Origin of the sequence: Pseudomonas sp. GM21 (assembly GCF_000282215.1) — a bacterium.
Classification (GTDB): Bacteria; Pseudomonadota; Gammaproteobacteria; order Pseudomonadales; family Pseudomonadaceae; genus Aquipseudomonas.
In genome coordinates this window covers 1-56,312 of the sequence record NZ_AKJS01000078.1, presented here as the reverse complement: position 1 = coordinate 56,312, position 56,312 = coordinate 1, and the positions used below count along the sequence as shown (strand labels likewise).

The 56,312-nt window shown below is 60.3% G+C and carries 52 protein-coding genes and 5 pseudogenes; 33 read left to right on the top strand and 24 right to left on the bottom strand.

The window, feature by feature from the left end; genetic code table 11:
* Window positions 1-15 precede the first annotated feature (15 nt).
* The 3 genes from paaY (at window position 16) to feaR (PMI22_RS17005) (ending at window position 2,743) form a co-directional block, all read left to right on the top strand.
* Window positions 16-612, top strand: a complete 597-nt coding sequence (paaY, locus tag PMI22_RS16995) for a phenylacetic acid degradation protein PaaY (RefSeq protein WP_007945367.1) — start codon at window positions 16-18, stop codon at window positions 610-612.
* Between the two features lie 207 nt (window positions 613-819).
* Window positions 820-1,743, top strand: coding sequence for a phenylacetic acid degradation operon negative regulatory protein PaaX (paaX, locus tag PMI22_RS17000; protein WP_007945366.1), 924 nt, complete (start codon window positions 820-822; stop codon window positions 1,741-1,743).
* 85 nt (window positions 1,744-1,828) lie between these two features.
* Entirely contained in the window at window positions 1,829-2,743 is a 915-nt protein-coding gene (gene feaR, locus PMI22_RS17005; RefSeq protein ID WP_007945365.1) for a transcriptional regulator FeaR, read from the top strand.
* A 143-nt stretch (window positions 2,744-2,886) separates the two neighbouring features.
* Here feaR (PMI22_RS17005) and tynA read toward each other — a convergent pair whose 3' ends face one another.
* The gene (gene tynA / locus PMI22_RS17010) at window positions 2,887-5,175 is read right to left on the bottom strand and encodes a primary-amine oxidase (RefSeq protein ID WP_007945364.1); all 2,289 of its coding nucleotides are present in this window, start codon (window positions 5,173-5,175) and stop codon (window positions 2,887-2,889) included.
* A 233-nt stretch (window positions 5,176-5,408) separates the two neighbouring features.
* On the opposite strand from tynA, the gene PMI22_RS17015 reads away from it, so the two are divergent.
* Complete coding sequence (locus tag PMI22_RS17015) at window positions 5,409-6,422, top strand: GlxA family transcriptional regulator (protein WP_007945363.1); 1,014 nt, start codon at window positions 5,409-5,411, stop codon at window positions 6,420-6,422.
* A gap of 194 nt (window positions 6,423-6,616) precedes the next feature.
* Here PMI22_RS17015 and PMI22_RS17020 read toward each other — a convergent pair whose 3' ends face one another.
* The 9 genes and pseudogenes from PMI22_RS17020 to PMI22_RS17055 form a co-directional block, all read right to left on the bottom strand.
* Window positions 6,617-8,287 carry an MFS transporter gene (locus tag PMI22_RS17020; protein ID WP_007945362.1) on the bottom strand — a complete coding sequence of 557 codons (1,671 nt, stop codon included), beginning with the start codon at window positions 8,285-8,287 and terminating at the stop codon, window positions 6,617-6,619.
* Between the two features lie 279 nt (window positions 8,288-8,566).
* Entirely contained in the window at window positions 8,567-9,148 is a 582-nt protein-coding gene (locus PMI22_RS17025) for a hypothetical protein (RefSeq protein ID WP_007945361.1), read from the bottom strand.
* A gap of 176 nt (window positions 9,149-9,324) precedes the next feature.
* Complete coding sequence (locus PMI22_RS17030) at window positions 9,325-9,846, bottom strand: hypothetical protein (protein WP_007945360.1); 522 nt, start codon at window positions 9,844-9,846, stop codon at window positions 9,325-9,327.
* 226 nt (window positions 9,847-10,072) lie between these two features.
* Window positions 10,073-10,594: a methylamine dehydrogenase light chain gene (locus tag PMI22_RS17035; protein ID WP_007945359.1), complete on the bottom strand. Its 522-nt coding sequence runs from the start codon at window positions 10,592-10,594 to the stop codon at window positions 10,073-10,075.
* A 19-nt stretch (window positions 10,595-10,613) separates the two neighbouring features.
* Window positions 10,614-11,234, bottom strand: coding sequence for a methylamine dehydrogenase accessory protein MauD (gene mauD / locus PMI22_RS17040; protein WP_007945358.1), 621 nt, complete (start codon window positions 11,232-11,234; stop codon window positions 10,614-10,616).
* Between the two features lie 3 nt (window positions 11,235-11,237).
* On the bottom strand, window positions 11,238-11,777 hold the full coding sequence (locus tag PMI22_RS17045; protein ID WP_007945357.1) for a MauE/DoxX family redox-associated membrane protein: 540 nt from the start codon (window positions 11,775-11,777) through the stop codon (window positions 11,238-11,240).
* A 13-nt stretch (window positions 11,778-11,790) separates the two neighbouring features.
* Window positions 11,791-12,939: an amine dehydrogenase large subunit gene (locus PMI22_RS17050; RefSeq protein ID WP_007945356.1), complete on the bottom strand. Its 1,149-nt coding sequence runs from the start codon at window positions 12,937-12,939 to the stop codon at window positions 11,791-11,793.
* Window positions 12,940-13,304: 365 nt separating this feature from the next.
* Window positions 13,305-13,460: pseudogene (locus PMI22_RS32015) on the bottom strand (sensor histidine kinase); the annotation flags it as partial.
* Between the two features lie 50 nt (window positions 13,461-13,510).
* The gene (locus tag PMI22_RS17055) at window positions 13,511-13,873 is read right to left on the bottom strand and encodes a DUF6124 family protein (protein ID WP_007945354.1); all 363 of its coding nucleotides are present in this window, start codon (window positions 13,871-13,873) and stop codon (window positions 13,511-13,513) included.
* A 657-nt stretch (window positions 13,874-14,530) separates the two neighbouring features.
* Between PMI22_RS17055 and PMI22_RS17060 the strand changes: the two genes are divergently transcribed.
* Entirely contained in the window at window positions 14,531-14,953 is a 423-nt protein-coding gene (locus PMI22_RS17060) for a hypothetical protein (RefSeq protein ID WP_007945353.1), read from the top strand.
* A gap of 50 nt (window positions 14,954-15,003) precedes the next feature.
* Complete coding sequence (locus PMI22_RS17065; protein ID WP_238543947.1) at window positions 15,004-15,768, top strand: hypothetical protein; 765 nt, start codon at window positions 15,004-15,006, stop codon at window positions 15,766-15,768.
* A 362-nt stretch (window positions 15,769-16,130) separates the two neighbouring features.
* On the opposite strand, the gene PMI22_RS17070 is transcribed toward PMI22_RS17065, so the two are convergent.
* The gene (locus PMI22_RS17070; RefSeq protein ID WP_007945351.1) at window positions 16,131-17,612 is read right to left on the bottom strand and encodes an ATP-binding protein; all 1,482 of its coding nucleotides are present in this window, start codon (window positions 17,610-17,612) and stop codon (window positions 16,131-16,133) included.
* 241 nt (window positions 17,613-17,853) lie between these two features.
* Here PMI22_RS17070 and PMI22_RS17075 point away from each other — a divergent pair, with 241 nt between their 5' ends.
* The 9 genes from PMI22_RS17075 to feaR (PMI22_RS17115) all read left to right on the top strand — a co-directional run bounded on the left by PMI22_RS17075 (window position 17,854) and on the right by feaR (PMI22_RS17115) (window position 25,822).
* Window positions 17,854-19,017: an acyl-CoA dehydrogenase family protein gene (locus PMI22_RS17075; protein ID WP_007945349.1), complete on the top strand. Its 1,164-nt coding sequence runs from the start codon at window positions 17,854-17,856 to the stop codon at window positions 19,015-19,017.
* 26 nt (window positions 19,018-19,043) lie between these two features.
* Window positions 19,044-19,415 carry a hypothetical protein gene (locus tag PMI22_RS17080; protein ID WP_007945348.1) on the top strand — a complete coding sequence of 124 codons (372 nt, stop codon included), beginning with the start codon at window positions 19,044-19,046 and terminating at the stop codon, window positions 19,413-19,415.
* Between the two features lie 3 nt (window positions 19,416-19,418).
* On the top strand, window positions 19,419-19,889 hold the full coding sequence (locus tag PMI22_RS17085; RefSeq protein ID WP_007945347.1) for a nuclear transport factor 2 family protein: 471 nt from the start codon (window positions 19,419-19,421) through the stop codon (window positions 19,887-19,889).
* Complete coding sequence (locus tag PMI22_RS17090) at window positions 19,886-21,034, top strand: amidase (protein WP_007945346.1); 1,149 nt, start codon at window positions 19,886-19,888, stop codon at window positions 21,032-21,034. Before PMI22_RS17085 ends, PMI22_RS17090 begins: the two co-directional genes overlap by 4 nt.
* A 20-nt stretch (window positions 21,035-21,054) precedes the next feature.
* Window positions 21,055-22,338 carry an aromatic ring-hydroxylating oxygenase subunit alpha gene (locus tag PMI22_RS17095; RefSeq protein WP_007945343.1) on the top strand — a complete coding sequence of 428 codons (1,284 nt, stop codon included), beginning with the start codon at window positions 21,055-21,057 and terminating at the stop codon, window positions 22,336-22,338.
* Entirely contained in the window at window positions 22,335-22,835 is a 501-nt protein-coding gene (locus PMI22_RS17100) for an aromatic-ring-hydroxylating dioxygenase subunit beta (protein ID WP_007945341.1), read from the top strand. Before PMI22_RS17095 ends, PMI22_RS17100 begins: the two co-directional genes overlap by 4 nt.
* Window positions 22,836-22,846: 11 nt before the next feature.
* Window positions 22,847-23,587 (top strand): SDR family NAD(P)-dependent oxidoreductase, encoded by a 741-nt coding sequence (locus PMI22_RS17105; protein ID WP_007945340.1) that lies wholly within the window; start codon window positions 22,847-22,849, stop codon window positions 23,585-23,587.
* Between the two features lie 214 nt (window positions 23,588-23,801).
* Entirely contained in the window at window positions 23,802-24,752 is a 951-nt protein-coding gene (locus PMI22_RS17110; protein ID WP_007945339.1) for a PDR/VanB family oxidoreductase, read from the top strand.
* 152 nt (window positions 24,753-24,904) lie between these two features.
* Window positions 24,905-25,822 carry a transcriptional regulator FeaR gene (gene feaR, locus PMI22_RS17115; protein WP_007945337.1) on the top strand — a complete coding sequence of 306 codons (918 nt, stop codon included), beginning with the start codon at window positions 24,905-24,907 and terminating at the stop codon, window positions 25,820-25,822.
* Window positions 25,823-25,938: 116 nt separating this feature from the next.
* On the opposite strand, the gene PMI22_RS17120 is transcribed toward feaR (PMI22_RS17115), so the two are convergent.
* Window positions 25,939-26,568, bottom strand: coding sequence for a response regulator transcription factor (locus tag PMI22_RS17120; RefSeq protein ID WP_007945336.1), 630 nt, complete (start codon window positions 26,566-26,568; stop codon window positions 25,939-25,941).
* 258 nt (window positions 26,569-26,826) lie between these two features.
* Here PMI22_RS17120 and hpaC point away from each other — a divergent pair, with 258 nt between their 5' ends.
* On the top strand, window positions 26,827-27,339 hold the full coding sequence (gene hpaC / locus PMI22_RS17125) for a 4-hydroxyphenylacetate 3-monooxygenase, reductase component (RefSeq protein ID WP_007945335.1): 513 nt from the start codon (window positions 26,827-26,829) through the stop codon (window positions 27,337-27,339).
* 372 nt (window positions 27,340-27,711) lie between these two features.
* A pseudogene (locus tag PMI22_RS0129380) lies at window positions 27,712-28,073 on the top strand (DUF6124 family protein).
* 131 nt (window positions 28,074-28,204) lie between these two features.
* Here the strand turns inward: PMI22_RS0129380 and PMI22_RS32475 are convergent.
* The 3 genes and pseudogenes from PMI22_RS32475 to PMI22_RS17135 form a co-directional block, all read right to left on the bottom strand.
* Window positions 28,205-28,801: pseudogene (locus tag PMI22_RS32475) on the bottom strand (methyl-accepting chemotaxis protein); the annotation flags it as partial.
* A 261-nt stretch (window positions 28,802-29,062) separates the two neighbouring features.
* A pseudogene (locus PMI22_RS32470) lies at window positions 29,063-30,112 on the bottom strand (HAMP domain-containing protein); the annotation flags it as partial.
* Window positions 30,113-30,534: 422 nt separating this feature from the next.
* Window positions 30,535-31,857 carry a hypothetical protein gene (locus PMI22_RS17135; protein WP_007945330.1) on the bottom strand — a complete coding sequence of 441 codons (1,323 nt, stop codon included), beginning with the start codon at window positions 31,855-31,857 and terminating at the stop codon, window positions 30,535-30,537.
* A gap of 242 nt (window positions 31,858-32,099) precedes the next feature.
* Here PMI22_RS17135 and PMI22_RS17140 point away from each other — a divergent pair, with 242 nt between their 5' ends.
* The 5 genes from PMI22_RS17140 (at window position 32,100) to PMI22_RS17160 (ending at window position 38,202) form a co-directional block, all read left to right on the top strand.
* Window positions 32,100-32,489 carry a c-type cytochrome gene (locus PMI22_RS17140; protein ID WP_007945329.1) on the top strand — a complete coding sequence of 130 codons (390 nt, stop codon included), beginning with the start codon at window positions 32,100-32,102 and terminating at the stop codon, window positions 32,487-32,489.
* A 48-nt stretch (window positions 32,490-32,537) separates the two neighbouring features.
* Window positions 32,538-34,028, top strand: a complete 1,491-nt coding sequence (locus tag PMI22_RS17145) for an aldehyde dehydrogenase family protein (protein ID WP_007945328.1) — start codon at window positions 32,538-32,540, stop codon at window positions 34,026-34,028.
* 137 nt (window positions 34,029-34,165) lie between these two features.
* On the top strand, window positions 34,166-34,666 hold the full coding sequence (locus PMI22_RS17150; RefSeq protein ID WP_007945327.1) for a sigma-70 family RNA polymerase sigma factor: 501 nt from the start codon (window positions 34,166-34,168) through the stop codon (window positions 34,664-34,666).
* Between the two features lie 40 nt (window positions 34,667-34,706).
* The gene (locus tag PMI22_RS17155; protein WP_007945326.1) at window positions 34,707-35,681 is read left to right on the top strand and encodes a FecR family protein; all 975 of its coding nucleotides are present in this window, start codon (window positions 34,707-34,709) and stop codon (window positions 35,679-35,681) included.
* 97 nt (window positions 35,682-35,778) lie between these two features.
* On the top strand, window positions 35,779-38,202 hold the full coding sequence (locus PMI22_RS17160; RefSeq protein WP_007945324.1) for a TonB-dependent siderophore receptor: 2,424 nt from the start codon (window positions 35,779-35,781) through the stop codon (window positions 38,200-38,202).
* A gap of 97 nt (window positions 38,203-38,299) precedes the next feature.
* Here the strand turns inward: PMI22_RS17160 and PMI22_RS17165 are convergent, their stop codons facing one another.
* Window positions 38,300-39,451 (bottom strand): MFS transporter, encoded by a 1,152-nt coding sequence (locus tag PMI22_RS17165; RefSeq protein WP_007945323.1) that lies wholly within the window; start codon window positions 39,449-39,451, stop codon window positions 38,300-38,302.
* 164 nt (window positions 39,452-39,615) lie between these two features.
* On the opposite strand from PMI22_RS17165, the gene PMI22_RS17170 reads away from it, so the two are divergent.
* A complete protein-coding gene (locus tag PMI22_RS17170) occupies window positions 39,616-40,608 on the top strand; it encodes a diaminopimelate epimerase (RefSeq protein WP_007945321.1) in 993 nt (330 codons plus the stop codon).
* Between the two features lie 112 nt (window positions 40,609-40,720).
* Here the strand turns inward: PMI22_RS17170 and codA are convergent, their stop codons facing one another.
* The 4 genes from codA to PMI22_RS17190 all read right to left on the bottom strand — a co-directional run bounded on the left by codA (window position 40,721) and on the right by PMI22_RS17190 (window position 45,002).
* Window positions 40,721-41,965, bottom strand: a complete 1,245-nt coding sequence (codA, locus tag PMI22_RS17175; protein ID WP_007945320.1) for a cytosine deaminase — start codon at window positions 41,963-41,965, stop codon at window positions 40,721-40,723.
* Window positions 41,966-41,978: 13 nt separating this feature from the next.
* Window positions 41,979-43,250, bottom strand: a complete 1,272-nt coding sequence (gene codB, locus PMI22_RS17180; protein WP_007945319.1) for a cytosine permease — start codon at window positions 43,248-43,250, stop codon at window positions 41,979-41,981.
* A 230-nt stretch (window positions 43,251-43,480) separates the two neighbouring features.
* Window positions 43,481-43,837, bottom strand: a complete 357-nt coding sequence (queD, locus tag PMI22_RS17185; protein WP_007945318.1) for a 6-carboxytetrahydropterin synthase QueD — start codon at window positions 43,835-43,837, stop codon at window positions 43,481-43,483.
* 85 nt (window positions 43,838-43,922) lie between these two features.
* The gene (locus PMI22_RS17190; RefSeq protein ID WP_033049183.1) at window positions 43,923-45,002 is read right to left on the bottom strand and encodes a patatin-like phospholipase family protein; all 1,080 of its coding nucleotides are present in this window, start codon (window positions 45,000-45,002) and stop codon (window positions 43,923-43,925) included.
* A gap of 304 nt (window positions 45,003-45,306) precedes the next feature.
* On the opposite strand from PMI22_RS17190, the gene PMI22_RS17195 reads away from it, so the two are divergent.
* Genes PMI22_RS17195 through PMI22_RS17205 form a run of 3 tightly spaced genes read left to right on the top strand, consistent with a single transcriptional unit; the run spans window position 45,307 to window position 47,594 of the window.
* Entirely contained in the window at window positions 45,307-45,612 is a 306-nt protein-coding gene (locus PMI22_RS17195; RefSeq protein ID WP_007945316.1) for a PepSY domain-containing protein, read from the top strand.
* 3 nt (window positions 45,613-45,615) lie between these two features.
* On the top strand, window positions 45,616-46,284 hold the full coding sequence (locus tag PMI22_RS17200) for a response regulator transcription factor (RefSeq protein WP_007945315.1): 669 nt from the start codon (window positions 45,616-45,618) through the stop codon (window positions 46,282-46,284).
* Complete coding sequence (locus tag PMI22_RS17205; RefSeq protein ID WP_007945312.1) at window positions 46,281-47,594, top strand: sensor histidine kinase; 1,314 nt, start codon at window positions 46,281-46,283, stop codon at window positions 47,592-47,594. Before PMI22_RS17200 ends, PMI22_RS17205 begins: the two co-directional genes overlap by 4 nt.
* A gap of 40 nt (window positions 47,595-47,634) precedes the next feature.
* On the opposite strand, the gene PMI22_RS32465 is transcribed toward PMI22_RS17205, so the two are convergent.
* Together PMI22_RS32465 and PMI22_RS32460 are read right to left on the bottom strand one after the other, a co-directional pair.
* Window positions 47,635-48,390, bottom strand: coding sequence for a methyl-accepting chemotaxis protein (locus PMI22_RS32465; protein ID WP_405046856.1), 756 nt, complete (start codon window positions 48,388-48,390; stop codon window positions 47,635-47,637).
* Between the two features lie 102 nt (window positions 48,391-48,492).
* Window positions 48,493-48,639: pseudogene (locus PMI22_RS32460) on the bottom strand (HAMP domain-containing protein); the annotation flags it as partial.
* 1,416 nt (window positions 48,640-50,055) lie between these two features.
* On the opposite strand from PMI22_RS32460, the gene PMI22_RS17215 reads away from it, so the two are divergent.
* Window positions 50,056-51,372 (top strand): Na+/H+ antiporter family protein, encoded by a 1,317-nt coding sequence (locus tag PMI22_RS17215; protein ID WP_162131642.1) that lies wholly within the window; start codon window positions 50,056-50,058, stop codon window positions 51,370-51,372.
* 72 nt (window positions 51,373-51,444) lie between these two features.
* On the opposite strand, the gene PMI22_RS17220 is transcribed toward PMI22_RS17215, so the two are convergent.
* Window positions 51,445-52,380 (bottom strand): LysR family transcriptional regulator, encoded by a 936-nt coding sequence (locus PMI22_RS17220; protein ID WP_007945308.1) that lies wholly within the window; start codon window positions 52,378-52,380, stop codon window positions 51,445-51,447.
* A gap of 112 nt (window positions 52,381-52,492) precedes the next feature.
* Between PMI22_RS17220 and PMI22_RS17225 the strand changes: the two genes are divergently transcribed.
* The 3 genes from PMI22_RS17225 (at window position 52,493) to PMI22_RS17235 (ending at window position 53,673) form a co-directional block, all read left to right on the top strand.
* Window positions 52,493-52,978, top strand: a complete 486-nt coding sequence (locus tag PMI22_RS17225) for a DMT family transporter (RefSeq protein WP_007945307.1) — start codon at window positions 52,493-52,495, stop codon at window positions 52,976-52,978.
* 2 nt (window positions 52,979-52,980) lie between these two features.
* On the top strand, window positions 52,981-53,433 hold the full coding sequence (locus tag PMI22_RS17230) for a DMT family transporter (RefSeq protein ID WP_007945306.1): 453 nt from the start codon (window positions 52,981-52,983) through the stop codon (window positions 53,431-53,433).
* A gap of 72 nt (window positions 53,434-53,505) precedes the next feature.
* Window positions 53,506-53,673: a metallothionein gene (locus tag PMI22_RS17235; RefSeq protein ID WP_007945305.1), complete on the top strand. Its 168-nt coding sequence runs from the start codon at window positions 53,506-53,508 to the stop codon at window positions 53,671-53,673.
* Window positions 53,674-53,858: 185 nt separating this feature from the next.
* Here the strand turns inward: PMI22_RS17235 and PMI22_RS17240 are convergent, their stop codons facing one another.
* Window positions 53,859-54,086, bottom strand: a complete 228-nt coding sequence (locus PMI22_RS17240) for a DUF6555 family protein (protein WP_007945304.1) — start codon at window positions 54,084-54,086, stop codon at window positions 53,859-53,861.
* Window positions 54,087-54,232: 146 nt separating this feature from the next.
* On the opposite strand from PMI22_RS17240, the gene PMI22_RS17245 reads away from it, so the two are divergent.
* The 3 genes from PMI22_RS17245 (at window position 54,233) to PMI22_RS17250 (ending at window position 56,267) form a co-directional block, all read left to right on the top strand.
* Complete coding sequence (locus PMI22_RS17245; RefSeq protein ID WP_007945303.1) at window positions 54,233-55,012, top strand: AraC family transcriptional regulator; 780 nt, start codon at window positions 54,233-54,235, stop codon at window positions 55,010-55,012.
* A 96-nt stretch (window positions 55,013-55,108) separates the two neighbouring features.
* Window positions 55,109-55,282: a DUF1427 family protein gene (locus tag PMI22_RS30525; RefSeq protein ID WP_007945301.1), complete on the top strand. Its 174-nt coding sequence runs from the start codon at window positions 55,109-55,111 to the stop codon at window positions 55,280-55,282.
* 28 nt (window positions 55,283-55,310) lie between these two features.
* Entirely contained in the window at window positions 55,311-56,267 is a 957-nt protein-coding gene (locus PMI22_RS17250) for a quinone oxidoreductase family protein (protein WP_007945300.1), read from the top strand.
* The last annotated feature ends 45 nt before the right edge of the window (window positions 56,268-56,312 follow it).

Below are 56,312 nucleotides of genomic sequence, written 5' to 3'. Positions count from 1 at the left end.
TTGAAGGAATGTCCCATGACCTGCTACAGCCTCGATGGCTTGACCCCGGTGGTTGATCCCACTGCTTATGTTCATCCGTCCGCGGTGCTGATCGGCGACGTGATCGTCGGCCCGCATTGTTACGTGGGGCCGCTGGCGAGTTTGCGCGGGGACTTCGGGCGGATCGTGCTGGAGGAGGGCGCAAACCTGCAGGACACCTGCGTGATGCACGGTTTCCCGGACAGTGACACGGTGATCGAGCGCAATGGCCACATCGGGCATGGTGCGGTGTTGCACGGTTGCCGGATCGGTGCCGACGCGTTGGTGGGCATGAATGCCGTGGTGATGGACAACGCACGCATTGGCCCGCGCTCGTTCGTGTCGGCGGCGGCGTTCGTCAAGGCCGGTTTCGAATGCCCCGAACAGTCACTGGTCATGGGCGCGCCGGCCAGCATCAAGCGCGGTCTCAGCGATGAAGAAGTGTCGTGGAAACAGGCGGGGACCCGCGAGTATCAGCAACTGGCCAAGCGTTGCCTGGAACAGATGCAAGTGTGCGAACCGCTGACCGAGCCGGAACCCGACCGACCACGCATCAGTGACAGCGGCTTTCGCCCCAAAGGCAGCACCCAGTGAACGATGTGGCCCCTGTAGCAGCTGCCGAAGGCTGCGTCCGGCTGCGAAGCAGTCGCCATCGGGCCGATACGATTTTTCTGAAACACCGCATGCTCAGGATCTACGACTGCTTCGCAGCCGGACGCAGCCTTCGGCAGCTGCTACACGGGTACTTGTGAGTCGTATGAAACCGGTATATTCCTTTTCTTTTTCCAGCCCGGTACGCCCATGTCGTCCCTGACACCTTTGAACCAACTGATTACCCGCTTCCAGGAGCAGACGCCGATCCGCGCCAGCTCCTTGATCATTACGCTGTATGGCGACGCCATCGAACCCCATGGCGGGACAGTCTGGCTGGGCAGCCTGATTCAATTGCTCGAGCCCATCGGCATCAACGAGCGGCTGATCCGCACGTCGATCTTCCGCCTGACCAAGGAAGGCTGGCTGACCGCCGAGAAAGTCGGGCGTCGCAGCTATTACAGCCTGACGGGCACCGGTCGGCGGCGTTTCGACAAGGCATTCAAGCGCGTTTACAGCTCCACTGTGCCTGCGTGGGACGGTTCCTGGTGCCTGGTGATGCTCACGCAGCTGACGCAGGACAAGCGCAAACAAGTGCGCGAAGAACTGGAATGGCAAGGTTTTGGTGCGATTTCGCCGGCGGTGCTGGCGTGCCCGCGCATCGACCGCAGCGATCTCAACGCGACCTTGCTCGACCTCGGCGCCCAGGAAGAGACCATCGTTTTCGAAACCACGGCGCAGGACGTCCTGGCGTCCAAGGCGCTGCGCCTGCAGGTGAAGGAAAGCTGGAACATCGAAGAACTGGCGACCCATTACAGCGAGTTCATCCAGCTGTTCCGACCGCTCTGGCAAGCGCTTCGCGAGCAGGAGAACCTGCAACCGTGCGACTGCTTCCTGGCACGGGTCCTGCTTATTCATGAATACCGCAAATTGCTGCTGCGCGACCCGCAACTGCCGGACGAGTTACTGCCTGGCGATTGGGAAGGTCGGGCCGCGCGCCAGTTGTGCCGCAACATTTACCGGTTGATCTACGCCAAAGCCGAGGAATGGTTGAACAGTGCACTGGAAACCGCCGATGGCCCGTTGCCGGACGTGGGTGAAAGTTTCTATCGACGGTTTGGCGGGCTGAAGTAGCCCGTCATTGCAGTGGGAGCAAGGTGGTTAGGGAAAACATGAGGATTGGCGTAGACAATAAAAACAAGCCTGCGTGAGGCCTGACATGATTTCTGCAACTGCACAGCGCCGTGATGGATTTGATCAGTGGATCCATCAGATCAACCAGATTTGTGGCGCCTTCAATGGGCAAACCCTGGGTGCCGGGTTTTCCGGGCAGATCCGGGAACACCGCAGCGGTGCGCTGAAACTGAGTTTTGTCGACGCTTGCCAGGCGCGGCTGTACCGAACGCCTGCGCAAGTCGCGGCGGGCGAGGGCGGCAAATACTTTGCGGTGTTCCAGCTCGACGGCACGGCGGGCATGGCCCAGGACGACAACAAAGTGTTGCTCCGCGCCGGCGACATCACCCTGATCGACGCCTCGCGCCCCAGTGAATTTACCTACAGTGAAAACTCCCGGCAGTTGTCGCTGATTCTGCCCTCGCCGCTGATTGAGCAATCCTTGCGCTTCAACCAGGTGAGGTGCGGTCACCGCATCGCCGCGACGTCGCCGATGGCGATGCTCTCTCACCGTTTGATTCTCGACGCTGCGCAGCAAGATACCCTCAGCCTGCCGGAAAGCGAGGCGACGCTGGAAGCGATTGTCAGCCTGCTGCGCCCGGCCATCAGTCAAACCGAAGACGGCAACGATTTGCACGAGCGCATCTTTCGCAAAACGCTGGAATGCATCGACGAAAACATTCGTTCAGAGGACCTGTGCCCGGAATGGCTGGCGCGGGAAGTCGGCATGTCGGTGCGGGGGCTGTACCGGATCTTTGCCAAGAAGGGGTTGGTGGTGGCGAAATACATCAAGAATCGCCGACTGGATCTGTGCGCCCAATCCCTGCGCCAATCGCACACCGAAGAGAAGCTGTCGGTGCTGGGTTACTCCTGGGGTTTCTCCGATTCGAGCTACTTCTCCACCGCGTTCAAATCGCGGTTCGGCATTTCCCCCGGTGAATACCGAAAGACTCGCGCCTGATCATCCCCTGAATACACCGTAATTCACTACTGTGGGAGCGAGCCTGCTCGCGATGGCGGTGGGTCAGATAAATTGATGTTGTCTGACACTCCGCCATCGCGAGCAGGCTCGCTCCCACAGGTTCTTCCGCAGGTTTTGTGTGGTTATTGCGTGACGCTGAGGTTCAACGTCGGTGTTTCATCAAAGAAATTCCACGGCTTCAACAGCACATGCACCCATTCGGTCGGCATGATCGGCCACTCCTCGGCGCGCGCGATGTGCGTGGTGCCGGTGGTCAGCCAGACCACGTCGTCGGCATTTTCAATCGACTGGTTATCCGCAGTGAACTGCCCAAGCCCGGTGTCTTTGTCCGAACGGTTCGGGAATTTGCCTTCCGGGTACTTTTCTTCCGGGTTATAGCGCGTCACCCACAGCTGCTTGTCCATGAAGCTGAGGCGGTGAAAGAGCCATTCATCCTTGCCGAAGTTCGCGCCCTTGGCCACCGGATGCGTGCCGCCGGCATACGGAATCAGCTGATAGGAAACCGGGTTGCCGACTTTGTTTTCCTTGCTGAAGTTGGTCAAAAGGCGAACGGTCGAAGGGTCGAATTTCTGTGCGCCCTGCTGCTCGGTGGTGACCACGTTGTGCTCGGTCTGCATCGTGCTGGTACGCGGGCCGCCTCGGTCGTTCGGCAGTACAACCGGGTTCACTTCAACCAGCGAGTTGGTTTCACCGTCCACGTCCATGTCCAGGCGGAAGTTGTAGATGTGCTGGTGCGTGGTGCCGACGATGTTGTGGTCCAGCAGGGTGCCGTAGCGCGTGTCTTCCTTGGCCGTGGCTTCGTGCATGGTTTTGGACTGCACGCCCTTGACCGCTTCGATACCGGTGGCGCCGGCATCGATGCCGATGGTGCCGTTTTGCTGGAAGACCCAATCGACGATGTAGTCGTAGTTGCCGACGGTGCTGATCCACCGCACCACGAGCTCACGGCGCTCGGTGCTGAGGTTGGGCTGGCCCATTTCCTGGTGTTTGTATTCCGGGCCGGCGTAGCGTTCGAACACCGCCATGGCACGAGGAATCGACGTCGGCGCGCCGGTGTAGTCGGCAATCGTGGCGTCGAGCAGCACGGCGTTTTCCGGGGCGTCTTTGCCGCGGGCAATCGGCGACGTCAGGGTGCCCATGCCGTATTCGCCTGAATCCAGGTAAGCCTTGAAGTACCAGCCGGCATCCGGGTCGCCGTAAGGCACGATCATCCCGCCCAGCGAGCCTTCGTACATGATTTTGCGTTTCTTGCCCTTGTCGTCATAGGTGACGGTGGACAGGATCGGGCCGACCCGCGAATCGAGGCGAACATGGAAGTCCCAGTTCTGCCAGTGAATGCTGTTGCCGGTGATGGTGTAGTTTTTCCCCTCCGGCTCGATGATTTCCAGCGGCTTGACCTGCACGCCCTTGCGGTCACGGCCGTCATACGGCGTCGGCTTCATCGGCACCGGGATCAGGGCTGCGTCTTCGATCTTGATCAGCTTCTTTTGCTCAAGGTCGACAATCGCCACCAGGCCCTCGATCGGGTGCGCCCAGTAGTTGCCGTCACCGGTATTGAGGTAACTGACGATTTTCAGCAGCCGTTTGTCCTGCGCCAGTCCGTCCTTGCCGTCGAAGTAGCCGACGGTCAGCGGCGTGGCCACCACCTTTTTTACATCGGTGATGCCGCGCTTGGCCAGGGCCTGCGCATACTCGGAGCTGGTTTCCACGGCCGATTGCACGGTGGCGAAATCGTCCAGCAGCAGCATGCCATGCGCACCTTCGACCGGTTTCCAGGACTTGAGCGCCTTGGTGTCGAGATCGACCAGGGCTTCAATCACATGCTTGCCATCCAGCACCACGATGTTGGCCTGGCGCGGCTGGGTGACGTTCTGACCGGTCAAGGCGAAATTCCAGACCTGATCCTTGGGCGGCGCATTGACCGAGACTTCGGTGAATCGAAAACCGGGTTGGTAGTGTTCAGACTGCTTGACGACATCCACCGCCGCCTTGATTTCGTCCGCGCTCAACGGGTTGAGCGGGTTAGGGCGGGTTTCGACGACGAAGGTTTTGTCCAGGCCGGACTGGAACACCTGATTGATGAAGTCCTTGGGCATGTAGGCGGTTTTGTGTTTGAACACCACCGGGACCGCCAGCTGCATGGGCTTGCCATTGAGCATGGCGACTTTGCTGTCCGGTTTGACCTTGAGGTAAACCCCGTCCTTGGCAATGACGAACAGGTTGGCGTAACTGTCCCATTTGACCGTGGCCCCGAATTCCTCAAGGGTCGACTGCAAAGGCACCATTTCGGCGGCCCCGCCATGGGCCTGTGCGGTGGACATCCAGCCTGGCAAACCGAAGGTGCCCAGGGTGATGGCCAGCGCGAGTCGGGCGAGAGGTTTTCTTTTTAACGAGGCAATGGACGTGAACATTTCTGAGTTCCTTGGAAACCGGTGACAGCACACCACACTGTGCAACAGCCAACAAATGGCTTCTTGTGAAATCCTGCCAGATTCCTGTTGCTGCGTGCCTAAATGATCGTTGACCAAGGTTAATCCAAAAATAAACAACTTGGCGTCGGCCAGCGTCCGGCGCGCCTGATCTGACGCATAATGAACCCGCTGGTTTTGGCTTTTGTAGTTAACGTAATCGAGTGGGTCGGACATTGATCGAACGACGGCAATTCAGCGGTGGGATGAAGGGTAAAAACCTCCGCTATTTAAACGAGCCTGCTGACAAGCCTGCGCCGGTAACGCGCACGGGTTTTTTGCTGCTGGAGCACTTCTCGCTGCCTGCATTCACGCAGGCACTGGACACGATTGTTACCGCAAATCTGCTGCGACCCGGTTTGTTCGCTTCCCGAACGTTGGGCTTGAACGACGGCGAGGTGGTCAGTGACCTGGGCCTGGTAATCCGGCCGGATGCACGGTTCGATACGTTGGCGATTCAGCAACTGGACCTGTTGGTCGTGTGTGGCGGCTATCGCACAGAGCTGAAGGCCGCCGATGAGTTCATCCACCTGTTGAGAACGGCGGCAGAGCGGGGCGTCACCCTGGCCGGACTGTGGAATGGCGCGTGGTTTTTGGGCAGCGCTGGCGTGCTGGATGGCTATCGATGCGCCATTCACCCGGAGCATCGTCCCGCACTGGCGGAGGTTTCCAAAGCGGCGCATGTCACCAGCGAGCCCTATGTGATTGACCGCGACCGGCTCACCGCGTCCAGTCCTTCGGGGGCCTTTCACATGGCACTGGACTGGATCAAAGAACTGCACGGTAAAGCCCTCGTCGAGGGGATCGAGGACATCCTGGCGTTTGAAGAGTCACGCTACCGGCGCATCAAACCGGCGGAAAACATCTGTGTCAGCGCGCCATTGCGCGAGGTGGTCAAGCTGATGCACGCCAACCTTGAAGAACCGCTGGAGCTGGAGCAACTGGCGGTCTACGCCGGCCGTTCACGTCGGCAGCTCGAACGCCTGTTCAAGGAACAACTGGGCACCACGCCACAACGCTATTACCTGGAACTGCGAATCACCGAGGCGCGTCGACTCCTGCAGCATACCGAATTGTCCCAGGTGGACGTGCTGGTGGCCTGCGGTTTTGTTTCACCGAGCCATTTCAGCAAATGCTATAGCTCGTATTTCGGCTACCGGCCGTCCAAGGAAACCCGGCTGGTCAAATAAAACAGGCATGCCCTCTCCCTAATGCCGATTAGTCAAGACGCAAAACCTGTGGGAGCGAGCCTGCTCGCGATGGCGGTGGCACAGTCAACACTTGCGCTGCCTGACAATCCGCCATCGCGAGCAGGCTCGCTCCCACAGGGATTGCGGTGTTCAACACCGCCCTCTCCCTCGGCAGGAGAGGGCCGCTGTCCGTCTCAGGCGATCTGCCGATCCTTGGTTTCCGGCAGGAAGAACGTGCCAAGAATCGCCGTCATCACCGCGATCACGATCGGGTACCACAGCCCGTAATAGATATCCCCCGTGGCCGCGACCATGGCGAAGGCCACTGTCGGCAGGAACCCGCCGAACCAGCCATTGCCGATGTGATACGGCAGCGACATCGAGGTGTAGCGGATGCGCGCCGGGAACAGTTCCACCAGCCACGCGGCGATGGGGCCGTAGACCATGGTCACGTAGATCACCAGGATGGTCAGCAACAGCAACACCATCGGGTAGTTGGTCTTCGCCGGGTCGGCCTTCTCGGGGTAGCCGGCCTCCTTGAGGGCGGTGCCGAGGGTGGCGACGAAGGCGTCGTTGGTGGTCTTGAATTCAGCGGCCGGCAGGCTGGTGCCCTCGAAGCTCTGGATCACTTTGTCACCGATGCGAACCTGCGCGACGGTGCCCGGTTCGGCCTTCTCGTTTTTGTAAGGAATCGCTTTCTTCGCCAGCACGCTCTTGGCCAGGTCGCAGGAGCTGGTGAATCGGGCCTTGCCCACCGGGTCGAACTGGAACGAGCACTGGGCCGGATCGGCGATTACGGTGACCGGGTTTTTCTCCTGTGCCACGAACACGTCGGGGTTACCGTACTGGGTCAACGCATGGAAGATCGGGAAGTAGGTCAGCGCCGCGAGGATGCAGCCGGCCATGATGATGCCCTTGCGGCCAATGCGGTCAGACAGGCTGCCGAAGATGACGAAGAATGGCGTGCCGATCAGCAGCGAACCGGCAATCAACAGGTTGGCGGTTTGCGCGTCGATCTTGAGCATTTGCAGGAGGAAAAACAGCGCATAAAACTGCCCGGTGTACCAGACCACGGCCTGACCCGCCGTACCGCCAAGCAACGCCATGATCACGATTTTCAGGTTGTCCCAGCGGGCGAAGGATTCGGTCAGCGGTGCCTTGGACGCCTTGCCTTCTTCCTTCATTTTCTTGAACACCGGCGACTCGCTGAGTTGCAGGCGGATGTACACCGAGACGATCAGCAACAGGATCGACAGCAGGAACGGAATCCGCCAGCCCCACGCCTCGAACGCTTCGGTGCCGAGCAAGGTGCGGCAGGCAAGAATCACCAACAGCGACATAAACAGACCGAGGGTCGCGGTGGTCTGGATCCACGAGGTGAAGTAACCACGCTTGCCGGGTGGGGCGTGTTCGGCCACGTACGTCGCCGCGCCGCCGTATTCACCTCCCAGGGCCAGGCCTTGCAGCAGGCGCAGGCTGATCAGGATGACCGGTGCCGCCACGCCGATGGTGGCATAGCCGGGTAGAAAGCCGACGATGGCGGTGGAAATACCCATGATGACAATGGTGATGAGGAAGGTGTGCTTGCGCCCGATCATGTCGCCCAACCGGCCAAATACGATGGCGCCGAACGGCCGTACGGCGAAGCCTGCGGCGAAGGCGAGCAGGGCGAAGATGAACGCCGTGGTCTCGTTGACGCCCGCGAAGAAGTGCTTGGCGATGATGGCGGCCAGGGAGCCGTAAAGGTAGAAGTCGTACCATTCGAATACGGTGCCCAGGGACGAGGCGAAAATGACCTTGCGCTCTTCCTTGGTGATCCCGCGTTTGGGCGTGCTACCCGTGGTTGTACTGTCGATTACGGCCATGAGTGTTCTCCGTTTTGCTCTTGTTATAGGCCGGAGTACCTCTCATCAGTTGCCGCACCCAGGCCATGGGGCTGATGCCATCGGATTGCAAATTGCACGAATCAGGGACGCAGCGGGCGGCCTCGCAGGTGTGCTGGGATAGATGAAGCATAATCACCTTCGCGCAGATATCCACTCGCCATCACGCTTCAAACTCTAGCCGATGAAATGCAGCGGTCGACCGGACACATAAGTGCGCTAAAAAAACCGGAAACTTGCATGTTCAGTGGAAAGTCGGGATTAAAAAACGCAGACGCTGCAATACACCATCATCATCACAGCGGCGCCAAAAAACGCGCCCAACGCCTTTGCCATGGCATGGTGTTCAGGCACATGCTCGGTCGTTGGCTGCCATGGAGGAATCGAAGACGCCGAACGTTTGCTTTGGTGTTGGCGGACGACCGTGTAGGTGTATCGCAAACCCATCAGCAGAAACAGCGCGAGCAGACTGAGTACGGCCATGCAGGAAATGGCAGGTTTTGCATGATGCTCGGTTTCGTCAGCACAGGCCGGGCTATTGAGTTCCACAACGCTGATTTGTCCATGGCCCATCTGGGACTGCGGTGTAGCCGTGTGGATCGCTGGCTGTTGTTGCAGTTCCAGCACCTGATACTTCCAGAGCGTTGTCGAGCCTTCCCGGCAATAAGTGAACGAGACGGGGTCCGGAGCATCAACAATGCAACCGTCAGTGATGTTGAGTTTTTTCAGCGTTTGATCCGCTGACCTTGTGAAATCCAGGTCGAAGACCGGAATAACCCCGGTGGCTGAAGCCGCCATTGAAAACAGCACGCTGCCCGCAACGATGATGATCGAAGCTTTCAAGGTATTTTTTCCTTGTTTTTTATCAGCGTATGGAAAAACGCGTGGAGCGTGGTTCCCCCTGTTTCGGTGAGTCTAGAAGATTGGTAGCCGTCTGAGGTCCGACCGCGAAAAAAAATGTAGATAATGTTGAAAATGACACGTATTTGCAGTGGTGTCCCCTTGCGGCGCTTGTCTGATCAGTCACTCATGCCATCTTCAATCGCGATGCCTTGTGCACGCATTGCCTTGATCAACGCTGCCCGGGTACCCGGCAAATTGAGCATAGTCACGTGTCGCAATTCAGCCACTTCTTCAGCGCTGTAAGGCTGGTAATCGACAGGGGTGCTTTTACCCGCCAGGCCGTCTTTGCGTATCAACCAGTTAAGCAGGTCAGCCAGCTGCGCGTTGTTCAGCGCCGATTGCGACATGCCGGGCACACGCACCAGAAATTCGCGACCGCCAGGGACCTTGAGGAAGTTACCGACAAACCCGGTGAGCCGGGGCGTGTCATTGGCGGCCGAGCCCATGCCGTTGCCCAGATGGCAGCCGGCGCATTGCAGCTGGTAATTCACGCCAACGCTGTAACCGGCCTGATCGATGGGTTTTTGCAGTTCTTCATTGCCCGGCGCATGCCGCTGCGCCGGGTCGGGAATGGCCCGGGCATAGGCGAGCGGGGCGGCAAAGACGCAAACCAGGCCGAGCAATAGCAACCTACGCATGACAAGCACCTCCACGGTAAAAACACGCTGTGTGTAGCAGCTGGCGAAGCCTGCGTCCGGCTGCGCAGCAGTCGTAAACCCGGCTTACACGGTCTTTCTGATACACCGCGTGTACTGGTTTTACGACTGCTTTGCAGCCGGACGCAGGCTTCGCCAGCTGCTACGGGGATCGCGTTTGGGGCAAAAAAAATCCGCCGATTGCATGAGCAACCGGCGGCAATGCGCGTTAAATGGCGACGCCTCGGATAACCGAAACGGTGCAGTGATAGATGTGCGATTTGGCGGCCAGGCACCAATTCACATCGTTGTTGTTGAACGGGCGATAAGCCGGTTCTTCACTGTCGTTACGGGTGCAGGCGCACTGGGCACAGCTTTGCTTACCGCAGCAGTCGTTATAGGAAATGATGTAGTCCTTGCCGTCGGCCGGGTTGCGGCAAGTGCCGATCCAGGTGACTTGCGAACTTTCGGTGCCCGGTGGGCACGACGTCACCGACCCGCCGCAGCAGCTGCACAGAAAGCCGTCGATGGAGCAGTAGCGCCAGTAGTCGCAGGTGTTCGGATCACCCGGGTCACCGGCCTTCGGGTTGTCCGCGGCCAGGGCTTTGCTGGTGCGGTCCAGTGGCAACAGCAGCGGCAAAGCGGCACCGGCGACCATCAAGGAACCCATGCGCGACAGCAGTTTGCGGCGTGAGGTGGTGTCGGCCACTCGACGGGTCGAGCGCTCGAACAACAGATCCAGCAGTTTCATAAAAGTCTCCCTGCCTTAATCAGTGGCTATGGCCGTGGCTGTGGTCATGTGCATGCGGCTGGCTGTTGAGGTATTCCTGCAACGTGGCCTTTTTCAGGTGCTCGACTTCGAACAGGCTGTCCAGGTGCTCGCGGGAATTGACCAGGCCTTTGGCGCGCAAGGTGCCGGTTTTGTCGATCAGCGCGGCGTAGGGCAGCTTGCCGATCTGGTAGGTCATGCCGACTTCCGGCCCGACCACGTAGGTGGCGTCTTCGAGTTTGTGTTCGCGGATCAGCTTTTGTTGGGCGTCCATGTCGCCGTCGCTGATGAACACCACGTCCAGGCGATCAGCCTGTTCCTTGGCGATGGACTTGATCGCCGGCAACAGCGATTTGCAGATCGGGCAGGTCGGCGAGAGGAAGAACAGCAGCTGGTTCTTTTCGCCGGCATAACCGAAGTTCACCGGGCGACCGTTACGGTCGGATGCGGTGACTTGCGGTGCGGCTTCGTTGACCGCCACGCCTTTGTCCATCATCAGCGCCCCGGCCGGAGCCAGGCGACCATGCAAAACACCAATCTGACGTACCAGGCCCATGACGGCAAACGCCACGGCCGCGAGCAGAATCCAGAGCAACACGTTGGAAACGATTAAGCCTTCCATTGATCACCTACCAATCAGTTTGAGCAGAAGAGGGGAGTTCGCCAGCAAGCCATCGGCTGCGGCGTACAAAAGCAGCGCAACGGCGCTGGCGGCAACGGTGACGAAGCCATCAAAAAAAACCAGGTCGCGGGCCATCGGCAGCACGCTGGCCAACAGCGCCACGCCCACCAGCACGCTGTTACGCAACAGCAGGACCGGACGCAGCGGTTGCGCCTGGTCCGGGCCGGCACAGCCGCAGTCGATGTCGCGACGACCGCGCCACAGGTTGATGCCAATGGCTGCGGCGTAGAGCGCGATCAGGCTGGCCGCCGTCAAGGCTGCCCAATACCGGCTGACCGGCACCAGCAGCGCAAACGCGATCACCAGCTCTACCACTGGAATCACACGAGCGACCGGGCGCACCAATACGTCAGGCAACAGTTGGTAGTCCGCCAATTGCTTGGCAAACCGTGCCGGCGCGCGCACCTTGTGCGTCGCGGCACTGGCCAGCAACACCGCAATGGTGAGGGCGCTGGCGATGATGAAGATCGGATCTAAGTGCATGGCCGAACCTCGTTTAGTGGCTCATGACCTGAGTCGCGGTTTTGGCGACTTTCGGCATGCTGCCCGTGTGCTTGTTGGTTTTCAGATCGAAAATCTGCAAGCCGCCCTCGACATCGGCGCCCAGCAACAGCGGTTTGTCGTCGCTCGTCGCTTGCAGGCTCCACACCGGCGCCGGCGCTTCCAGTGTCGCCACTTTCTTGTGGGTCTTGAGGTCGTACGCCCAGATCAGCGGGCTCGGGTCTTCCCACTTCATCGCTTCATGCCCGTCGTGCATCAGCACGTACAAGCGGTCGAGCTTCGGCGCCACGGCCATCAACTGCCAGCCACCCGGTGCCCAGCCGGCTTTCTTTTCCTCGTCGGTGGTCAACGACCACGACGGCAGGATCTTCGGCGCATCGCCAGAGAAATCCACCGCACGAACGGTGCCGGTCGTGGTGGTGAAGTAGTAGGTATCGCCGACGTTCACCGCGCGCTCTACGAGCTTCTCGGCGTTCGGGTCGAAGAACGGCGTGCGGCTGCGCGCAGTTTCCTGGCCCTGGTCGTTCAGGGTGATCACCTGCAAGCTGCCATCGCCACACAGCGAGGCGAAGCGGCGGTTGCCGATCGGGTAGTTGAGCACGCAACCCGGAATCGCCAGTTCGGCGGCGACGGACTTGGCTTGCGTGTCGACCACGGTCACCGAGGTCGACGGCGTGAAGTTGTAAACGTAGACGAAGCGGTCATCGCCACTGGTATTCAAGCCATAGCGTTGGGTCAGCGACTCGGCACGCTTGGGTGGAATCACGACTTCCCAGGCCGGCGCCAGAGTAGAGGTGTCCCACGCGGTCAGCACATCGGTAACCGTGCCGCGAGTGCCACGCGAGTAGTAAATGTCGGCGCTGTAGAGGGTCTTTTTATCGCGGCTCAGCGTTGACGGCGCGGCAAAACCGGTCGGCATCATGCCAAGGATGCGTTTGTTGTCGGGGTCGACCACGGTGACACGGCCCACCACGAAACTATCGAATTCGACGTCGACGATATACGCCCGATGGGCTTCCGGTGGAAAGGCCAAAACGGTCTGGCCGATGGTGTCAGCCGGCAGGTCCGCACGGGCGCTGTTCAAGCCGAGTACAAGCAGGCTCAGACCTAGCGCTGACTGTACGTTGATCCTGTTGGTTCGCATTAGGGGAACTCCCTGAATTGTTATTCACGCAGATCGCGGGTGCTTGGGCAGATTTTTACAGTTCGATTCTGCCTCGCCGGGAAACGCAGAGAATTGCTGTGGCTGCCAAGTGTTTGTGTGTCTGTGCCAGTCGTGGGAGATGGGCTGAAACACTGCAAAGCGCAATTCAAAACCCGATCGATCAACCTCGGAGAACGCGCTCAGGTAGCAGCTGCCGAAGGCTGCGTCCGCTGCGAAGCAGACGTAAAACCAGTACGCGCGGTGTGTCAGAAGGACCGTGTCAGCAGGGTTTACGACTGCTGCGCAGCCGGACGTCCGAACGCGGCCCGAGCCTTCGGCAGCTGCTACAGGTCAGTGGGGGACTGTCAGGTGGGATTTTCGGGGGGAAGGGAGAAGCTGAACACAGCACCACAAGGTTCCAGGTTTTGCGCCCGGATATCCCCGCGATGGCGGCCGATGAAGTTTTTGCACAGTGCCAGGCTGATACCGTTGCCGCTGACCGTGGAGGAGAAAAATTTACCGTTCAACCGTTGGCGAAGGAGCAAGCTCCACCGCCAACGTCTTGCGCTGATTACCTTGGTGGAACGAAGTTATCCAGCATTCGATTCACCGCCAGCTCCCCCAGCATGATGACCTGCTGCAGCGCCAGCACGGTACTTCGATGGGTGCCCTCTACCAACGCCGCCACGTTGCTGGCCATGACACTGGCTGATGCCAGGTTTTCACAGGTTTGAACCAGCAAGGTTTCATGGTCGACGTCTGGGGCAATCATAAAAATGGTGCTGGGTTTACGAGGGGTGTTGTTCATGAGCGCCGCCGGGTTGAGATAGAAATTGAGCGCGCGCTCGGCGTCGTCGTGGAGTTTTTTTGAATCGATGGATTCGGATGGGGAGGCCGGATCGGTGTCCGGTGGGTTGGGTGTCACTTTGAACATAATCAAACTCCTGATACGAGTTTATTTGAAAGGAGCCATCACACTCGCTACCAAACGAAAGGTGGCGGCCATACGCGGGTTGGTAGACCGGTCGTATCAGTTCCCGGCGCCCTCGAAAGGACCCCACGCATGACCACCATAAAAGGTGACGCAATACGCCGTGATACGAAACCGGGCTACCAAACCCGATCACTGATATTCAGTGACAGGGCAACGATAAGGCCCGGACCACAGGCGTACAAGCCGGCGGATTCTGTCTGAACCGTAGGTAACGGCGCAAGGTCTTGTAGCCTTCGGGGCGTAACACCGAGTGTCTTTAAACATGCACAGTTAAACTCGTGAAAGATTTCAAAAAAATAGATGAAACGTCCGACATTATTCAGTGTGTTTTGCGGGCGCGGCTGCACCCTTGTCCGCTTGAAACACTTCTGGGTGAGCGAGGTGACGTGGTGTTTTTTAATAGAAGTTTTGCAGAAGGATGCCGGATCGGTTACCAGCGGCAGCGCGCATCGGGCTGATCCGACACGTGCAGCCTATCCATGGTCCCATGCTAAGGCGTTGCGGTTTCTTGGTTTTGGAGTACAGGCGACCTGAATGGGGTGCAACTCCCGGGTAATCGGCTGTATCTTGGACGACTGATTTTTTAAGGAAGAAGACATGGAACTCACACCGTTTGTAACAACTCTGCTGGGCGTTACCCGAGAATACTGGGTTGCCAATCAACGGCCGCTATTGTTAAGCAACCTACCTGCAATCCTTGCTAATCAACAGGTGGATTACCGGGCAGTGCTGGGTAAGGAGACCCTGAAATCTTTTGTGGAGCGAACGTCCGATGCCGCTAGCTATAAAGTGATTACGCATCCGGTTCATCGAGCAAAAATTGGCTTGGTGCCACCAGACGTCAACTACGAATTTGAAGCTGATTCTGAGCCAGCACAGGAAACCGCACTTTCAGACATCGCCCCTGTGCCAAATGACGCAATCGCTTTGTTGAATATCCTGAGCAAGCTGGATGCAGAGGATCTGGAGAAGATCACCATTCCTGTGTCTGTGCTTGCGAAGCTTTTCAAACAACGATGAGAGTGTTTATCGGACTAGCCACAGCGAATGAATTTCTGCGACGTGAGTTCGTGAAGCTTCGTAATAAGATCACTGCGCCTTCGAATTTTCCAGGAGGGATTTTGACCTTGGACTTGGGAGCGCCTGATCTCAACCGGGAGCCAAACCTAGAACGCTATTTTCACAGTAAATCCAGCACGAGTGATGCGCTGCTTGTGATAGGAGATGACCGTTGCGGCGCATGCCTGGAATTTACCCGCACAGCGCTCTTTATACATCGTGTGGGAATACCGTCTCGAGTAGAAAATGCCGAGAGCTATCTGGTCCAGAAGGTTAATAGCCTGCTCAGCACATTCTCAGCGTTTTGCATTGAAGTATTGAACGGTCAAAATCAGCAGGCGTCATTGTTGCCGGAACGAAATTTCGATGCCACGGAGTGGCGTGATTTGGTTGAGCTCGTGCGTTTACGCACCCAAGCTCCGACCTTCGTTGAAGAGACCAAGGCGTTGTTTGTACTGCTTAAGCAACGGCGAAAACCTAGGCGCAAGTCTAGCTACTCGACGCGCTACTTCATCGACGATGATGACAAACACTTCGAATATGGTACAGAGCATCACAGTCTTCCTGCCACCGGAGCTCCGCACGCGCTCTCTTGCGAACTGAATTTCACATTTCGATTTGGTCGAAGAGTTGCTGATATTCAGCGGCACTTCAACGTCACGCGAGGTCCGGGAAAACACCCATCAATCAAAGGCTCGTTCCCCAATTGCCATTGCGAGTGGAAGGATGTGACGAAAACGACACATTTGAACATGTTCATGAACGATTATTACTAGCAAAAAAAAGCGGAAACCAATTAATTGATTTCCGCTTTTATGCACCTATCGCAATCTTCCACCCGCTGCGTCAATAGAAAGGATCACTGCACTGAAACACTTGTTTCGGAGCTTTCCTAGCTACTGGGACCACACTTGCCAGATCGGTGTCCAACGTGTTGGATTCAGCGAACCGGACGGCCTGGAGCGTAGATGACGGGGCGATTCTATCATTGCGCATGGTTACGAGCAAATCCCGTACACATTAGCCCTTGCTCCGCTTCCTTTAAGACTTAAGCAATCCCAAGATTGTTTGTTGTACCTGGCCAACTGATCCTCAACATAGGTTTTGTGTCGTCTAAAGAATCGGAGGACTTCGAGCGTCAGACGGGATTTGCGAGAGGAAGAGAGAAGGTAAAAACAGCCCCACAAGGCTCCAGGTTCTGCGCCCAGATATCCCCGCGATGGCGGCCGATGATGTTTTTGCACAGCGCCAGGCCGATGCCGTTGCCGCTGACCTTGGACGAGAAAAACCCGTCGAACAGTTTGTCCTGCTCCAGCGCCTGAATACCGCGTCCGCGATCTTCAACCCGCACCAAGGCAACCTGATCATCACGGCTCGCGTGTATACGCAGCACACGTCGATCTGGCGGTAAATCGGCCATCTCTTCGATGGCATTAAACGCCAGGTTGAGGATGACCTGGCCAATCAGTACTTTCTCGCAACTGATCAGCAACGGTTCGGGGCTGGTGATGATCTCGACCTCGATCCGGCTCGGGTCGGCCCGCAGGCTGATGAAGTATCGGGTTTCACGCAGCAGCTCGTTGAGGTCGATCAGCTCTTCGGATTGCTCCAGCTTGACCACGTATTCACGCACGCTTTTGATAATCACCGACGCGTGCTCGATTTGCCGCACAGCGTTCTGTAAACCCCAGGCCACGCCTTGATCAGTGCCCTGATCCTTGCCCAAACGAATCACCGCGCCTTCAATGAAATTACGCGTGGCCGCCAGCGGCTGACTCAGCTCATGGGCAATGGCCACGGCCATTTCGCCCATGGCGTTGTAGCGGGCCAGGTATTCCAGTTTTTGCTCGCTGACCCGTCGGGCTTTTTCGGCGCGCACCTGTTCGGTGACATCGCGGAACAGCAGTAAGTAGCCGACCAGGTCGTCTTCAATCTCGATGTAGCGGCACGTCGCATGGTGCCAGCGCCATTCACCGTCACGCCGTTGCAGGTGGTAGTGCACGCTGAACGGTGCGTGTTCTGGCTGCTCGCAGGACATCTGTTGCAGCAGGCGCAGGCGTGAAGTTTCGTCGCACCAGTCGAGGAAGTTTTCGCCAATCAGCGGCTGATCTTCGCTGTTGAGCAGTTGCGCGGCGGATGAGCTGATAAAGCGGATATCGCCCTGGGGCCCGAGCACCGCAACGCCTTCGGCCAGGTCCTGCATAAAGGCTTTGAGGCGGCTTTCGAAGCGCTTGAGGTCGCGCTTGACCTTGTCTTCTTTGGAGATGTCGCGGAACTGCACCATCAATACATCGCGACCGTCCAGGTGCACCAGTGTCGCCACCGCTTCCGAGAGGATTTCCACGCCTTGCTTGGAGCGATAACACCACTCGATGGCGCGCTGGCCGGTGCGCGCCGCGCCTTCCAGCCAACGCAGGCCGACCGAGCGTCGGTACTGCGGCGCATTGCGGGTCATGTCCGGGGCCTTGAGCGGCGTCAGTTCTTCCAGGGTAAAGCCCAGCGCCGTCAGGGCGGCGGCGTTGGCCCACAGGATTTCTTTGCTGTGGGCGTCGTGAAGAATGATGCACAACGGCATGGCTTCGATCAGGGCGTAGAAGTCGTTCGGTTTTGGCAGATACATCGCGCAGCCCTTGGCGGCAGAGGGGTCGACTACAGATGAAGTCGAAGTATGGCGTTTTATACCGGCTTGCGCCTGGCGATGCGCTCAGAGGTAACCGGGGGCGGGCTAGGGGTTTTCTTTAGTCGGGGGGCTACACGCCCCAATAGTGGCGAGCGGATACGGTTTTTACACTGAACCCATCAACGGTCGTCCCGCCCCGAGGCAGGCTCCGTCTAATAACAATTCAACGGAGAACACGCCCATGCTGCGTTCAGCTACCGCGCAGAAAGACCCTCTGCCAAGCGTCGACGACACCAGCGTCCATAGCCAGGAATTTCAGCGGGTGCTGGATGAAGTGCGCCAACGTCGCGAAGAATTCGACGCCGGGTCCCACGTGCCACGGGACATGATCGAACGCTTCAAGCAGGTGGGCATCTACCGCGCCGCCACGCCGAAATGCTTCGGTGGTGATGCACTGGCGCCAGCGCTATTCCTGCAGATGATCGAACGTATCTCCGAAGCCGACGGTTCCGCCGGTTGGGTTGCCAGCTTCGGCAGTGCCGGCGTTTACCTCGCCGCTTTGCCGCCAGAAACCCTGGCTGAAATTTACGCCGACAGCCCTGATCTGGTATTCGCCGGTGGCCTGTTCCCGTTGCAGCCTGCTGAAGCGGTCGATGGTGGCTGGCAGGTCAACGGCACCTGGAAATTCGCCAGCGGCTGCAAAGGTGCGGACCTGCTCGGTGTCGGCATCGGCGCGGCCGGTGGCAAGCCTCGTACCGCCGTGTTCCGCGCGGATCAGGTCGACATTATTGAAAACTGGGACGTGGTCGGCCTCAAAGGCACTGGCAGCCACGACCTGCGCGTCACCGACAAACACGTCGAAGAGCGCTGGACGTTCATCCGTGGCGGTGCCGCGACCATCGATGAGCCGCTGTTCCGCTACCCGTCGATTGCCTACGCCGCGCAAGTGCTGGCCGTGGTCAACCTCGGTCTGGCTCGCGCTGCGCTTGATGAAGTGAGCCGCATGGCCGCCGGCAGCGGCATTACCGGCGCACCGAAAATGGCCGACCGCGCTTACGTGCGCATCGAAATCGCCAAGGCCGAAGCGCAACTGGCCGCCGCCCGTGGCTTCTTCTACAACGCGACCGAGCAGGTGTGGAACTCGATCCTGGCCGGCAACCCGGTCACGCCTGAGCAAACCAGCCTGTTGCGTCTGTCTGCGATTCACGTGTCCCAGGCCGGTGCGGCCGTGGTGCAGAGCGCTTACAGCCTCGCCGGCACCACCGCGATCTACCTGCGCCACCCGCTGCAACGCTACCTGCGCGATTCGCTGGTGGTCACCCAGCACGCATTCCTCAGCGAAGGCCTGTACGACGGCGCCGGTTCGGTGTTCCTCGGCGTACCGCCATTCCCTGGCTACATCTGAACCCACTCTTTCAAGGATCAAACCCCATGACCCAGACCACTCAAGAGCCATTGCGCGTCGTCTTCTGCATCGGCATCACCCAGAACTTTTTCGACCTGCCGACCGGCGAAGGCCTGAGCGTGTGGAAAGGCTTCAGCCAGATGATGGGCTCGCTCGGTGCCATGCCCGGCATCACCGTGCTCGGCGCGATGGACGATGACCGCCTGATGGTCGGCCCGTCCACCACTTCGCCGTGGACCGTTTACATCATGGCCGACGTCGACTGCCACCAATCGGTGATCGACGCCTGCAACCTGTTCCGCACCACGCCGGTGAACGAATACAGCCTGTGGCGCTACGCCAAGGTCGAAGCGCGTATCGGTCGCCCACTGACCATTCCTGATGCAGCCAAGGTTTAAGCCATGAACGAGGCCTTGCTGCAGCGGCTTGAAACGCTGGAAGGGGAGAGCCAGGTGCGCCGCTTGATGGCGCGCTACATGGACCTGTGTGATGTGCCGAGGGCGCCGACTTATGTCCGCGAATTGGCTGAGCTGTTCTGCGTCGATGCCATCTGGGAAGGTATCGGCACTCAGACTGCACAGACCTTCGGCCAGCATCACGGACGTGATGCGGTGGCGGCGTTTGTTGGCGGCTACTTGCCGCCCTCGGAGCACTTTCGCCTGAACCTGCATTTCCTCACCAGCGAGTCGATCACGGTCGACGGCAGCAAGGCCCAGGGGCAGTGGATCATGCAGCAGATTTCCACCTACGCCGATGGCCACAGCGAACTGTTTGGCACTCGCCTGAACATCGATTTCCGCTGTGTCGACGGCGTCTGGCTGATCGAGCATTTCCGCACGCAACGCTTGTTCAACACGGGGTTGGGCGCATGAGCACGTTTATCAGCGAATTCTTGATCGGTGGCAGCGGCAAACGGGTCGCGATCAAAGACTCCATCGACATTGCCGGGCATGCGACCCGTTCCGGCAGCCGCGCGTTTGCCGATGCGGCGCCGGCTACCCGCAACGCCGATGTCGTTGACGCAATCCTCGACGCTGGCTGGCAGATAGTTGGCAAGACCAACATGCACGAGTTGGCGTTTGGCGTTACCGGCATCAACGACTGGACCGGCACACCGATCAACCCGCAAGCGCCGGATCGCGTTCCGGGCGGTTCCTCCAGCGGTTCGGCCGCTGCAGTTGCGGGCGGTTTGGCGGACATCGCCATTGGCACTGACACCGGTGGCTCGGTGCGGGTGCCGGCGGCGTGCTGCGGCATTGCCGGGTTGAAACCGACTTACGGCCGCGTCAGCCGGGTCGGTGCGCATCCGGCGGAGTCCAGCCTCGATTGCGTCGGACCGTTCGCCGCCGACATGGCGGACCTGATCGCCGCGATGCAAGTGATCTGCCCTGGTTTTCAGGTTCAAGGTTTGCCGTCAAGCAATGCCTCTGTCGGCTTCCTCGAAGTCGACTGCGATCCGCATTTGCAAGCGAGCCTCGGCGCTGCCGCCGACCGCGCCGGCTGGCGTCGCAGCACTCTACGCCTGAGCGAATTTGAAGCGGCGTTCGCTGCCGGTTTGACCGTGATCAATTTTGAAAACTGGGCGGCGTTCGGCCACCTCACCGGCAAAGGCTTGATCGGTGCGGATGTCGAGCAACGCCTGCTGGCCGCCAGCCGCACCAGCGCCGCCGACCTGGCGCAAGCGGAGAAAGTCCGCGAGCGCTTCAGTCAGCAAGTGGACGCGGCGCTGGAGCAGTTCGCCGTGCTGCTGTTGCCGACGATGCCGAGCCTGCCGCCAACGCTGATCGAAGCCCGCAGCGCGAGCAAAGCCGTGGCCGGCATGACCCCGCTGGTACGCCCTTTCAACCTCAGCGGCCATCCGGCGCTGACGGTGCCGGTGGAACTGGATTGCGGCGGGCTGAAGGTCGGCCTGCAGATTGTCGGCCGTAAAGATCAGGACGAATTGGTTTGCGCCTTTGGTGCGCAGCTGCAACAGAGCATGGCCGGTGAACGGCCTACCCCTAAAAACAAGTCATAAAAAGCCATGAGGAGAACCGCATGAGCACTCATGAATACCGGCTGATCGCATCATCGAAAAGCCCCGACGAACTGGTCAGTCACGACCGCGTCGACGTCTCGCTGTACAACGATCCAGCCCTGTTCGAAGCCGAGCTGGACAAGATTTTCTACCGCACCTGGGTGTGGGTGGCCCACGAAAGCGAAGTGCGCAATAGCGGCGACTTCAAGACCGCCACCATCGGCCGTCGTCCGGTGATCGTTGTTCGCGACAAGAAGAACAACATCAACGTCCTGGAAAACCGCTGCCGCCACCGTGGCGCCACCGTGTGCGAGAAGCACAAAGGCAACGCCACCGGTTTCACCTGCCCGTACCACAGCTGGTCGTATGGCCTGGACGGCAAACTGCGTGCGCTGCCATACCCGGACGGCTACGAAGGCATTCTGGAAAAGTCTGAATTGCCGCTGACCAGCCTGCGCGTGGAAAGCTACGCCGGCATGGTCTTCGCCAGCTACAACGACGAGATTGAACCGCTGGAAGACTTCCTCGGCGGTGCCAAGCACTGGATGGACCTGTTCATGAAGCAGGGCGCCGGTTACCCGATCAAGACCCAGGGCGAGCACAAGTTCAGCTTCAAGGGCAACTGGAAGATCCAGCTGGAAAACACCACCGACGGTTATCACTTCCCGATCGTGCACAAGTCGTTCATGTCGTCGGTGGATGAAGAAACCTCGGAAATGCTCTCGTTCATGACCGACGAACAAGCGGTCACCCACTCCCTGGGCAATGGCCACAGCGTGATGGTGATGGTGCCGGAGCACGTCGATCTCGATCACGACGACGGCACTGAACAGCTGCAAGAGCGCTTCGCCCACGTCACCGAAGAACTGTCGAAAACCATGCCGGCGGATCAAGTGCGCCGCATCGTACGTTCGCTGCACGGCGCCGGGTTCAACCTGAACCTGTTCCCGAACGTGGCGATGTCGATGTCGTTCTTCCGCGTGCTGCGCCCGGTCTCGGTCACCGAAACCGAGATCCGCCATGTCGCCCTCGGCATGGACGGCGGCCCGGAAATCGCCAACCGCGAACGCATGCGCGTTCACGAACACTTCCAGGGCCCGTTCGGTTTCGGCACCCCGGATGATGCCGAGGCGTGGGACCGTGTGCAGCGCGGCTCGTACGCCGGCGTCGACGCGCCAATCCTGGTCAATCGCGGCCTTAATCGCGAAATCACCGCCGAGAACGGCGACAAGGTGTCCCACGCCACCGACGAGGGCGGCATGCGCGGTGCCTATGACATGTGGAAGAGGATGATGAGCCAATGAGCAATCAAGACACCCTGAACGGTTTTTCCGGTCCGTTGGCTCAGGCCATCGAATTCATCTGGCGCGAAGCCGAACTGCTCGACCACAAGAACTATGCCGAATGGGCGACCTTGTGGAGCGAGAACGGCAAGTACATCGTGCCGATCGACCCGGACACCGAAGACTTTGAAGCCACGCTCAACTACGCCTACGACGATGCGCGCATGCGTGACTTGCGCATTGAACGCCTGTCCGCCGGCTTCGCGCCGTCGGCGGTGGACGCGGCAAAAACCGTCCGCACGGTCTCGCGTTTCAGTCTGGTGGAAGCTGCCGGCGACCTCGTTGAAGTCAATTCCGCGCAAGTGCTATATGCCTACAAGCGCGGCGTGCACACGCCATTCGTGGCCGACCTCAACCACCGCATTCGCTTTGTCGACGGTGTGGCGAAGCTGGAACGCAAGGTTGTGCGCCTGATCAACTCCACCGACTGCCTGAACGCGCTCGGCTTCCTGCTGTGAGGGCCACCACCATGAACCGAGTAGCTCTTGTAACCGGCGCTTCGCGTGGTCTCGGCGAATGCATCGCCCGTCGCTTGCACGCGGCGGGCTATCGCGTCGCTCTCGCTGATGTGCGCCTCGATGGCGTGCAACAGTTGGCGGCGGAACTCGATGGCAGCGGCGCGACTGCCGTCGCCATCGAGCTGGATGTGCGTAACAAGGCCGATTTTGTCCGGGCCCGCGACCTGCTCGCCGAGCGTTGGGGCGGTACCGACATTCTGGTGAACAATGCCGGCCAATCGAAAGTGGCGGCGCTGATGGACATCACGCCCGAGGAGTTCGACGAGTCGATGGCGATCAACCTGCGCGGCACGTTCGTCGCCTGCCAGGTGTTCGGCGCGCACTTTGCCGAGCGCGGCTTTGGTCGCATCGTCAACATCGCCTCGCTCGCCGGCCAGAACGGCGGCACGGCCACCGGCGCGCACTACGCGGCGGCCAAGGGCGGCGTGGCGACGCTGACCAAGGTCTTCGCCCGTGAACTGGCGCCGCAAGGCGTGACGGTCAACAGCATCTCGCCGGGTCCGCTGGACTTGCCGATCGTGCGCGAAACCGTGGCCCCGGAGCGTCTGGAGCTGATTCTGAAGATGATCCCGGCCGGCACCCTCGGCGCCCCGGAGTACATCGCCGACAGCGTGTTGCTGCTGATCGCCGAACACGCCGCCTCGGTGACGGGCGCGTGCTGGGACATCAACGGCGGGTTGTTCATGCGCTGAAAAAAAGCGTTCAACGCAGCTCATGTAGCAGCTGTCGAGCAGCGCGAGGCTGCGTTCGAATGCAAAGCAGTCGTGAAATCAGACACTGCGGTCCTCCAGGAGGACCGCGTATTCAGGATTGACGGCTGCTACGCAGCCGAACGCAGCCTCGCGCTGCTCGACAGCTGCTACAGGCTGCTCATTTAACAAAATCAACCGTATTTCAGGTGATGCAATGATGAAAGTGAGGATCGAAAGGATCGTCGACGAAGCGCTGGATATCCGTTCCTTTCGCCTCGTGCGCAGTGACGGTCAGCCGCTCGACAGTTATGAACCGGGAGCGCATGTCGACCTGACCGGGCCGACCGGCGTGACCCGCCAGTATTCGCTGTGCAGTCCGCCGCAGGATCGCCGCGCCTATCTGGTGGCGGTGAAGAAAGAAGCGCAGTCGCGCGGTGGTTCGCTGGCACTGCATGAGCAGGTGGAAGAGGGCATGGAGCTGGAGATGGGTGCCCCGCGCAACCTGTTTCGCCTCGACCCGAGCGCCAGCGAACATGTGCTGTTCGCCGCCGGCATCGGCGTCACGCCGCTGCTGAGCATGGCCTATCGACTGGCGGAAAGTGGCCAGCCGTATCGCTTGCATTACTTCGCTCGTTCGCCGGAGTACGCGGCTTTTTCCGAACTGTTGGCGACGACCTTTGCCGATCATGTGCAGTTCCATTACGGTGTCGAGCCGGCTGACATGGACGCGGCATTGACCCAAAGCCTGGATCAGGCCGGCAGCGCCGCCCACGTCTACACCTGCGGTCCCGCGCCGTTCATGAACAAAGTGGTCGAAGTGGCCGCCCGCAGCCGCAGTGAAGACGCGATTCACCTGGAGCATTTCCAGGCCGATCCCGCCGCCAATGCTGGCCCGAGTGGTGGTTTTGAAGTGGAACTGTCCAGCTCCGGCGTGGTGCTTCAGGTCCCGGCCAATACCAGTCTGGTCGACGTGCTACAGGCCCACGGCTGCGACATCGACACTGAATGCCGTGAAGGCATCTGCGGCACCTGCATCGTCGACGTACTGGACGGGGTTCCGGAACACCGCGACAACTGTTTGTCGAACAAAGAGAAGGCGGGCAACAAGCAAATTTGCGCCTGCGTTTCGCGAGCGCTTTCCGCTCGTCTGGTATTGGACCTTTAACTGGTAAAACCCCTGGAAACATTGCGTGGGAGTCGATTAAATCGGCGCCCCACGACCGTCTAAGGAGGCGACGGTCACTACCCGCTATTCATCGAACCGCTCGGCGAAGCGGTCGAAAAATAACAATAAAACTGACGTGAGGCCCTGCGGTCATGAGTACTACTTCGACGGTGCGCAACACTGCATTCGAAAGTTGGTTAAGCCAGGTCAATCAGGCCTGTGGGCGCTTCGATGCCCGCGCATTGGACGCGAATTTTTACGGTGAACTGGCAGAATTTCGCAACGGCGCGATCAACCTCAGTGTGGTCGACATGGCCCATGTGCATCTGTATCGCACCAGCAAAGACGTCAGCACCAGCAGCGACGGCCACTACTACGCGGTGTTTCAACTGCGCGGCAGTTCGCAACTCGAACAGGGCGACAACCGCGCCCAGCTGGGCTGTGGTGACATCGCGCTGATCGACGCCTGCCGTCCCAGTGACATGACCTATAACGAAGATTCCCGCCAGTTGTCGCTGATCCTGCCGCGTCAGGTGGTACAGCGCGGTTCGCACTTCAACGCCGTCAACTGCGCCACGCGCATTGCGGCCAGCACACCGTTGGCCACCCTCGCCAACCACATGGTGCTGGAGACCCAGCGTCAGGAAGGGCTGGAGATGCAGGAAAGCGAAGCCGTGCTCGACGCCTTGGTCAGTCTGTTGTTGCCGGGGATCAGCGCGCGCGATGCCGGGGTGGATGCCCACGAGCGGCAATTTCGCAAAACCATCGCCTACATCGACGAGCACATCAGTGACGAAGAGCTGTGCCCCGAGCTGATTGCCCGAGAGGTGGGCATGTCGGTGCGCGGTCTGTACCGGATGTTTTCCAAGCGTGGCCTGGTGGTGGCGCAATACATCAAGCATCGTCGCCTGGACTTCTGCGCCGAAAACCTGCGCCGCTGCGACGTCGAGCAGAAGCTCTCGGCCCTGTGCTACGCCTGGGGGTTCTCGGATTCCAGCTACTTTTCCTCGGCGTTCAAATCACGCTTCGGCGTGTCGCCGGGTGAGTACCGCAAGCGCTATAGCCACTGACCGAGTCATCGTTCTTCGCGAGCAGGCTCGCTCCCACATTAGTCCTGCGTACACAGTTCCAGTGTGGGAGCGAGCCTGCTCGCGAAGGCGGCCTGATGACCGCCGAAGATTAAGGTTCAGTGCCGCGCCGGCTCATCCACCGGCAAATGCAACACCTCGCGCACCAGCATGGCAATGCTGCTCACGCCCATCTTTTCCTTGATCTTGGTCCGGTGCACATCAACGGTTTTCACGCTGATGTTCAGCTCGCGAGCAATGACCTTGCTGGCCTTGCCATCGATCACCAGCATCAACACTTCCCGTTCCCGGCTGGTCAGCAGCGCGAGCTTGCCTTGCAGGTTCTGGCGTTGCTGCTGATCGGCCTGGGCATGCACGGCGGTCTTCAGCGCGGCCTGAATGCGGTCGATCATCTGCTGTGGGTTGTAGGGCTTCTCGACGAAATCCAGCGCACCGTTCTTCATCGCCGTCACCGACATCGGAATGTCGCCATGGGCCGAGACGAAAATCGTCGGCAGGGTGCTGCCGCGCTGGTTGAGGATTTCCTGCAACTGAAAGCCGCTGGTTTCCGGCATGCGCACGTCCAGCACCAGACACGCCGGCTGCTTGGGGTCGTACTGGCTCAGGAACTCTTCAGCACCGGCAAAGCATTGCGCCTGCACACTGACCGACTCCAGCAACCAGGCGAGCGAGGTGCGCAGGTCTTTGTCGTCATCAACGATATAAACAATCGGTTTGCGCGTTTCCATCAGGGACTGCCACGAGAAATTCTATTTATTGTTATCGCACGCGTGCACGCTGCGGCGGACTTGCGCCTTTGGTGGCGCCTCAATGCAGGATACCCACTGCGAAGGGCCCTGACGATAAAGAAACCACCTAGTCGACTAGCGGAAAGCCCACCTCGGCATGGGGATCGTCAGAATGGCTGCGCGCCGCGCCGGGCCTTAGTCTTGTTCCATCACCAAGGGCCGCGCAACGACGGTCCTCCTGAAGGAAGGGGCATCGAAATGGCCGACCTGAGCCAGCAGCAAATCGACTTTCGCAACGCCATGGCGCAGCTGCCTGCCGCGGTGAACATCATCACCACCAACGGCCCCGGCGGACAATGCGGCATCACCGCCAGCGCCGTGTGCTCGGTCACCGACTCGCCACCCACCGTGCTGGTCTGTGTAAACCGCAACAGCGCCACCCACGATGTGTTCCGCACCAACGGCCATCTGTGCGTGAACGTTCTGTGCGGCGAACAAGAAGACCTGGCCCGCCACTTCGCCGGCATGACCAAAGTGTCGATGGCCGAACGTTTTGCCTGGGACCTGTGGGACGAAGGCGACACCGGCGTGCCGTTGCTGCGCGATGCACTGGTGCAGCTGGAAGGGCGGATCACCGAGTGCAAGGAAGTCGGGTCGCATTCGGTGATGTTCGTTGAGTTGTCGAATGTCGGTGTGCGCGCGGAGAGGGATAGCCTGGTGTATTTCAACCGGTTGTTTCATCGGCTTGAGCATGCGGGTGCGCATTGCTGAAGCACCGCGATGGCGGTCTCAAATTCGAGCACATGTTTAAAGGTGTTTAAGGATGCTTCCTGAAAGCTACAACGCCTTGCGCCATTACCTACGACTACGCCAGAATCCGCCGGCTTGTGCGCTTTGGATGCCCTCGGTAACTTGATTCCCGTCACTGATTCCCAGTGATCGGGTTTAGTAGCCCGAGGGTTTGAAGGCTGCACAAGTGTCTGTCAAACAGGTATTCCAATGCCTGTATCTGATGGTGGCTGTGCGCAGGGCGTCCTCGGACGCGCCGGCTTTGCCTTCGTTCCCCGGTCTACTAACCTGCGTACAGCCGCCACCCCTCGTATTAGTAGCGAGGCGTGGCTGCCCATTCAGGAACGAATGAATATGTTCAAAGTAACGCCAAATCCGCCAGACACAGATCCGGCATCCCCCTACGAATCACTCGATTCAAAAAAACTCCACGACGCCGCCGAGCGCGCCCTCGATCATTACCTAAACCCCGGCGTCATCAAATCCCCGGCTACCCGCAAGCCCAGCACGATGTTCATGCTCGCACCGGATATCCGGGACGAAGACCTCTTGGCCCACACCTGTGAGTCCTGGCCCAGGCCACTGTCATGGCCAGTGATTTTGCGGGGTATCTGGAAGGGCCGCATCGGCATACGGCCATGGCGATCCAGCAGATCATCATGCTCGCGGAACTGGCGGCGAACCGGATGCTGGATAACGTTGAGGTGCCGAAGTAATACCGAAGCACCGCGTCATCGTTCATCGCGAGCAGGCTCACTCCCACATTGGACCGCGTTCGTCCAGACAACCCGGTCAAACTGTGGGAGCGAGCCTGCTCGCGAAAGCGGAATTTCAAGCAACACTAGTTTCAGATCCGAAAACTACCGACAAGCCGATTCAACCGATCCGCCTGCCGCTCCAGCTCAGTACAAGCCCGCAACGTCGATTGCAGATTCTCCACCCCCTGCTGATTCAGGGTGTTGATCTCGGTGATGTCGACATTCAACGCCTCAACCACCGACGTCTGCTCTTCAGTTGCCGCAGCCACCGACTGATTCACGTTGTCGATCTCGCCAATCCGCTGGGTCACGCTGCTTAGGCGTTTACCGGCCAGATTGGCTATGCTCACGCTTTCTTCGCTGTGTTGCTGGCTTTCGGTCATGGTGGTCACCGATTCGCGCGCGCCGATTTGCAGTTCTTCGATCATCTGCTGAATCTCCGCCGCCGACGTTTGCGTGCGTCCGGCGAGGCTGCGTACTTCATCGGCGACCACTGCAAACCCACGGCCTGCTTCACCGGCGCGGGCGGCTTCGATGGCGGCGTTGAGCGCCAGCAGGTTGGTCTGCTGCGAGATGCCCTTGATCACTTCGAGGATGTGCCCGATGTTGACGGTTTTGCCGTTGAGCACTTCGATGTTGGCGCACGAGGTGCTGATTTTGCCGGACAGTTCGTTCATCACCTGGATCGTGCGCTCCACCACTTGGCGACCATCCTCCGCTTGTTGCCGCGCGGCCGTAGCCTGTTGTGAAGCATCGCAAGCGTTATGCGCGATTTCCTGGGCGGCGGCGCCCAGTTGGTTGATCGCGGCGGCGACGCTGTGGGTGCGGGTCGATTGTTCGCCGAAGTTGCTCATCGACGAATTGGAGGCGAGCAACACGCGCTTGGCACCTTCGTTGACGCCGAGCGCCGCTGAAGACACTTCGCGGATCGAATGATGAATGCGCTCGACAAAACGGTTGAACGCGGTCGCCAATTGGCCGATTTCATCCCGCGACTGCACCGCCAGGCGTCGGGTCAAATCGCCTTCGCCTAGTGAAATATCCTCCATCACCCGCGTGAGCATTTGCAGCGGCCGGGTAATGCGAAATGCCGCGTACCAGATCAGCATCAACCCGAGCAGGGCCGAGCCACCACCCAATAGCAACTCTAGCGCGGTGCTTTTAACCCCTTGTGCATTGAGTTCGTTTTGCAGCGTGGTCACCGGTGCCAGCAGCACGTCTTGCGGCACGCCGACCAGTACGCCCCACGGTGCAGAACCGGCAATCGGTGCCAGTGGTTCGAGGACGTTGATCTGCTGCTGATCGACAAACACCTTCGCTTGGCCCTGGCGCAAGGCGTCCATGACCGCAGCATTTTCCAGTGCCTGCCCGAGGCGGCTAACGTCCTGGCTGTTAGCGGAGATCACCCCGCGCGGGCTGACGATGCTGATCTGCCCATGGCCATCGAACAGCTGATGGGCGCTGGTTTCGCTGTTGTGTTGCAGGGCGGCGAGGTTGATGTCGAGGCCGACCACGGCGATGACTTTGCCGTTGTCCATCAACGGGAACGCGATGCTGGTCACCAGTTTTCGACTGCCCGAGGCCTCATCGAAATAGGGCTCCAGCACGCAAGCTTGCCGGGTATCGCGAGCGCAGGTGTAGAAGGCGTTGTACGGCGCGCCGCTGGGGCCGGGGGAGGTGTTGGCGAGCAGTGCTTCGTCGCCGATCACTGCTTGCAGTTCGCCGGGTTTGCTTTGCACCCAGTACAGGGAAAAGCGGCCGGTCTCGTTGCTGCCCATGGCTGCCTGGTTAGCGAAACCGCTGTCGGCACCATCGAGGGCGTCGGGTTCGAAAATGACATAAAGCCCGAGCAGGTCGGGCTTGTCGATCAGGGCCTGGTGAAGCTGGGTGCTCAGCTCTTGGCGCAATTGCGGGCGGGTCAGATGACCCTGCTGTTGCAGCTGGCGCAGGTAAAGCAAATACCGCGACAACCCTTGGCCGTATTCGTGAGTCTGCATGAAGGTGCGTTGCACCTGCATCGCCTGCACGGTGCCCAGCGCTTGCATGTGTTCCTTGGCGGCGTTGGCGAGCATGTCGCTGCTGGCTTGGGCGACTTGTTGGCTGCTTTGATGGGTTTGATACAGCGACAACCCCATCAGCAAGCTCACCACCAACAGCAGGCAGAGACCGGCGAGCAGGGCGATCTTGCTCTGAATCGACAGAGATTTTGAATGCATTGGAAACTCCGTTTCCGTTGAAGGCAGAAGACGCCTCAACCGGGTCCCTGTAGCAGCTGGCGAAGCCTGCGTCCGGCTGCGAAGCAGTCGTGAAATCAGTACACGCGGTAAATCAGGAAGACCGCGTATTCAGGTTTTACGACTGCTTCGCAGCCGGACGCAGGCTTCGCCAGCTGCTACAGGGGCTGCGTCGGCTTACGGACTTAGAACGTGGTGGCAAACACCACTTGGCTGTAGAGGTTGTTGTCGTTGTTGCCTAACTGGGTGCCACCCTGGGCGGCGCTCTTGTCCGGGCTGTACAGACCGAGCAGCGGCATGATGGTCAGGTGATCGTTGACGTGCCATTCGGCGTACAAGTCAACCTCTTGGCCATCGGTGTTGCCCAGGTTGCGGTCGATGGTGTCGAAGTTGAAATACAACACGCCGACATTGAGGTTTTCCAGTGGCGAGACTTTCAGCGAGACGTTCTGGATACGTGAGTTGGTGTTGAACGGGCCGGCGTAGTTACCGGCGACTTCACCCTGGAACCAGGTGCCATAACCGCGACTGAAGCCGTAGAACAACGTGTCGTAATTTTCCGAGAAACGGCTGTAGCGGTAGCCGACATAAGGTGTCCAGATCGACTCGGAGAAGGTCCAGCCGGCTTCCAGGTACCAGGCGTCTTCGCTGCTGGTGTTCGGTTTATCTTCTTTGGCGTATTCACCGGACAGGAACAGGTCTTTCACCCCGGCGTTGCCCGTGGCGCGCAAGCTGTAGGTCTTCATGCCATCGCGTTCAAGCTGCAACGGTGAGGCGTACTGCTCGTCGACCTCGTTGGTGTCGATGTAGGTCAGACCGACTGTGCCGGCGTCGGCGACGTGTTCCAGGGTGCCGACGTACATTTCGGTTTTGGCCTGGGCGCGGTTATCCGACTTCAGCCACATCAGGTCGCTGCGCCAGCCTTGCTTGCCACCGAGGCGCAACACGGCGGTTTCGTCGAAGGCTTTACGGGCGGCGAGGTAGTAGGCGCCGCCACGATTGAACTCGCCGTCGGCCAGGCCTTTGCCCAGGTTCAGCGCATCGCCATCGATCAGGAAACCGTCGCCGACCACGATGTTCTGGCGACCGAAGGACAGGTCGACACCGTCCTCACCCATCGCTTCAAACAGCTTGCCCGAGCGCCAGCCCAGGTAAGCGTCTTCGAACTTGGTGGTGCGTTCCGTACCGTCGGTGAAACCGGCGGCATCGCCGTCGCCCCAAGTGCCGGAGCTGAGCATATTGCCGGCGCCGTAAGCGGTGCCGAAGCCGGCCAGGCCTGTGTCGAAGCTCAGGCCGTATTTGATGTAACCCTCGCGCCACGACGAGGAACCTTCGTCGAGACGGCCGGACAACGCGTAGTTTTCCTGGCTGTGGAACATGCCGAAGACCGCTTCCAGCGTGGCGTTCAGGTGAGTGTCGTCATTGGCATAGAGTTCGTAGGCATTGGCCTGGGCGGCACTGATCAGCAGCGCGAGCGTCGAGAGACGAAGCAAGGGGGACTTGAGCATGGTGTGGCATCCATTCTTGTTCATGACCACAGGGTTGAGGTCTTTCTCGATACTAAGGCCCGGAACTTTTTCGCCCTTTTGTGTGGTTGCCAAAGAGTTGCCTGTGCTTGCCAAAATGTCCGGTTTGGCAGCCCAGCCAACACGACTGGCACGCAGGGCAAAACCTGCGCATCACTGACCGCTGACAATCCGTCTCAACCCTGCTGTTGCTTCCCTTCACGGATTCTCAAGGTCGCCTGCTTATGTTCACTTCACAGAAGTTCTCCCTCTTTGGTTTGCTGACCTTGGCGCTGGCACAAACCGTAGTCGCCGCCGAATGCACACCGGACCAGGGCCACGGCGCCCAGGTGTTCGCCAATGAATGCGGGGTGTGTCACTCGGTGAGCAAAGACATGGCCGGCATGATGGGGCCGAGCCTTGCGGGCGTGGTCGGGCGCAAGTCCGGCTCGCTCGAAGGCTTCAGCTACTCCCAGGCGATGCGCAGCAAAGACGTGACCTGGCAAGCTGAAACCATCAGCCAACTGATCACCCAACCCCAGGCCTATGTGCCCGGGACCTACATGCCCTACATGGGGCTGGCCTCCGCCGATGACCGCCAAGCGGTCGTTTGCTATCTCAAAGAACAACGCTAATCAGCCGGACTTCCAGGTTGAACCCCACGTTTGAATGACAGGTGAATTATGAGCAACGTTGAAATTCTGCCGCAGGTTGCTGCCTTCCTTGAGCGCCGCCATGGCTGCTTTATCGATGGTCAATGGGTGTTGGCGGATGGTCCGACCATTTCCGTGGTCAACCCGGCCACCGGGCAAACCCTTTGCGAAACCCTGGACGCGCCGCTGGACGTGGTCGAGCGCGCCGTGCAGTCGTCCCATGCCGCGTTCAAATCCGGTGTGTGGTCCGGTTTGCGTCCGGCCGACCGCGAACGCATTCTGCTGAACTTCACTGCACTGGTTGAGGCGCACGCCGAAGAACTGGCGCAGCTGGAAACCCTGAGCCAGGGCAAGTCGATCAACATGGCCCGCGCTCTGGACTTGAACGCCACCGTGGAATTCATGCGCTACATGTCCGGCTGGGCGACCAAGATCGAAGGCCAGACCTTCGACGTGTCGATCCCGCTGCCGCCGGGCGCCAAGTTCACCGCCTTCACCAAGCGTGAGCCGGTGGGCGTGGTGGTCGGGATTGTGCCGTGGAATTTCCCGCTGCTGATCGCTGCCTGGAAACTGATGCCGGCACTGGCCACCGGCTGCACCGTGATCATCAAACCGGCGATGGAAACCCCGCTGACCGCCATGCGTCTGGCTGAGCTGGCGCTGGAAGCGGGCATTCCGGCTGGCGTGTTTAACGTCGTCACCGGTGGCGGCGCCTCGGTCGGTGGCGTGCTGACAGCGCACCCGTTGGTAAGCAAAGTGTCGTTCACCGGCTCCACTGCCGTGGGCAAAAGTGTCGGCGTGGCGTGCATGGAAAACATGACGCGCTTCTCGCTGGAACTGGGCGGCAAAAACCCGATGATCGTGCTCGCCGATGCTGACATCGAAAAAGCCGTTCAAGGTGCGATCCTCGGCGGCCTGCTGAACAACGGCCAGGTCTGCGCGGCGGCTTCGCGCTTCTATGTGCATCGCTCGATCCACGATCAATTCGTCGAAGCACTCGCCGCTGCGGTCTCCGCCATGCCAATCGGTGCCGGGATGAACTGCAATGCCGCGATCAACCCGCTGGTGTCACGCAAGCAACAGCAAAGCGTGCTCAAGCACATCGAACTGGCTCGCCGCGAAGGCGCGCGTGTGGTGTCGGGCGGTGAGTTGGTGGAAGGCGAGGGCTTCTACGTGCAGCCGACCATTCTGGCCGACATCGACCACAGCATGGCCGTGGCCCGTGAAGAAGTGTTCGGCCCGGTGCTGGGCGTGATGCCGTTCGATGACGAAGACGCTGTGATCGCGCTGGCCAACGACAACCGCTACGGCCTGGCCGCCAGCCTGTGGACCAATGACCTGGGCAAAGCCATGAACCTGGTGCCGCGCATCGAGGCCGGTACGGTGTGGGTCAACGCTCACGTGCTGCTCGACCCGGCGATGCCGTTTGGTGGCGTCAAGCAATCGGGCATGGGCCGTGAGTTCGGTCGCGCAGTGATCGAGGCGTACACCGAGCTGAAATCGGTGTGCATCGCGCACTGATTGGATGAATCAAAACGGCCCCTGCAACGGGGGCCGTTGGCTTGGCTGACTAACGGCGGCCCTGGCGACGTTGAATCCATTGCTTCCGGTTAATAGGAAGCATTACTATTCACGCCCCGTCTCCACAGCACACCGCAATGACCCCCAAGCTGCCCCGCAGACATGGCTTTTTCGACTATTACGAAGAGTTGGTTGGCACCTGGACCCGTCGCCTGAGAAATCGTCAGCAGGCCGAGGACCTGGCCCACGACACCTTTGTGCGGGTGCTTGAGTCGAATTCGGCGGCGGTGGAACAACCTCGGGCGTATCTGCACCAGACCGCGCGCAACATCGCGGTGGACGGTTATCGGCGTGAGGATCGGCGGGGCGCCATGGAGTCGGAGGCGATTGATCTGAGTGTGTCGTCGTCCGGCGACCCGGAGCAGTACATGCAGGCGATCCAGTTGGCTGATTGCATCGAACGGGCGCTCACCGAGTTGCCGGTCAATTGCCGCAAAGTATTTGTGTGGCAAAAAATCGAAGGCCTGACCCAGGCTGAAATCGCCGAACGCCTGGGTTTGTCCAAGAACATGGTGGAAAAGTATATGATCCGCACCTTGCGGCATCTGCGTGACCGCCTCGACGGATCGCAAGCATGATCGGCCGCGCCTTCTCACCCCCAGCCAAGCAGGAACTTCCATGATGGATACTCGTGATTGTGCGTGCGGGCAAACAACGGTTCGCGATGATGCGGCGCGATGGTTCGTGCGTTTGCAGGAGCCGGCCGTGGACGTTGTGGAGTATCGGCGCTTCGAGGCCTGGCTGCACGAACATCCGCAACATCAAGACGAATTCGAAATGCTTCAGGGCTTGTGGATGGCGGCTGACCTGGTGCCGGTCGAGCGTCTGCAAGCCATGTGTGAAACCGCGCCGGCTCGCCGCACGCGTCAACCGTGGCTGCGGTATGCGGTGGCGGCCAGTGTGGTGGCCGTGGCGCTGGGCGTGGGGTTGTTCAGTGGTTTGCATCACCCGGAACCTTTTACCGCTGAATATTCCACGGCGTTGGGTGAACGTCGCCATGTGGTCTTGCCGGACGGTTCGTTGATGGACATGAACAGCCGTAGCCGTATTCAGGTGCGTTTTGATAAAGACCGGCGTGGCATCGAGCTGACTGAGGGCGAAGCGATGTTCAGCGTCGAGCACGACACCAGCCGACCGTTCGTGGTCGAAGCGGGCAACGGCCAGGTGACGGTCACCGGCACGCGCTTCGATGTGCGCCGCGACCCTTTGCAAACCCGGGTGGCGGTGGAGCAGGGCACGGTCAAGGTTCAGGGACAGGGCGCCGATGTCATCAGCCTGACTGCCGGCCTCGGTACTCAAATCGATGCCCAAGGGGTTGTCGCGGCGGCTTATGCGGTCAACCCGGCCGAGCTGACCGCGTGGCGCAGCGGCAAACTGGTGTTCAACAACGCCAGCCTCAGCGAGGTGGCTGCCGAAGTGTCGCGTTATCGCGAGAAACCCCTCACCGTCGACAACGACACCGTCGGCAATCTGCGGCTGACCAGTGTGTTCAATTCCGATAACACCGACGCATTGCTCAAGGCCTTGCCGAGCATCCTGCCGGTGGCCGTGCGCACCCTCGATGACGGCAGTCAGGAAATAATTTCAAAATAAATTCAGGTTTTTTTCGAGTTCATCGTCTTCCTGTCCATCTGCAACTGGTTTGCATTAACAAACGCATGCGCTTGCGATTTACAGGATACTGTTCGACGTGAAAAACACCTCTGCCAACAACAAAAAATCCCATTGGTTACCACTGACGCTCGCCTTGGCGATCAATGCTGCGCTGCCCCAGGCGTTCGCCGCCGCTGGCATCCATATTCCGGCGCAGCCGTTGGGCCAGGCCCTGAGCCAGTTGGGCCAGCAAACGTCGTTGCAGGTTTTTTTCAATCCTGAACTGGTCGCCGGCAAGCAAGCCCCGGCTGTCGACGGCGACATCTCGCCGGAACAGGCCTTGCGCCAGTTGCTGCAAGGCAGCGGTCTGCAGTACCAGATCGATCAAGGCTCGGTCACGTTGACGCCCGTGCCGACGGCGGCTACGAACGGGCCGTTGGAGCTGGACGCGACCGATATCAAAGTGGTCGGCGACTGGCTCGGCGATGCCGACGTGGCCTTGGTGCAGAACCATCCCGGCGCGCGGACGGTGGTTCGCCGCGAAGCGATGGTCGAGCAAGCGGCGATGAACGTTGGCGAAGTGCTCAAGCGCGTCCCCGGCGTGCAAGTGCAGGACGCCAACGGCACCGGTGGCAGCGATATTTCCCTGAACGTCGGCGTGCGCGGGCTGACCTCGCGCCTGTCGCCACGCTCCACGGTATTGATCGACGGCGTGCCGGCCGCGGTGGCGCCGTATGGTCAACCGCAGCTGTCGATGGCGCCGATTTCCTCGGGCAACCTCGACAGCATTGACGTGGTACGCGGTGGCGGTTCCGTGCGTTACGGGCCACAAAACGTTGGTGGCGTGATCAACTTCGTGACGCGCGCAATCCCGCAAGAAGCCACCGGGGAAATCGGCACCACCCTGGAAACTTCGCAGTACGGTGGCTGGAAACACCTCGACAGCGCGTTCCTCGGCGGCACCGCAGACAACGGCATCGGTGTAGCGCTGTTGTATTCCGGGGTGAACGGCAACGGGTACCGCGAAAGCAATAACGGCAACGACATCTCCGATGTGCTCCTCAAGACCCAGTGGGCACCGACCGATGTCGACTATTTCAGCCTCAACTTTCACTACTACGACGCCAACGCCGACATGCCCGGCGGCCTGACGCAACAGCAGTACGACGCTGATCCGTTCCAGTCCGTGCGCGACTACGACAACTTCACCGGCCGCCGCAAGGACGTGTCGTTCCGCTGGGCAAGGCAGATCGATGACCGGACACAGGCCGAAGTGCTGACGTACTACACCGACAGTTTTCGTGGCAGCAACATCGCCGCTCGCGACCAGAAAACCCTCAGTGCTTACCCGCGCACGTATTACACCTTCGGCATCGAGCCACGGGTGTCCCATGTGTTTGAAGCGGGCCCGACCACTCAAGAAGTCAGCGTCGGCTATCGCTACCTCAAAGAAGCCATGCACGAAGAGTCGAGCCGTGTCGCGCTGGTGAACAATCAACCGGTGCTGACCCCGAGCTCTGACGGCCACGTATTCCAGGACCGTACCGGCGGCACCGAAGCCAACGCGGTGTACCTCGACAACAAAGTCGATGTCGGCAACTGGACTGTGACCCCGGGCATTCGCTTCGAACACATCAGTACCGACTGGCATGACCGCCCGGTGCTCGACACCGCCGGCAAGCGCGTGCCGGAGAAGAAGCGCAGCATCGAAAGCAACGAACCGCTGCCGGCCCTGAGCGTGATGTATCACCTGTCCGAAGAGTGGAAGCTGTTCGCCAACTACGAAACCTCGTTCGGCAGCCTGCAATATTTCCAGCTCGGTCAGGGCGGCATCGGTGACAACACCGCCAATGGCCTGGAGCCGGAAAAAGCCAAGACCTACGAGGTCGGCACCCGCTATAACAATGAGGCGTGGGGCGGGGAAGTGACGCTGTTCTACATCGACTTCGATGACGAGCTGCAATACATCAGCAACGACGTGGGCTGGACCAACCTCGGCGCGACCAAGCACCAGGGGCTGGAGGCGTCGGTGCATTACGACCTGTCGGCGCTTAACCCGATGCTCGACGGCCTGACCGCCTACAGCGGTTTCACCTACACCCGTGCCACCTATGAAGGCGATATTCCGGGCTTCAAGGGCCGTGACCTGCCGTTCTATTCGCGTCAGGTGGCCACCGCCGGGCTGCGTTACGACATCAATCGCTGGACCTACAACCTCGATGCCTATGCCCAGTCCAAGCAGCGTTCGCCGGGCACGGGAGTGAACGCCGATGGCAGCTTCAACGGCAACTACATCACTGAAGGTACAGCGGACGGCCAGTTTGGTGACATTCCGGGCTACATGACCTGGAACGTGCGCGGCGGGTATGACTTCGGTTCGCAGCTGTCGAACCTGAAGCTCGGCGCCGGGGTGAAAAACATCTTCGACAAGCAGTACTTCACCCGATCAAGCGACAACAACTCGGGGATGTATGTGGGAGCGCCGCGTACGTTCTTTGTGCAGGCCAGTGTGGGGTTCTGATAGACCGAGGTGACCCCATCGCCAGCAGGCTGGCTCCCACAGGATTTGTGAACGACACAAAACCAATGTGGGAGCCAGCCTGCTGGCGATAGCTATATCAGACTCTCAACACCTTCCCGCCAATGGCCACCGCCACCAGCAGCAACGCCATCAAGCCAAAGGCAAAACTCAAACTGCTGCCGTGGGCGATAAACCCGATCAACGCAGGTCCCGCGAGGATGCCCGCATAACCCAGCGTGGTGATGGCCGGCACGGCAATGTGCTCGGGCATGACCGTCTGTTTGCCGACGGCGGTATACAGAACCGGCACGATGTTCGAACAGCCCGCGCCCAGTAACGCATAACCCACCAGCGCCGCCTCCCAGGCTGGTGCGAACGTCGCTAATGCCAGGCCTGCGGAGGCTATCAGCCCGCCGAACACAATCACCCGCGTCGAACCCAGACGCCGGACAATCCGGTCACCGGTCAAGCGGCCGGCTGTCATGGTCAGCGCAAAGGCCGCATACCCCAGCCCCGCATACGCCGTATCGATGCCGCGCTCCTGCGCCAGGAACACCGCGCTCCAGTCCAGCGCGGCACCTTCGGCCAGGAACACGATGAAGCACATCCCTCCAATAAACAGCACGATGCCATGGGGCAAGGCAAACGCTGGCCCGGCGCTTTCGCTGCCATAGGGCAACAGGTGCGGCGCCGCTTTCAGCAGTGCCAGCACCAGCACCGCAACCACTCCCCACATGGCGCCCAGCGGAGACATTCCAAGCCCAAGCAAACCGCTGACACCCGCCGCACCGACGATCCCGCCCAGGCTGAACATCCCGTGAAACCCCGACATCATGTGCTTGCCGCTGGCCCGTTCGACGATTACCGCTTGCAGGTTGACCGTCGAGTCCACCGTGCCCAGCCCGGCGCCAAACATGAACAGCGTGGCGATCAGCGCCGGCACGGTCGACACCGTCGCCAGCAACGGCAAGGCCGCACAGATCAGCAACGTCCCGCCCGCCGTCACGCGCCGGCAACCGAAGCGCGCGGCCAGCAACCCGGCCAACGGCATCGCCAGAATCGACCCCACCCCCAGGCATAACAACAGCAAACCAAGCGTCCCTTCACCCAGCCCGGCCCGCGCCTTGGCGTAAGGCACCAGCGGCGCCCAGGCGGCGATGCCCAGACCGGCAATGAAAAACGCGACGCGGGTGGACATCTGCTCCAGGCGGCCGGGGATCAATGGGGTTTGGGTGTGGAAATGGGTCATATCAATCCTTGGCAAAAAACGTCGCGTACCCAAGGGACACTGACTGATCCCGCGGGTTCATCAGTGTCCGCAGCCGTTCGCGGTCAGACAGGTCCACATCCTTGCACAGCCCGTCGCGGTTTCGCGATATCGTCGATAGATTGATTGTTCAGACAGGAGGCGACATGACGCAGATCTACGATGCACGGGGCAATATTTATATCGTCGTGGCGCCTGATGCCGTGCGCGATAGCGGCATCAATTTGCCTGAACAGGCCGAACTTGCCGCACAAACCCGAGAAAACTGGACGCTAGCCGCCATCGAGGCGTTTTGTGGTTGGGTCCCCGGCACTCAGCCACCGGGCAGCAAGGACCATCGTAGCGACGGTTTGCTGGTCGGGCCGTTTCAATCGGCGCCGCCGTATGACCTGCTGATCGTCAACACCGACGGCACATTCGCCGAACGCAGTGGCAATGGCCTGACGATCTTTTCTCAGTCGCTCAGCGAGCAAGGATTGATGCCGAAGGAAACCGGGTGCCTGTTGCGGGTTCATCACGACAAGACGGATGCGGTTTCGCCGGGGGAGACGACAGTCAAACCGGCGGAGGTCGATGGCGTGCAAGGATTCTGGCTGGATTTGGGCAAGCCTTCGTTAGGACCGCAAGCCGTGGGTGCGCACGGGGTTGAAAGCGTGCAGTTGAATGGGCGAGACGTCAGCCATGTGCAACCATTGTCCGCGCTTGAGCCTGCCTGGGACCGCAGCCAGTTTGTGCGGATCGGCAATCCGCATTGCGTGACCTTGGTGGCGAGCGTCGCTGCATTACCGAGCAATGAGCAAATGCGTGAACCACCGTTGGCTGAAGGATTGATGCGCATTGCGTATGCCATGCCGACCGGCGCCGGCGAACCGTGTCCGGCGGGGGTGAATGTGCAGTGGGCGATGCTTGAATCTGCACAGCAAGTCATCGCGCGGGTGTTTGAACGCGGGGAAGGGCCGACCGCGTCGTCGGGCACCAGCGCCAGTGCGGTGGCGTGTGCGGCGTGGCGGGTGGGTTGGGTCACGGCGGGTGAGGTGAAAGTGGTGATGCCGGGCGGAACGGCGCCGATTTTGCTGGAGGAAGTGGACGGGGAATTGAGTCGGGTCAAGTTGTTTGGCACGGCTCGGTTGATGGGTTGAATTCAGGAAAGCTATCGCCAGCAGGCTGGCTCCCACAGGGGATGTGTGAACGACACCGATCCAATGTGGGAGCCAGCCTGCTGGCGATGGGGCCCTGAAAGTCAGCGAAAATTCAGAACTGATTTGGCCATTCCACCACTGGCATCGTCCGCTTCATCAGTAACTTGCCCTCGCGAACCGAATACAGCGGCAAGCCCTGGCTGCGAATCACCTCATAGTCACTGTCCGCCGACAGCACTAGCAAGTTCGCTGGCCGTCCCGCTTCCAGGCCATAACGCTCGCCGAGGTTCATCGCCTTGGCGCTGTTGTCCGTCACCAGGTCCAGCGCGCTTTGCAGGTTGCGGTAACCGAGCATGTGGCAGATGTGCAAACCCGCTTCAAGCACACGCAGGATGTTGCCGTTGCCCAGCGGATACCACGGGTCAACGATCGAGTCCTGGCCGAAACACACGTTCATCCCCGCTTCGAGCAACTCGTTGACCCGAGTCACGCCACGGCGTTTCGGGAAGTTGTCGAAGCGCCCTTGCAGGTGAATGCTTTCAGTGGGGCAGGAGACAAAACTGATCCCCGAATGCCCGAGCAAGCGAAAGAGTTTGGCGCAGTAAGCGTTGTCGTAAGAACCCATCGCGGTGGTGTGGCTGGCGGTGACCCGCGAACCCATGTCGCGGCTGCGGGCCTCTTCGGCCAGCACTTCAAGGAAGCGTGAATGCGGGTCGTCGGTTTCGTCGCAGTGCACGTCCACCAGGCAACCGGTGCGCTCGGCCAGGTCCATCAGGAACTTCACTGAACTCACCCCCTGATCGCGGGTGTACTCGAAGTGCGGAATGCCACCGACCACATCGGCGCCCATGCGGATCGCTTCTTCCATCAGCTCGCGGCCATTGCGGTACGACTCGATGCCTTCCTGGGGGAACGCGACGATTTGCAGGTCGATCAGGTGACGGCTTTCCTCGCGCACCTCCAGCATCGCCTTGAGCGCGGTGAGCTGCGGGTCGGTGACGTCGACGTGGGTGCGCACATGCTGGATGCCGTGGGCGGCGAGGGTCTGGATGGTCTTCTTGGCGCGGGTCTTGGTGTCTTCCTCGGTAATCGTCACCTTGCGCTCGCCCCAGCACTCGATGCCTTCGAACAGCGTGCCACTCATGTTCCAGCGCGGCTCACCGGCGGTCAGGGTGGCGTCGAGATGAATGTGCGGCTCGACAAAGGGTGGCACCACCAGGTTGCCGCCGGCATCCAGATCTTCAGGGCCCAGGGTCGGGGCTTCGGTCTGTCGGGCGATGGTACGGATCAGGCCGTTTTCCAGGTGCAACTCATGCAGGCCTTCTTGGTTGCGCAGGCGGGCGTTGATGATGTGCATCAGGCGAATCCTTTTATAAATCTTGCTGGGGTGCAGCGACGGTTCGGGCACCGAGCACGGCGGTCAATAACATATACGTTAGCGCGGCAGCGGCAATCCCTACCAGCGGCGCGACCCACGGCGAACTGAAAGCGGCCACGGTGCCGACGGCATAGGCCGTCAAACCCGACCAGTTAAAGGCGGGCAACCGTGCGTCGGCCAACTTGGGGTAGTGACCGCGATAGCGATAGAAAAAGTCGGCCATGATCACACCACCAATCGGCGGAATCACCGTGCCCAGCAGAATCAGGTACGGCACCAGCATGTCGTACATGCCCAGCAGTGCCAGCAGTGTGCCGATGAGTGCGCCGCCCAGGGTCACGGTTTTGCGTCGGCCGGTGCGCAGCAGGTTGCAGCCGGCGACGGCGAAGTTATAGATGGTGTTGTCCTGGGTGCTCCAGATGTTGATCAGCAACATCGCCATCGCGGCCATGGCGAAACCTTGCAACAGCAGCACTTCGACCACGTCCGGTTGCTGATAGACGATGGCCCCGTAGGCGCCGATCACCACCATAAGGCCGTTGCCGAAGAAGAACCCGATCAGGCTCGCCAACACGGCAACTTTTGCCGAGCGTGAGAAGCGCGTCCAGTTGGTGGCCTGGGTCGCACCGCTGACAAACGTACCGAACACCAGGGTCACGGCGGTCGACCAATCCATCGTTCCCGTCGGCACGACGGCGAGCAAACCATCGAGCCCGCCGACCTTGACCGTCGCCACCCACATCGACAGCGTCAGCAGCACCATCATGGCCGGAACAGCGATGTAGGAGAGAATCTCCAGCCCGCGATAACCGACATAGGCGGTCGCACAAAATATCATCCCGAACAGCACCATCAGCCCGAGGACCGTGCCCTCGCTCAACTCGAAATACTTGCCCAACACCACGGCGGCAGTAGCCGTGCCCCAGGCGTACCAGCCGATTTGGGTAAAACCGAGGATCAGGTCGCTGAGCTTGCTGCCGACTTCACCAAAACAGAAACGGCCCATCAGCACCGAGTTGAGTCCGCTCTTGAACGCAATAAAACCCAATGCGGCGGCGTAGATCCCCAGCAGCAGATTGCCGACGATGATCACCGCCATCATCTCGGCAAAGTCGAACGCCACACCGAGTTTGCCGCCGGCAAACATGGTGGCGGTGAAGAAAGTGAAACCCAGCAGCACCATCGCGGTGGAGCCGAGCCCCTTGCGGGCATTCATCGGGACTTCGCTGAGGGGGTAGTCGTTGCCCGGGTTGTTCTGCGTCATGTGGCGTTCCTTACGAATGGGGAGGACGCGTTAGGGAGAGCAGTGGTCGTGCCAAGGGTGAGGGGTGTAGTTATTTATAGTCGAGCCTGAGGGGCGCGCGGGGCGGGAAACAAAAAGCATAGGCATAAAAAACAGCCCCTGAAGGCTGTTCGAGTGCTCACTGACGAAACACATTCCCAATGTGGGAGCCGGCTCGCTCCCACAGGGATGACATTGTCTATTCGGGCGGGTTACTCGCCGTGATAGATGCAGCCGCTGGTGCACGTCTCGTGGATACGGATCGCGCTGAGTTCCGGCAGCAGGGGCTTCAATTCATTCCAGATGAATTTGGCCAGCACTTCACTGGTCGGGTTTTCCAGACCGGGAATGTCGTTCAGGTAGTTGTGGTCCAGACGCTCGTAGAGCGGCTTGAAGATTGCCTTGATTTCCGAGAAGTCGCGGATCCAGCCGGTGTGCGGGTCGAGCTCACCACTCAAGTGGATCGCCACTTTGAACGAGTGCCCGTGCAGGCGGCCGCACTTGTGGCCTTCCGGTACGTGGGGCAGGCGGTGGGCGGATTCGAACGTAAACTCTTTGAAAATTTCCACAGGTGATTTCAGCTCTGTCAGGTGGCGATCGCCACGGCGATGCGGGCAGGTGGCGAGTTTACCAGAGCTGCGGGCGAAACACTGACTAAAGGGTCAGCAAGCGCTCGCCGAGGCGACCATTGGCGGCCAGTTCGAGGAACTCGTCACCGAGGCGACGGCTTTCATCCATGGTGGCGCGCCAGTATTTCTGCCGGGCCGGCGCGTCCCCCATGAAGCGCTTGAAATCGTTACGGTCCGGCAGTTTGCCGTAGGGCAAGCGCGCCAGATACTCCTTCGACGGCGCCAGCAGCAGAACATCCTGCAAACGCGCAGGGCAGGCTCGGCGCCACGGCAGGGTCTTGTCGAACCAGCCGGGAATCACCCGGTCGGTGAAATGCGGATACAGCACGATGTCGTCGCCGCTGTAGGGCAGGTCGAGGTGATAGTCGAGTAAACCGCCATCGCGGAACGTTCCCGCACCGGCGCCGGGCAGGTCGCGCACGCCTTCCATCACCATCGGGATCGAGCCCGATGCCAGCAGCGCCTGGCGCAGGTTACCGGTGTTGAGCGCGACGAAGCGCGAGGGGAAGTCGTTCAGTGCATTGACCGGCGGTGCCAGACGCGGGTCGTGGATGATCAGCCGCTCGAAATGTCGCGACAACCGTGCGCGCCCGCGCAGGTTGTCGGCGATCACGGATCCCAGCGCCAGCCCGAGGCGGCCGCGATGGTCGTGGGCCAACGGGCCGTGACTTTTGACCACCATGATGTTCAGTCGGTAATGCGCGTTGCTCAAGATCGAGGCATCGCGACCGTCCAGCAGTTCATCGAGCATGCGCTGCGAACTCTGGCTGATCTGCGCCATGGTCACGCCCTTGGCGAAGTTCTGCTCGGTGTACAAATGACCGAGGCGCCGGATGCCTTCGGCGGCGTCCGGCAGACAGGCACTGGCGAAGCGCCAGGAACCGACCGAGGCGCCAATCAGTGAACGCTCGCGCGGTGCGGCCGACAGCCATTCGCCAAACAATGCCAGGTCCAGACCTTGAATCCCCAGGGCCTTCGGACCGCCGGCGGCACCCGGCAGCGTGCCGACGTCGGCGGCGCTCAGGCCATCTTTACGGATGCGCGCAAAAGCACGCGGGCCGGCCTTGAGGGTCAGGGAAGGGAACTTGATGTGGATAGCGGTCATACCGGTCTCGATGTTGGGCAAGCGGGGAATTATAAGCAGTTCAGGCAACACCACCAATCCACTGTGGGAGCGAGCCTGCTCGCGATAGCTGTCTGACATTCAACATTTATGGTGACTGACACACCGCTATCGCGAGCAGGCTGGCTCCCACAGGGTTTTTGTGGTGTTCCAATGATGGCAATTCAGTTTCAATTAAGATCAGATCGCTAAGGTGCTACCCGTAAGCAACACGAAAGACGGAGACACCCATGAACAAATTAGACGCTGTCAGCGGCCAGGTTCTCAAGGATCATCAGGATACGTAATGAAGGTGCGTTCATTTTTCCGCATGGCGTGGGTGCTTCTGGGGTTTTGCTCGGCGGTCCTGGCCCGCGACCTGGACCAGGACGAAGCCCTGCGCCTGCGCCAACAGGGAGTAATCCTGCCGCTGGAGCAACTGCTCCAACAGGCGCTGGATCGCTACCCCGGCGCCAAACTGCTGGAAGCCGAGCTTGAAGAAAAGCACGACGTCTACATTTATGAAGTCGAACTGCTGACCCCCGAAGGCGTGGTCCGTGAGCTGGACATCGAGGCCACCACGGGCCGTTTACTGAAAGACAAGGAAGATTGACCGATGCGATTGTTGCTGGTGGAAGACCACGTGCCGCTGGCCGACGAACTGATGGCCGGCCTCAACCGGCAGGGTTACGCCGTGGACTGGCTGGCCGACGGTCGCGACGCGGTGTACCAGGGCAGCAGCGAACCCTATGACCTGATCATCCTCGACCTCGGCCTGCCCGGTTTGCCGGGGCTTGAAGTGTTGGCGCAATGGCGCGCCGATGGCCTGATGACGCCCGTGCTGATCCTCACCGCGCGCGGTTCCTGGGCCGAGCGCATTGAAGGCCTCAAGGCCGGGGCCGACGATTACCTGACCAAGCCTTTCCATCCGGAGGAGTTGCACCTGCGGGTTCAGGCGCTGCTGCGTCGCTCCCACGGCCAGGCAAATCAACCGACACTCAAGGCTGCCGGGCTGCACCTGGACGAAGGTCGTCAGTGCGTGACCCGCGACGGCGCCGACATTCAGCTGACCGCCGCCGAATTTCGCCTGCTGCGCTATTTCATGCTGCACCCCGAACAGATCCTCTCCAAAAGCCACCTTGCCGAACACCTCTACGACGGAGAAACCGAGCGCGATTCCAACGTGCTGGAAGTTCACGTCAACCACCTGCGACGCAAACTGGGGCGCAGCGTGATCGAAACCCGTCGCGGTCAGGGTTACCTGTTCGGCGGGGCCGGTCAGTGAAGTCGATCCAGCGTCGCTTGAGCCTGGGCCTGATCAGCGTCATGGTTGTCGTCGGCCTGGTGCTGGCGCAAACCAGCTTGTGGTTGTTCGAAATGGGCTTGCAGCGCTACCTCGAAGCCGGTTTGCGCGACGACAGCGAAAACCTGCTGGTCGCCATGGTGCGCGGGCCGCAAGGGTTGCAGCTGGAGGAACGGCACCTGTCGCCGGCTTACCAGCGACCGTTTTCCGGGCACTACTTTCGCATCGACTTCGACGATCACCATTGGCGCTCCCGTTCGCTATGGGATCAGGAACTGCCCAAGCTTGAACATCCAGGCCTGCACAGCAACCTGCAACTGGGGCCGGAAGGGCAGCAATTGCTGGTGTTGCGTTCAGACTATCGACGCCTCGGCCAGTCGATTTCCATCAGCGTCGCGCAGGACTACACCCCGGTGCGTGAAAGCTTCAAACGCATGCAGCAAGTGGGGCTGGGGTTGGGACTGGCCGGGCTGCTGCTGATATTGCTGCTGCAACGGATCACTGTGCGGCGTGCCTTGCGTCCACTGGAGAAGGCTCGCGAACAGATCGCTCAGTTACAGCAAGGCCAGCGCTCGCAACTGGATGATCAGGTGCCGATCGAGCTTGAGCCGCTGGTGGCGCAGATCAACCATTTGCTCGCGCACACCGAAGACAGCCTCAAGCGTTCGCGCAATGCCTTGGGCGACCTCGGCCACGCGTTGAAAACCCCGCTGGCGGTGTTGTTGAGCCTGGCGTCCAGCGAAAAACTCGACGCTCACCCCGAGTTGCGCAAGGTGCTTCAAGCGCAACTGGAGCAGGTCCAGCAACGGCTCAATCGCGAACTCAACCGCGCCCGATTGTCCGGCGACGCGCTGCCGGGCGCGTTGTTTGATTGTGATGAAGAACTGCCGGGGTTGTTGGCGACGCTGAACATGATTCATGGCGAGCACCTGGCGCTCAGCTACCGCGCACGGCCCGGTTTGCAGTTGCCGTGGGACCGCGAGGACTTGCTTGAACTGCTTGGCAACCTGCTGGACAACGCCTGTAAATGGGCGGATGCCGAGGTTCGCTTGAGCGTGGTCGAGACGTCGGGCGGGTTTGAGTTGAGCGTCGAAGACGATGGCCCGGGGATCCCCCGAGACCAGCGGGCCCAGGTGTTCAGCCGCGGTACGCGCCTGGATGAACAGACGGATGGGCATGGGTTGGGGCTGGGGATTGTGCGCGACATCGTCGACACGTGGGGTGGGGTATTGCGGTTGGAAGAGAGCGAGTGGGGCGGGTTGAAGGTTGTGATCGAGTTACCTCGTCGATGATCGTTCCCACGCGGAGCGTGGGAACGATCAGTGTGTGGGGTCAGACCCGGAACTGATCCATCAGACTCTGCTGCTGATTCGCCAGGCTGTTCAGCGACTGGCTGACCCGCGCCGATTCGTTCGCCTGTCCCGACAACGACTCCGTCACATCCCGAATCGTCGCGACGTTGTTGTTGATCTCCTCGGCCACCGCGCTCTGTTCTTCCGCTGCTGAAGCAATCTGCAGGTTCATGTCACTGATCACCGTCACCGCATCGCCGATCTGGCGCAGCGCGGTCACGGCCTGGCTGACCTGCTCGACACTGCCCTGAGCCTGCCGATGGCTGTTGTTCATCGAACCGACCACGTCCTGGGTGCCACTTTGCAACTGCTCGATCACCAGACGGGTTTCCTCGACCGACTCCTGTGTGCGGCGCGCCAGGTTGCGCACTTCATCGGCGACCACGGCAAAACCGCGTCCGGCTTCACCGGCACGGGCCGCTTCGATGGCGGCGTTGAGTGCGAGCAGGTTGGTCTGTTCGGCAATGGCGCGGATCACTTCCAGTACCGAACCGATTTTCTCGCTGTTCACCGCCAGCCCTTCAACTTGCACCATGGCCGCGCTCATGTCGGCGGCGAGGTTGTCGATGCTGGTGGTGGTCTGGTCGATCACGGTTAGCCCGCGACGCGTCGCCTGATCGGCATCCTTGGCCGCGTGAGCCGCTTGCGCGGCACTGCGAGCGACATCCTGGGCGGTGGCGCTCATTTCGTGGGACGCGGTGGCCACCTGATCGACCTGACGGTACTGCTGCTCCATGCCGGCGCTGGTCTGGGTGGCGATGGCGGATGACTGATCCGCCGTGTTGCGCGCGTCCTGCACCGAGCGTTTGACCTCGGCGATGATCGGTTGCAGCTTGTCGAGGAAGCGGTTGAACCAGCCCGCCAACTGGCCCAGCTCGTCCTTTTTGTCATAGGCCAGGCGCCGGGTCAGGTCACCTTCGCCGCTGGCGATGTCTTCGAGCATCTGCGCCACGCCGAGGATCGGCCTGGTCACGCTGCGGGCCATCAGCCACACCAGCATCAGACCGATCAACGCGGCCAGCACGCCGAGGCCGAGTTCGACCAGGGTGCCGCTGCGGTTGCTGTCATCGAGTTGTTTTTTCAGCATCTCGGCCCGGCTGACCAGGACGTTCTGCGGCACGTCGAGCAGCACACCCCAGGATTTTCCCCCGGGAATCGGCTGGAACGGTGCCAACACTTTCATTTGTTGTTCGTTGTGCAGGCTTTCGGTGTTGCTGCTGCTGGCGAGCATGCGGATCAGCTCGGCACCGTTGGCCGTGTCCACAACATCCAGGCGCTGGCTGAGTTTACTGGCGTCGACGCTGTAGCCAGCAAGCAGCCCGGCCGGGCTGAGGATGCTGACATGGGTCTGGCCGTCATACAGCTTTTTGCTCGCGCTTTGGCTCATCGCTTGCAGGCTGTTGAGGTTGAGGTCCACCGACAACGAGGCGATGACCTTGCCGTTGACCATCAGCGGGAACACGATGCTGGTCATCAGCACGTTCTGGCCATCGATCACATAGAAGTACGGTTCGATCACGCACGGCTTGAGCGAGGTGCGCGGGCAGGTGAACCAGGCGTTGGCCGGTTCACCGCTCGGGCCGGTGCGGGTGTCGGCCATGTCACTTTCCGGCAACGCCATGGACGTGACCTTGCCCGGTGTCGCCTGCGACCAGTACAGCGCGAAACGGCCCTTGTCGTTGCTGCCCAGCTCCGCCTGGCCGGTGAACAGTTCGTCCTTGCCGTCCAGCGCATTGGCTTCGAATACCAGCGACAGGCCGAGCAGTTCCGGGTTGGCTTGCAGCGCAGACTTGACCTGACGGGTCAGGTCTTCACGCAGGTCGAAGGCATCCAGAAAGCGCTTTTCCGCCTGCTCGCGCAGGAACAACACCTGGCGCGAAAAGCCATGTCCGTACTGATAGGCGTCCATGAATTGCTGACGAATCAGCAGCGCCTGGTTTTCGCCCTGGGATTCGATCCGCGCCTGGGCGGCTTCGGTGAGCATCTCCATGCTTGAGGCTTTCACCATCGCGGAGCTGTGCTCCATGCGATACAGCGAAAGACCTACCAGCAGGGTCACGATGCCAGCCAGGCAAAGCCCGGCCAGCAGGGTGATTTTCCATTGAATGGAAAGTTGTCTGAGTGACATGGAGACGTCCTTTATTCGATAAATATCTGAGACTTTGCACTGTAGCGGCCGTGATTCGGCTTTCTTTATCCGCGCGCTCAAATAAGAAACGAAACACAACGTGTAGCAGCTGGCGCAGCCTTCGGCAGCTGCTACGGAGTCCGCGTTGGCTTTGACAAGGCCATGATGCTGCGGCACAGTGCGCGCCCTCTAATAAAACCTATTCTCCAATCCGCTGGCGGTGTTTCGCAGACTGCCGGCTGAGCTCATTTCGCGTGCCTAGAGGTAACGATGATTAATGCTGTAATTGCTGCGGTCGGCATCATGCTGATCCTCAGTCTGTCCCGCGTGCACGTAGTGATCGCGCTGATTATCGGTGCGCTGGTGGGCGGCCTGACCGGTGGCCTGGGCATCGACGCCACGCTTAAAGCCTTCAACAGCGGGCTCGGCGGCGGGGCGACGGTGGCGTTGTCCTATGCCTTGCTCGGAGCGTTCGCGGTGGCGATTGCCAAGTCCGGCATGGCCCATGCCCTGGCGGACAAGGCGTTGGCGATGGTTGATCGGCAACATGCCAGCGGTGGCGGTCAGGTCAAGTGGCTGTTGATCGGTTTGCTTGGCACGGTGGCCATCGCCTCGCAGAACATTCTGCCGATACATATCGCGTTCATCCCGTTGCTGGTGCCGCCGCTTTTATACGTGCTGACCAAGCTGCAACTGGATCGCCGGTTAATCGCCTGCGTCATGACGTTCGGTCTGATCACCCCGTACATGTTCCTGCCGGTGGGGTTCGGCAACATCTTCCTCAACGAGATTCTGCTGGCCAACGTTGCCCGCAGCGGCGTGGACATCAGCGGCATCAACGTCACCCACGCCATGGGCATCCCGGCGCTGGGCATGGTGTTCGGTCTGGCAGTGGCGTTTTTCAGCTATCGCAAGAAACGCGTCTACGACCTGGAAAAAATCGAGCAAGTCGAACAGGTCGCGGTGCAGTACAACCCGCTGAGCCTGATGGTGGCTGGCGTGGCCATCGTGGCGGCCTTCATGATTCAGTTGCTGCTGGACTCGATGATCATCGGCGCCTTGGTCGGATTCCTGATTTTTTCGGTGTCGGGCATCGTGAAATGGCGTGATACCGACGACCTGTTCACCGAAGGCATGAAGATGATGGCGATGATCGGTTTCATCATGATCGCCGCATCCGGTTTTGCCGAAGTGATGAAAGCCACCGGTCAGGTGCAGACCCTGGTGGAGTCCTCGGCCTCGTGGATCAACCACAGCAAAGGCATCGGCGCATTGTTGATGTTGCTGGTGGGGTTGCTGGTGACCATGGGTATTGGATCGTCCTTCTCCACCGTGCCGATCCTGGCGGCGATTTTCGTGCCGCTGTGCGTGCAGTTGGGGTTCAGCCCGCTGGCCATCGTGTGCATCGTCGGCACCGCCGGCGCCTTGGGTGACGCCGGTTCGCCAGCCTCCGACTCTACCCTGGGCCCGACCTCGGGTTTGAACATCGACGGCCAGCATCACCACATCTGGGACACCGTGGTCCCGACTTTCCTGCACTACAACCTGCCGCTGCTGGCGTTTGGTTGGGTGGCGGCAATGGTGCTGTAAAAACAATCTTTCTGGTCACACAGGACCCTTTGTGGGAGCGAGCAGGCTCGCTCCCACAGGGATCACCTGCCGCTACGGCCTGTCCCAATACGGCACTGCGCCAAAGCATTCGACAAAGAAATCAATCACCGTACGCACTTTCACCGACAAGCGTCGGCTGCCCGGCCACAGCACGGCGATCTGCTGCGGTTCAAGGCTGTTGGATACCTGAAAGTCGCCAAGCACCGGCACCAGCGTGCCTTCGCGCACCGCCTCACCAATCAGCCACGACGGAAACATCACCAGCCCCAAACCTTGTTCGGCGGCTTGAACCAGGGTGTCGGCGTGGTTGCCGGTGATCGGTCCTTTGACCGAACAGGGCGTCCAGTCTTGCTGATCCTTGCGGAAAAACCAGCGTTGCAGGCCGGTCGCGCCTTTGTAGGCCAGACATTGATGCGTCGCCAGGTCTTGAGGACGTAGCGGCGTGCCGTAGCGTTTGAGGTAGGCCGGGCTGGCGGCGACTTGAAACCGGTGCGGCGCGAGGATCCGCGCTTGCATGCTGGAGTCGTGCAGCGGCCCGATGCGAAACAGCAGGTCGGCGCCTTCTTGCAGTGGGTCGATGTAGTGGTCGGTTTGCTGGATATCCAGCTGCAACTTGGGGTAACGCTCGCACAATAGCCCCAGCCACGGCGTCAGATGCCGTTGGCCGAACACCACCGGGGCGTTGATCCGCACCAGTCCGCTGGGCTCGCTTTGCTGTTCCTGCAAGGCTTGCTCGGCTTCTTCCAATTGCACCAGCACCAGTCGCGCATGATGACCGAGCATGCGCCCGGCTTCGGTTGGGGTAACTGCGCGGGTGTGGCGGTAGAGCAATTGCTGGCTCAGGGCCTGTTCCATCAACTGGATCTGCCGGGAAATCGAAGAGGGCGCCAGACCTTCGCGCCGTGCCACTTCGGAAAAACTGCCGTGGTCGAGTACGGCGACAAACAGTCGAAGTGCCTTGAATCCGAGTTCGTTGAAGCCGTGCATGGGCTGTCCTGCTGTGCGAGTTGCGCAAAAGTGTTGTCAGGATGCTCCCATTTATCGCAAAGCATCGCCAGCGGATAATGTCGGCCATTGTTCCTACAGGCAGGTTTCTTTAATGCAAGCGTCTTCAATCGACACAGCGGTCACACCCGCGACCAAACCAGGCCTGCGGCTATTGCTGCTACCGCTGGTCATCCTGGCTGGCATGGGCCTTTCCGTGGAGGCCGGTCTGCTCGGGCCGCTCGGGGTTCAGGTCGGGCATCTGTGGGCGACGTTGAGCATATTCGGGGTCGGCTCGGCGATCCTGTTTTTGCTGCTGTTGTTCAGCGGCCCGCAACAAGGCCCGGCGTTGAACACGTTGCCGCGCTGGCAGTTGATCGGCGGCTTTCTCGGGCCGATCTACGTGGTGGTGCTGACCCTGGCCACGCCGCACATCGGTATTGCGATGACCATGATTGCGATCCTCTGCGGGCAGGTCGGCAAAAGTGTGCTGATCGACCACTTCGGCTGGTTCGGCGCCAGCCGTAAAAAGGTCAACGGTGAACGTTGGCTGGCCCTGCTGCTGATTGTCGTGGCACTTGTTCTGATCGCTCGGGGTTGAAGATGAATCTGATTATTTTGTTGGCCGTGATTGTCGCGGCCGGTGCAGTGTTGAGTGTGCAGGCAGCGATCAATGGCCGTCTGGGCGAAACGGTCGGTGTTTTACGCAGCAGTTTGCTGACCTTTGTGGTGGGGGCGGTGGTCACCGGGCTGCTGATCCTGTTTTTCGAGCCGGCGCAGGCCATGAGCTTGCTGGACGTGCCGAAATGGCAGCTCAGTGGCGCGCTGTTCGGCGTGGTCTACATGATGGTCATGGTCGGCGCGGTGCCAAGGGTGGGGACGGCGGTGGCGACCGTGGCCGTGATCGTCGGGCAACTGGGCATGGGCATGCTGATCGACAATTTCGGCTGGCTGGGCAACCCGGCCATCGACTTGTCGAACAACCGGATGGTGGCGATGGTGTGCCTTGGGTTGGCGCTGGTGTTTATGTATCGCAGCAGTACGCGGCAGGCCTGACACAAACTCCTACACTGGTAAGACGGGCCGCGTTTGCGGCACCCCGACGACCACACCCATGGAGTCCGACTCATGATCAGCAGTGACAGTATCTGCGATTGTCCAAAATGCTCGTGCAAACTGGGCGAGCATCCCATCGCGCGCCACGGCAAACACTATTGCTGCGAAGCCTGCGCCAAGCACCATGAACACGGCGAAGAATGCTCGAGCAAAGGTTGCAAGTGTGCTGATGCCAAGTAGTGCAGCGCGACCAAGTGCAGCCTGATGGGCACGCACTTTGTAGCAGCTGGCGCAGCCTGCGTCCGGCTGCGCAGCAGTCGTAAAATCAGACTATGCGGTGATTCAGGAAAACCGTGTGTACTGGACTTACGACTGCTGCGCAGCCGGACGCAGGCTGCGCCAGCTGCTACCGATCGTATTGTTTCTTAACTCGCCGGCCGCCACGTGACATTTTCGACGCCGAACTTTTCCGCCATCGGTTTGCTGGTCTTTTGCACCTTCTCTCGGCCGAATCGGGGAATCCTCCCCACGCCGGCATCGCAGCTCGCCCAATGCCAGGCTTCCGCGTTGTCCATCTTCTCCAAGCGAATGATGAACGACTTGGGGACACCATGGAGGGTGTAATCAATGACGAAAAGTTTTGCGCTGTTCATAAAGCCCGTATTCCTCCCTGTGGTAATAGAGGGATCGTCGGGGTCACGGAAAATTCACTCGGATTGTCAGGCGGTGGCGACCAGTAGCGACAAGGCCTCCGGCTGGTTACCATGCAAGGCCTGAAAACCTCAATGATTGCTGCCCCATGGCCCTTGCCGCGCCTCCAGACCTGAGTGACACCGATGTGCCCGTGCAGCCGCTGGCGCGCACCTATCCGCGCGGCCTGTTTATCGAGCCGCACGAGCATGTCTGGGGCCAGTTGCTGTATGCGATGAGCGGGGTGATGTGGGTCGAAACGCCCCATGAGGCGCTGGTGGTGCCGCCGCAACGGGCGGTGTGGCTGCCACCGGGCGTGCCGCATGGGATTCGTGTGGTCTCGGACTTGCAGATGCGCAATATCTACCTGAGGCCCTCCCTGGCAGCGACACTGGACGACAGGGTCCAGGTCATCGAAGTCGGCGGTTTGCTGCGCGAGTTGATTGTCGGGTTGGTGGCGCAGGGCGACGACGGCGCGCCCGAGTATTACGAAGCGCTGGTCGGCCTGGCATTGCTGGAACTGCGACGTGCCAAGCGCTCCGAGCTGAAAATTCCGCTACCGGATGATTCCGACCGACGCCTGATGAACCTCTGTCAGGCGGTCATGGCCGCGCCTTCACTGGACATTCCCTTCGAACAACACGCCGAAAACGCCGGTGCCAGCGTGCGCACCCTGGCGCGGTTGTTCAAGGACGGTCTGGGGATGGGCTTCGCCGAATGGCGGCGACAGGTGCAATTGGCGACGGCGGTGGCCGAGTTGATTCAAGGTGTGCCGGTCAGCGCGATCGCCCGCGAGTTGGGTTATACGCCGAGCAGCTTCAGTGACATGTTTCGCCGGGAACTGGGCGTCGCACCTTCGCAGTTCACCGCGAGCCCTTCCCAAAGCTGAAAGACGGCTTGGCCGAAAAGCCGAAGCACTTGGCCGATACCCGGCGCGACCTCCCACTAGACTCTGGGCTTACCTCAATTGCCCACAGAGTCCGCCATGAGCTACCTCATTTCGCTGGTCATCGGTCTGGGCGTCGGTTTGCTCTACGGCGCACTGGATTTCCGTTCCCCCGCACCACCGGCCATCGCGCTGGTCGGGCTGCTCGGCATGCTGGCCGGCGAACAGTTGTGGCCGATGGGCCGGCAACTGGTGGCTGGCTGGACCTCCTGAACCGTTTATTTACTCAATGGAAACGCTCATGAAAGCATTGCAGTTCGACAAAACCGGCGACCTTTCGGCCTTGCGCTACGTTGACGTGCCCACCCCGGTTGCCGGCGTCGATGAAGTGCTGGTGCAGATCAAGGCCGCCGGGCTCAACCCCAGCGATGTGAAGAACGTGCTGGGACGTTTTCCCTACACCACGTTGCCACGCATCCCCGGTCGGGATTTTGCCGGTCTTGTGGTTGAAGGCCCGCAGGCGTTGATCGGACAGGAAGTCTGGGGCACCGGGCGTGAGTTGGGGTTCTTTGCCGATGGCTCCCACGCGCAATTCGTCAAGCTGCCGGCCAACGGTGTAGCGATTAAACCGACCCATTTGAGTTTTGCCCAGGCCGCCAGTCTCGGCGTGCCCTATACCACGGCGTGGGATGCGTTGGAGCGCAGCCTGGTGACGGCGCAAACGCGTCTGTTGGTGATTGGCGGCGGGGCGGTGGGCAGTGCGGCGCTGGCGCTGGCCAAGGTACGCGGAGCCCAAGTGTTGGCGGCGGCACGGCGACCTGAGCAGGTCCAACAATTGCGAGCTCAGGGTTATCAGACGTTGCAGCTGGATAAGCCCGAGGAATTGGGCGTCCAGGTAAACGCGGTGTATGCCGGCGGCGCCGACGTGATCTTCGACACCACCGGGTTCTGGCTGCCGGCCTCGGTCCCGGCACTGGCGATCTTCGGCCGCATCGCCATCATCGCCGCGCCGGTGGACGGCATGGTGCAACTGCCGGCACTGGCGTTGTATCGCAAGGGTGGCTCGGTGGTGGGGATCAACTCGCTGCTATATGGCGTTCAAGCGTGCGCGGCGATGCTCGATCAGTTTGGCCAGTTCTTTGATCAGGGGTTGCTGCCATTGCCCGAGGGCTTGGTTGAGTCGCCGTTGGCGGAAGGGCTGGAGCGGTATGCGGAAGTGAACCAGGGGGCCGGTGACAAGGTGATTCTGTTGCCATAGCTGACACTGATGTTGCTTGTGTCGGCCCCATCGCCAGCAGGCTGG

Bases quoted from the DNA above. Each gene is read 5' to 3' on its own strand.
- paaY (WP_007945367.1), top strand. From the start codon at position 16: ATGACCTGCTACAGCCTCGATGGCTTGACCCCGGTGGTTGATCCCACT.
- paaX (WP_007945366.1), top strand. From the start codon at position 820: ATGTCGTCCCTGACACCTTTGAACCAACTGATTACCCGCTTCCAGGAG.
- feaR (WP_007945365.1), top strand. From the start codon at position 1,829: ATGATTTCTGCAACTGCACAGCGCCGTGATGGATTTGATCAGTGGATC.
- tynA (WP_007945364.1), bottom strand. From the start codon at position 5,175: ATGTTCACGTCCATTGCCTCGTTAAAAAGAAAACCTCTCGCCCGACTC.
- PMI22_RS17020 (WP_007945362.1), bottom strand. From the start codon at position 8,287: ATGGCCGTAATCGACAGTACAACCACGGGTAGCACGCCCAAACGCGGG.
- PMI22_RS17030 (WP_007945360.1), bottom strand. From the start codon at position 9,846: ATGCGTAGGTTGCTATTGCTCGGCCTGGTTTGCGTCTTTGCCGCCCCG.
- PMI22_RS17035 (WP_007945359.1), bottom strand. From the start codon at position 10,594: ATGAAACTGCTGGATCTGTTGTTCGAGCGCTCGACCCGTCGAGTGGCC.
- mauD (WP_007945358.1), bottom strand. From the start codon at position 11,234: ATGGAAGGCTTAATCGTTTCCAACGTGTTGCTCTGGATTCTGCTCGCG.
- PMI22_RS17045 (WP_007945357.1), bottom strand. From the start codon at position 11,777: ATGCACTTAGATCCGATCTTCATCATCGCCAGCGCCCTCACCATTGCG.
- PMI22_RS17050 (WP_007945356.1), bottom strand. From the start codon at position 12,939: ATGCGAACCAACAGGATCAACGTACAGTCAGCGCTAGGTCTGAGCCTG.
- PMI22_RS17055 (WP_007945354.1), bottom strand. From the start codon at position 13,873: ATGTTCAAAGTGACACCCAACCCACCGGACACCGATCCGGCCTCCCCA.
- PMI22_RS17060 (WP_007945353.1), top strand. From the start codon at position 14,531: ATGGAACTCACACCGTTTGTAACAACTCTGCTGGGCGTTACCCGAGAA.
- PMI22_RS17070 (WP_007945351.1), bottom strand. From the start codon at position 17,612: ATGTATCTGCCAAAACCGAACGACTTCTACGCCCTGATCGAAGCCATG.
- PMI22_RS17075 (WP_007945349.1), top strand. From the start codon at position 17,854: ATGCTGCGTTCAGCTACCGCGCAGAAAGACCCTCTGCCAAGCGTCGAC.
- PMI22_RS17080 (WP_007945348.1), top strand. From the start codon at position 19,044: ATGACCCAGACCACTCAAGAGCCATTGCGCGTCGTCTTCTGCATCGGC.
- PMI22_RS17085 (WP_007945347.1), top strand. From the start codon at position 19,419: ATGAACGAGGCCTTGCTGCAGCGGCTTGAAACGCTGGAAGGGGAGAGC.
- PMI22_RS17090 (WP_007945346.1), top strand. From the start codon at position 19,886: ATGAGCACGTTTATCAGCGAATTCTTGATCGGTGGCAGCGGCAAACGG.
- PMI22_RS17095 (WP_007945343.1), top strand. From the start codon at position 21,055: ATGAGCACTCATGAATACCGGCTGATCGCATCATCGAAAAGCCCCGAC.
- PMI22_RS17100 (WP_007945341.1), top strand. From the start codon at position 22,335: ATGAGCAATCAAGACACCCTGAACGGTTTTTCCGGTCCGTTGGCTCAG.
- PMI22_RS17105 (WP_007945340.1), top strand. From the start codon at position 22,847: ATGAACCGAGTAGCTCTTGTAACCGGCGCTTCGCGTGGTCTCGGCGAA.
- PMI22_RS17110 (WP_007945339.1), top strand. From the start codon at position 23,802: ATGATGAAAGTGAGGATCGAAAGGATCGTCGACGAAGCGCTGGATATC.
- feaR (WP_007945337.1), top strand. From the start codon at position 24,905: ATGAGTACTACTTCGACGGTGCGCAACACTGCATTCGAAAGTTGGTTA.
- PMI22_RS17120 (WP_007945336.1), bottom strand. From the start codon at position 26,568: ATGGAAACGCGCAAACCGATTGTTTATATCGTTGATGACGACAAAGAC.
- hpaC (WP_007945335.1), top strand. From the start codon at position 26,827: ATGGCCGACCTGAGCCAGCAGCAAATCGACTTTCGCAACGCCATGGCG.
- PMI22_RS17135 (WP_007945330.1), bottom strand. From the start codon at position 31,857: ATGCTCAAGTCCCCCTTGCTTCGTCTCTCGACGCTCGCGCTGCTGATC.
- PMI22_RS17140 (WP_007945329.1), top strand. From the start codon at position 32,100: ATGTTCACTTCACAGAAGTTCTCCCTCTTTGGTTTGCTGACCTTGGCG.
- PMI22_RS17145 (WP_007945328.1), top strand. From the start codon at position 32,538: ATGAGCAACGTTGAAATTCTGCCGCAGGTTGCTGCCTTCCTTGAGCGC.
- PMI22_RS17150 (WP_007945327.1), top strand. From the start codon at position 34,166: ATGACCCCCAAGCTGCCCCGCAGACATGGCTTTTTCGACTATTACGAA.
- PMI22_RS17155 (WP_007945326.1), top strand. From the start codon at position 34,707: ATGATGGATACTCGTGATTGTGCGTGCGGGCAAACAACGGTTCGCGAT.
- PMI22_RS17165 (WP_007945323.1), bottom strand. From the start codon at position 39,451: ATGACCCATTTCCACACCCAAACCCCATTGATCCCCGGCCGCCTGGAG.
- PMI22_RS17170 (WP_007945321.1), top strand. From the start codon at position 39,616: ATGACGCAGATCTACGATGCACGGGGCAATATTTATATCGTCGTGGCG.
- codA (WP_007945320.1), bottom strand. From the start codon at position 41,965: ATGCACATCATCAACGCCCGCCTGCGCAACCAAGAAGGCCTGCATGAG.
- codB (WP_007945319.1), bottom strand. From the start codon at position 43,250: ATGACGCAGAACAACCCGGGCAACGACTACCCCCTCAGCGAAGTCCCG.
- PMI22_RS17190 (WP_033049183.1), bottom strand. From the start codon at position 45,002: ATGACCGCTATCCACATCAAGTTCCCTTCCCTGACCCTCAAGGCCGGC.
- PMI22_RS17195 (WP_007945316.1), top strand. From the start codon at position 45,307: ATGAAGGTGCGTTCATTTTTCCGCATGGCGTGGGTGCTTCTGGGGTTT.
- PMI22_RS17200 (WP_007945315.1), top strand. From the start codon at position 45,616: ATGCGATTGTTGCTGGTGGAAGACCACGTGCCGCTGGCCGACGAACTG.
- PMI22_RS32465 (WP_405046856.1), bottom strand. From the start codon at position 48,390: ATGGAGCAGCAGTACCGTCAGGTCGATCAGGTGGCCACCGCGTCCCAC.
- PMI22_RS17220 (WP_007945308.1), bottom strand. From the start codon at position 52,380: ATGCACGGCTTCAACGAACTCGGATTCAAGGCACTTCGACTGTTTGTC.
- PMI22_RS17225 (WP_007945307.1), top strand. From the start codon at position 52,493: ATGCAAGCGTCTTCAATCGACACAGCGGTCACACCCGCGACCAAACCA.
- PMI22_RS17230 (WP_007945306.1), top strand. From the start codon at position 52,981: ATGAATCTGATTATTTTGTTGGCCGTGATTGTCGCGGCCGGTGCAGTG.
- PMI22_RS17235 (WP_007945305.1), top strand. From the start codon at position 53,506: ATGATCAGCAGTGACAGTATCTGCGATTGTCCAAAATGCTCGTGCAAA.
- PMI22_RS17240 (WP_007945304.1), bottom strand. From the start codon at position 54,086: ATGAACAGCGCAAAACTTTTCGTCATTGATTACACCCTCCATGGTGTC.
- PMI22_RS17245 (WP_007945303.1), top strand. From the start codon at position 54,233: ATGGCCCTTGCCGCGCCTCCAGACCTGAGTGACACCGATGTGCCCGTG.
- PMI22_RS30525 (WP_007945301.1), top strand. From the start codon at position 55,109: ATGAGCTACCTCATTTCGCTGGTCATCGGTCTGGGCGTCGGTTTGCTC.
- PMI22_RS17250 (WP_007945300.1), top strand. From the start codon at position 55,311: ATGAAAGCATTGCAGTTCGACAAAACCGGCGACCTTTCGGCCTTGCGC.